The following is a 57671-nucleotide window of genomic DNA, read 5'->3' as shown; positions in this document are numbered from 1 at the left end:
TGTATGGGGGCTGATTGTCGGGATTCCGTCCTTTGTTTTCTTGCTAGACATCTTAGAAGTGAAGAAAATGGAACAACCCTCGTCCAAAAATAAATCCGTTCCAAAAGATGTACGAGATGTACAAGTCAACACGCAACGGATGAACACCATAGAGAAGGAGCCCTCATAAATAGGGCTCCTTTTTCCTTTACTTGCCTTCAAACCATTTGATCAAAGCTTGCGTGCCGCTATCTGCCTCGCCATTTGCTGCCAGTTCTTCATAGAGCGATTTGGAGAGCGCGAGTCCTGGCGTCATCAGCCCCATTTCCTCCGCTGCTTCCAATGCAATGCCCATGTCCTTGATAAAATGTTTGACGTAAAAGCCAGGTGCGAAGTTGCCCGCGATCATGCGCGGTGCCAGATTCGACAGCGACCAGCTACCTGCGGCACCCGCTCCAATGCTCGTCAGCACTTTCTCCGGGTCCAGTCCTGCTTTTTTCGCATACGCGATCGCTTCACACACACCGATCATGTTCGTGGCAATACAAATTTGGTTGCACATTTTCGTATGCTGACCTGCACCTGGTCCGCCCTGCAAGACGACGTTTGTCCCCATGATCGTAAACACAGGCTCCATCGCATCAAATACTTCCTGATCGCCGCCAACCATGATAGTCAGTCGCGCTTCGCGTGCCCCCACATCTCCACCGGAGACAGGCGCATCCAGGGAATACAGCTCGTGTTTTTTGGCTTCCTCATAAATATGTTTCGCCAGCGACGGCTTCGATGTCGTCATGTCGATCAAATAAGTGCCCGGCTTCGCATTTGCCACAATTCCGTCCACGCCGAGATACACTTCCTCGACATCAGATGGGTAGCCGACCATTGTGATGATGACGTTTGCCTCTTTTGCCAGCTCACTGACCTGTTCCTTCCAGATCGCACCGGCTGCCAGCAAATCTGCCGCTTTTTCCTTTGTACGTGTGTACACCAGCACTGTATATCCTGCTTGCAGAAAATGGGTTGCCATGCTTTTCCCCATGACACCCGTTCCTACAAATCCAATGATTCTTTCACTTACAGGCAAAGTCATGTGAACCACTCCTTCGTTTCTCTCTTTCCTAATTATCTCGACAATTGTACTTCTCGAATCTATCCGAATATTCCTGCTACGCGCCTTCTGTGTTTAAATAAGAAAAAGGACATATGTCCTTTTTTTTCGCGCGTAAATCCCTTTTACTAAAGGGGGTATAGCCTGCAAGCAAACAAGCAGGAGGCTTGATACATGAAAGAACTTCACGACCGCACCCTTTTGCATACGCTGGTGCAAAATAGTCCCTTGCCCGATATTTTTGATGCCATTACCCTCCATGAAATGCGCCTGTATCAGGCTGAGAAGGGTGACATCCTCTGTTCGAAGGGCGATCAGCTTCACCACATGTACTTCATTCTGAAGGGAAAAATCAAAATTTTCACGACGCTTCCTAACGGAAAATCTTTGTTACTGCGCTTTAACAATCCACTCGCGATTATTGGAGACGTCGAGTATGTCACACAATGCGAGGTCCGCAATACCGTTGAGTTTGTCCATCGCAGTCTCGTGGTCAGTCTCCCTTTTAAAGTTTTGCAGGAAAACTACCAGAACCACCCGCCTTTTTTGCAATTCATTCTGCATAAAATCAGTCACAAGTTGCATACATCATCGAACTCAACCAGCCTGAACCTGTTGTATCCCGTTGAAAATCGCTTTGCCAGCTATTTGCTCTCTACGCTGTCCAGCGACACAGGGTCGACTGCTTCCGAGGAGCTAAAGACGGCGAAGCTGACGGAGGTAGCCGAGCTGTTGGGTACCAGCTACCGACATCTAAACCGGGTCATCCGCAATCTTTGCGCAGCTTCCGTGATCGAACGAAAAAAAGGCGCACTGATTATCAAGGATCGAGAAAAAATCAGTGAGCTTGCGAGCGGAAACATCTATGAGTAATCAACCATATAGGAGGTCATATTGTGCAAGGCATTCTCTTTTCGTTACTCGCTGGCGTTTTTATATGTCTGCAAAGCGTGTTCAATGCGCAAGCCAGTACAAAGCTCGGACTGTGGCAAACCAATGCGATTGTTCACGCCGTAGGCTTTCTTGTATCATTCGCAATCTTTCTCTACGTTCGTGATGGCGATTGGAAAAGCATTGGGGAAGTCAACAAGGTGTATTTGCTTGGAGGCGTTTTCGGGGCGGTCATCGTTTTTAGTGTGATGAAAGGCATTACGACCATCGGCCCTGCCTACGCTGTATCAATTCTGCTCATCTCCCAATTGCTCGTCGCTCTCCTCATTGATTCTCTCGGCCTGTTCGGCGTACAAAAGGTTCCGATCACCTTGAACAAGATCATCGGAATCGGCATCATGATCGCAGGCGTAATGGTTTTCAAATTCAAATAAAAAGGAGGGCATTATCGCCCTCCCCTACAGAATCAATTGCTCCGGATTCAGCCCCAGCAGAGCCTCATGCACAAACCTTCCGTCTTTTCGAATCAGCACATCATCAAACCATATTTCGCCGCCACCGTATTCCGGACGCTGAATGCAGATCAGGTCCCAGTGAATCGCGCTGCGGTTGCCATTATCCGCCTGATCATAGGCACGGCCCGGTGTGAGATGGAAGCTGCCAGCGATTTTTTCATCAAACAAAGTATCGCCCATCGGGTGCAAAATGTGCGGGTTAAACGCAATGGCGAATTCACCGATGTAGCGTGCACCTTCATCCGTGTCCAATATTTCCGTTAGCTTGTCCGAATGGTTAGCGTACGCCTCGACAATCTTTCCTTCCCGAAAAGTAAACCGGATGTTTTCAAACGTCGTACCTTTGAAATTGCTGGGCGTATTGTAGCTGATCGTCCCGTGAATCGAGTCACGCACGGGAGATGTATACACTTCGCCATCGGGTATGTTGCGTTTACCTACCGCTGTCCGCGTCCCAATCCCTTTGATCGAAAACGTCAGGTCTGTCCCTGGTCCGACGATGCGCACCTTGTCCGTTTTGTCCATGAGGTCGTACAACGGCTGGCACGCTTCGGCCATTTTTCGATAATCGAGTGCACATACGTTGAAATAAAAATCTTCAAACGCTTCTGTCGTCATGTTGGCCTTTTGAGCAAGGGCCGAGGTCGGGTAATTAATGCGCAGTCCCGTAATTTGATTGTCGACATGATGGAAAATGGAATCATATGCTTCTGCGTACAGACGGTATTTCTCCTGCGGAACATCCTTCATCTCACTGTCATTCGTCTCGCCATGAATTCCGATATAGCCTTGTATGCCAAACCACATGTCCTTTTCCCACTGAACGGTCTCGGCAAGCTGCTCTTCGGTTATTCCTTTCAACCATTCCCGCTGGACCTTTGGCCGGACAAAGCGCAAGTGGGGATACGCTCCCTTCGCATACAACCGCTTCACCAATTCCATCGCCAGCGGCTCCCCTTCATCCACGACCATGATCATAATATGCTGTTTGGCTTGCACATCCAAGCTGTACGAAATTAAGTTGTCTGCTATTTTTCCTAGTCTTTCATCTCTCATCGCGCACGCGTCCTTTCCAGATTGTGATTGCTCTTCCAGCATAACGCGCGTTTGTCAGAGGAATATCATCGGAAAAATCGTGAGAGGAGCCAACCAAAGTTAGGGCTCACGTAAAAAAGCCGAACTGACTCGCGAGCATAATGGCATGCGTCCGGTTTTTGGCACCGAGCTTGCTGAATAATTGGTTATTGTATCCTTTGACGGTACCAATCGATATTTGATATTGCAGGGCGATCTCCTGATTCGTATACCCCGCTTTGATCATGTGAAGCATCTCCAGCTCTCGTTTGGTCAAGGTCTCTATCAGTCCTTTTGGAGACAACAAAGCTTTGCTGTTTTCTCCCTGTATGCTCCTCCTGCGCAAGTGCGCCTTCACCCGTGAAATCAACAGATTGGGATCAAAGGGCTTGGTCACATAATCATCACCACCAAGATCCAGGCCAGCGATCATATCCTCCGTGTCATTTTTGCAGCTCAAAAACAAGACAGGCACATGAATTCCACTCTGCCTCCATGTCTGACAAAGCTCTAGGCCCGATCCATCCGGCAACAAAATATCAAGGAGGACCATATCCAGCTGTTCACTCAGCACCATGGCCTGCGCTTGCCTCATATCTTCTGCCTCTCGCACCTGAAAACCACTAGCCTGCAAATAGAGCCTGACCAATTCGCGAATGTTCTCATCATCTTCTACCAACAGGATTACCTCGTTGCTCATCTCACCTTCTCTCCTCCCTCTTCACTCTCTTCCTTCCAGCGGACTGGCAGCGAAAACCAGAAGAGGCTTCCCTCTCCCGCTTTACTCTGTACGCCGATTTTCCCGTGATGATTTTCGATAATTTCTTTGGAGATGGCCAGACCTAGCCCTACTCCTGCCGTCCTCAGCTTTCTAGATTCACTCCCCCGATAAAATCGATCAAACACAAAAGGAAGCGCCTCCGCCTGTATCCCTGCTCCTGTATCTATTACCTTGATCGTTGCCTCGCCTGTCCCATCCAGAGCCAGCTCCCACTCCACCTGTAGCTTGATGACCCCGCCCGGTGGCGTATACGCTTGTGCATTTACAAGCAAATTACTCATGACCTGCTCCAGGCGAATCGGATCAGCCACCAGCAAAAGCTTGCACTCCGTATCTGGCTCCTCCTGTGCTTCCCACACAAATTGCAGCTGTTTCTCCTGCATATCGAGTAAATGCTTCTCGTACAAGCCACGGAAAAATCCAACCAGCGACAATGGCTGAAAATGAAAGCGAAGCTGCCGCGACTCCATCTTGGACAACTCAAACAAATCCGTGATGATTCGATGCAAATAGATTGTTTTTTCATAGATGATCCCCAAGTATTTCGGATCGTTCGGCTTGACCACACCGTCAAGCATCGCCTTGATGAACCCTTGAATCGAGGTTAGCGGCGTCCCCAGTTCATGCGAAATATTGGAGAGCAGCATGCGCCGTGACTCCTCCATCCTTTGCAGCTCCTCATTCTTGTCCGCGAGTGCCTGTGTCCGTTGCCGTACTTTTTGCTCCAACCATTCATTGGTCTGCGCAAGCTCTTCGGAAAGTTGCTCGACATGGGCAAAAGAACGGGCGAATACCATGGACAAATTCATCATTTGGGTGAGTAAAAAAACGAGCAAGCCGAACGGAATGGCATTTTCAAACGGAGACAGATGTGCGTAAAACAACACTTCATTGACAACTGCGGTAAAAAATACGAGGAGACCGATTCCATTTAAGACAGCGCCTGTCTGTTTTTGAACGATGGCCCGTCCATAAACGAATAGCATGTAGCCATAGTTAAGCAACAAATACGCTTCTCCTACATAAATCCATTCTGTATAGATTCGAGCAGGGGTAAAAAGCACGAAGAGAATAAAGAGAAGCCCTGTCCATACGCAGGCTCTCAGAATGAAACGATTGAATAATGCCCGATACTGCGAATGGACAAAACAAGCGAGCATGATCAGCGTGAGAAGAGAAGACATGTACTCCAGCTTGACCACCATCTCCCATGGGATCTGCGGAAACAAGCTAACAGCCATCGTCTCTCCCAAAAATAATATGCGGACAGCGATCGCAATGCTGACTCCACAAAAATAGAGAGTCGAACTCTCTCTTTTGCGTGTCATATACAAGCCGAAATGATAGATGCCCATGACTAACAAGGATGACGCAATCATGCCACTGTAGATAATGTTGGCTTCACGCTTCCGCATGATTTGCTCAGCATGCCCCAACTCAATGGCTTCCCACAGGCCGCCTTTTCGCTGGACAAAATTAGAGACGTGAATAACGAGCTCCACTTGCGGTTGATCTGGTTGAAACACGACGACCTTGGGATAATTTTTCGGGGTCATCCTCCCTAAATCCTCACCGACTACACCGTTTTCGGCCATAACCTTGCCGTTTATCCACAGTTTGTAGGCCGTTGCGACGCTGGGCATATAGAGCGCGAAGGGTCTTTCTGACTTTTGCTCATTCAGCTGAATGAGCAGTCGATACGTAGCGTATCCCTGATTGGATATATCCGTTCGATCACCGGCCCCCTGCTTCCAAGATGAAGGTACTTGCATGTACTCTCGTACGGAAGTATCGGGTTCAAAAGTACCTGGGGGGAGGAGCTGCCGCCAGTAAAAACTCCATTCCCCATCCAGCCTAATCGTGTCGCCGTCTTCCCAATCCACGCCCCGCAAATCCAACACGCCTTGTTTGGCTTGGGGTGGTTGTTCTACGGCATTAGCGAATGGCGTCACGGCAAGCATCCCGATCACCATGATAACGACAAGATTGCATAGACTTACAAACCACTTGCTCATGGAGGCACTCATCCTATTTGAAATATTCTAACGTTAGCATATTATGGAATCGAATGAATCAAAACCCCTAAGTTGTTGTTCTCCTAACTGTTGTGGTCGGGAGAAGCCCTGCCACATGTTTTCCAGTCGCCTGTATCCTCTCTTCGTTCGGGCGGTCTCCTTCCAAACATGTGACAGTGCTTTCGGACAGCTGTGGATGACTTCGTGCTGTTATGGCGTTTTGTAAGTTTGTACAAAGAAGTTTTTGAGAGCATTGTACTGCATTCACCTTCTAAGATTTGAGAAGCGAATTTCCAGTCCAAGCGCCTCTGGAGCCCACCCTAGCTTCGGAAAAAATGGCGGGGAATTTCAGCTTTTATTACATACAAAAACGCATTCGCGTTTTCTGGTTTGAAGCGCTCCCGCCATTTTTTCCGAAGCGAACAGTGATACCCCATGCGGGGCGTATGCCGAAGCGTAGACTGGAAATTCGCTTCTTCCCCCACTACAGCTCCTTCTAAAAACAAAAAGCGATGCTTATGCACCGCTTCTCCATGATTCACTTTCCTAACCGCTTATGCTGGACATCTTCCACACGCTGACTGATCCTCGCGAGTACAAAAGCGACGATAACCGAGAATATCACAATGCCGTAAAATCCGGCTCCGATCCCTATGCCAATCCCTCCAGCGAAAAAGATCATGGCTGCGGAGGTCAGTCCTTTTACTTTCAAGCCGTCCTTCAAGATGACGCCTGCTCCCAAAAAACCAAGACCTGTGACAATCTGTGCCGCCAAGCGCATCGGGTCCATCATCGTTCCGTTGCCAGGCGCGCTGTATAGCTTTGTGCTGTAAATAGAAACGAGTGTGATGAGCGTGCAGGCTACGGACACATACATGTACGTTTTCAGCCCGGCAGGCTTGTTTCTGTGCGAGCGATCCCACCCGATGAACAAACCGAGAATCGCGCTCACCACTACCCGCACATACATTTCCAAGTCATACTGCACATACACCCATTGTAGAGTCTCCATCCTCGTCACCTTCTTATAGCGATAGAGACATGATATGTGCAGATTCGAAAAATAGACCGGCTTCTTCTACATCTTACTTCCTTTCAATCTTCACTTCTGGCCCGACAAAGACTTCAAACAACCGCTCCCAAGGAAGCTTAATCACTATATCCGTTACTTCGACGATTTCGCCTTCAAACGTATTCTTGCCTCTCTTTCCGATAACCAGCGATTGATTGGCAAAATAGTTTTCGTACCATTCTTCCGCATGTGGCGTCAGTTCATCCCTCACAAAATCATTGACTTCGTCGTAGTCATCGCCGAGATTCCACTCATTTCCCTTTAACTCTTTTACGAGGTTACGTGCTTCTGCCATCACTTCATTTCGGTAATGATGGTCATTTACAAACGATGACAAGAGCAGATTGATATGGGTTTCTGCCGCATCCACCGTTAAGGGCACACCGAACTGATTTCCTTTTTCTAAAAAGGCTGATCGTTGCAACGCCTGTCCCAACGCGCTTCCCATGTTATTTCCCGCCGTTCCCCATGCCGTGTAGGCGAAAAGTTCCGGCAGCTTTACTTCTTCTTGTAGTCGCTCGATCAGCTCAGGGTCAGCTTTGTTTGTAATCGTAACGTCTGTAATTGCGACCTGCTTTCCTTCTTCCAGAAGATCATTGATTTCTTCGACGAACTCATCCAGATCATCGCGTCTCTCTGCGTTGCTCTGTCCTTTTTTCTTCGGTGAATGAATCATTAATACGATATCTGCATCGTCCTCGTCCCGAACGGGTTTGCCGCCTGCTGCGATGATATGCTTCTCAACATTTACATCAAAGGTCGTGTCTTCAAACGGCGCCGTCCACTCACTACCATCTATACCCGAATACTCGACTGCTACTTTTGGATGAATGCGCATTTCGTTCAAGGAGAATCGGCTCAACAAGACGGTTCCTACTTCGTCCGCTCCAGGGAAAATCGCTACACGTTCCTCTACATCCAGCTCCTTCGCTTTTTTGACCAAGGTCTCCCGCTCTGCCCGGTGAAGACCATGGGGAGCAGCGTCATCCTGAGCCAGCACTAAATAATCAATGGTTCCATCTTCCACCCAGTCGATCAACAAGGAGTTAATCTTGTGGTTCCGCTCGCGGGCGTTTAAGTAATCTTCCAGCACAGACTCGGGAATCTCCCTTTCCAACTGATCGAGTCGATCCTTTTTTTCTGTCATGCCGAGGTTGTGCACTTCATCGTATAAAATGGCCCATTCTCTGATTTGCTCATAGTACTTCAATGTTTCGGGATCAGTCGCCGTCACCGCCAAGCGTTGAATCGTATCGAAGACGTAGATCGGCTTGTTGGAATTTTTGTCTCTCAGTCTTTTAATGGCTTCGATATTCGATAGGGCATCTTCATAGGACTGTTGATCGGTACGGGACGCAACTAGCCCGCCATATGCCAGCATGCTGACAGAGATGACTGAGCCGTCTACTTTGCTTGCTTGTTTAATCAGCCAATCGCCAATTTCTTCCCCATCGCCCGGAGTCATAAAGTGACCGAGCATGTCTTCATCCGGCATAATCGTCTCCACCCCGCCTGCTCGTGCTGACATTTGCGGAAAATACGTATTGACCGGACGATCATCAAGGGGAACAAGAGCGACTTTGGCAATTGGCTTTGGTGACGCTTTTTTCGCTGCAACTGTACTCGTCTGCGTAAATGGAACCATGCCTGTTACTAGTGCTGCCATAGCCACTGTTGAAATGACAATGCGCAACTTTTTCATAGATCCAATCTCCTTTCAAAATGAAAAGGTTTAATCGAGGACGGCATTCGCTAGACGCAATTGTTCCTGTAATTTCGCCACGTGAATCAAACGCGGAATGGTCTGGTCGTGAAATGCAATGGCCGCTGCTGTACCTGCTGCTTGCCCTGTAGCCATACAGCTCGGGGTAAGCCTGGTCGTAGCCAGCGCCTCATGTGTCGTGGAGATACAACGCCCCGCCGCAAGCAGGTTGTCAATGGATTGAGGGATCAGGCATCGATACGGAATGTCATAAGCGCCCTCTCCTTCAATATCTGCTGCCACTACGCCTTTGCCAGAAGGATCGTGAATGTCAACCGGATAGCCGCTTCGTGCGATGACATCCGGAAAACGTCTACCCGTTACCACGTCTTCGATCGTCAAGCTGTACTCTCCGACGATTCTGCGTGTCTCGCGGATTCCAATTTGCGTTCCGACTGCGGAGATGGATGCTTTCGCGAAGCCCGAGACTCTGCTTTTTAAAAATTCAGACATCAATAACACTTGACGTCTTCCCTCTTCCTCCGCTTCCGTCAAGTCCTCGACATCTGTTCCATCCAGTCCCTGCACACGCGTGCAATTGATCAGAACTTCATCACTCTCGGGCCCTGTGAAAAACAGAACTTGATCCCGATTAATCGGAACACCTGACATCTTCCAATGCGTATAAAAGCCTTGGACACCCGTCAGTGGAATGGACGGTAGCTGTGCAAAGGGCGTCTTGTGATAAAACTCCTCCGGATGATCAAGCATGTACTGCTTCACCTGCTCCAAATCGACGCCGCGCATGCGAAACTTCATGGTCATCGGCTGAGTCAGTCCATCTGCATCTCGCCCTTTGCTCGTCGACGCCCCCGATAAATGAGCGATATCTGCATCGCCTGTCGCATCGACGAACACCTTGGCCTTGATCTCATACTGGCCCGATTTGCTAGTGAGTGTAACAGAAGTAATCTCTGTCCCCTCTACCTTCACCTGATCGACAAAGCTGTGGACAAACAGCTTGACGCCCGCTTCCTTGAGCATTTCCACAGCGACCAGCTTGTAAATTTCCGGATGATACGGCGTGACTGTGCTCACGAATCCCACCGTATCCTGCAAATGTCCAGGCGATCCCCCCTTTTCTTGCAAGCGGTCGACGATTTCCTGTGCAATTCCTTTGATGACTTGCTCGCCTTTCTCCGTATGAAACGTCATCCACGGATAAACGAGCGCAATCGTCGACATCCCTCCGAGAAAGCCGTAACGCTCGATCAGGATCGTCTTGGCTCCCAATCGTCCGCTGGCGAGAGCGGCACTGATTCCTGCTGGCCCCCCGCCTACCACGACTACATCTGCTTCCACTACTCGATCCATCTGCACTCACTCCTTGTTGAACTTCTTTTCATCCTTTAATCTTTTAATCTTTTAGGCCCGTCATCGATACACCCTCGATAAACTGCTTTTGGGCGAAAAAGAACACGATCAAAAGCGGCAAGGTCGCCATGACGGACGCACTCATCAGATGATGCCAAGCTGTCCCTACTTCGTCAGTAAACAAGGACAAAGCGAGCGGTAGCGTCATCAGCTCTCTGTCGTTGATGAAAATGAGCGGATCGTAAAACTCGTTCCAGCTCGTTAAAAACGTAAAAATCGTCAGCGTCGCGATAGCTGGCTTCGCTAGTGGCAACATGATGCTCCAGTAAATCCGCCAACGCGAGCAGCCATCAATCATCGCCGCCTCCTCCAGTTCTTTCGGAATCCCAAGGAAAAACTGGCGCATGACGAACACACCAAAAATTCCGCCTGCTCCAAAAATGGGAAGCACGATCAGCGGCACATGCGTGTTGATAAACCCAAGCATGCGCATGAACAAAAACATCGGAATCGACGTCACTTCATGTGGGATCATCATCGTCGACAACAGCACCAGAAAGACGATATTGCGTCCGCGAAACGGAATTCGGGCAAACGCATAGCCCGCAATCGAGGCAAATAATACCGTTCCAACCGTGACCAGAATCGCAATGTACAGGCTGTTCCAATAGAACAGATGAAACGGCGTATTCGCCAAAACCTCCGTGTAGTTCTCCAAGCGGATTGATGAAGGGATAAACTCTGGCGGAAAGACGAATATTTTGGCCGGCTCTTTTAACGATGTAGAAAGCATCCACAAAAAAGGCACCAGCATCAGTAGGGAGATCGCTCCTAACGCCACATAGTGACCGCCAATCCCCAATAACTTGCCCGCTTGTAATCCGTGGCGATTACTCTTCATGGAACACCCACCTTTTTCTAAACTGCCACTGCAAGAGCGTAAAGACTAAAATGATAAAGAACAGCACAAAGGCAAGTGCAGACGCATAGCCGAATTCAAAGTTTTTGAAGGCACGCTCCCATATGTAATAGACGAGCACCTTTGTGCTGTTATCCGGCCCACCCTGGGTCATGACGTAAATCTGCCCAAACACCTTGAGCGAGCCGATAATCGTCAACAACGTGGTTAAAAAAACCGTCGGACTAATCATCGGGATCGTAATCTGAAACAATTGACGCGTCCGACTAGCTCCATCAATGCGCGCCGCCTCGTATAAGTGAACAGGCACCTGCTGTAAGGCAGCGATAAACAGAACCATGTTCAGACCCACATTTTTCAGGACACTCGTCACGATCACCACCGGCATCGCCAGCTTTGGATTGTAAAGCCATGAGGGGCCTGTAATCCCGAACATCTGCAAGATTTGATTGATGAACCCCGTGTCTGTCGCAAACAAATACTTCCACACAATCGCCCAGACAATCAGCGATGTCATGACCGGCACAAAAATGGCCGTGCGGAAAATCCCGATCCCCGGCAGCTTGCGCACGAGCAGTAAGGCCAACCCCAACGCCAACACGATGTTCAGGGGGACGAGACCGGCCGAGAACGCAAATGTATTGCCCACGACTGTCCAAAATTCGGTATCCTGAAAGATCGCTTGGTAATTTTCCAAACCAATAAATTCGGCTTCCCCCAGTAACGGCCAATCCGTAAAGCTCATGTACAGCGCGAGCAAAAGCGGGCCTAGCAACAGCACCACAAACCCGATGACCATCGGGCTTATAAACAGCCATCCTGTCAGATTTGCTTCCCGGCTGAAGGATCTTTTCCTTGTGCCACTTGTTCTCTTGTCAGGAGAGAGCGGGACATTCAAATTGCTCTCCATACGATCCCTCCTCAGTTGTCAATCGCATTCCGCAATGCATGGATGGAACGGCGCATTTCATCCTCGGTCCTCCCGATCGCCATCGCTCCAGCTAACAAGACACGAACTCCCGTTTCTCGCAGAGCTTCCATATCTTCCGCCACAATTTTTCGCTGTGTCGGAACGATGATGGGGATGCCCGCCTTCTCTACGATGTACCGATAGGTGAGCAGGTCGGCAAATGTAAGCCTCGTGCCATACTCACTCCCCGGAATAATCGATGCCTCCAATGCGGTCATGGGAAAATGCTTCACGGCTTCCAATCGGGACAAATCAAACTGATCATCGATGGCAAACGTACTCGCCACCCCTTCGTTTTTCAAAAGGGACGCTGGCAAATGATGACCATAGATGGAAAGGAAATCGATTCCCAGCGAATCGAACTGTTTGATTTCCTCGGGATTGAGCTCCTCCATTGACCCGCCCGGAACAATGCCAATCGGCCCTGCGAACTGGCTGCGTATCGTTTGGAGAAAGTCCGTATATTCAGCCAGAGGACCAAACCGGTTGCCACTGGCACGATGGTACACATTGATGTGCATCTTCAAACCATCTGCGCCTTCTTCCATCGCAGCTCTGGCTAAGGTCTCGTCGTTTTGCGGGAGACTGACCATGAGCAGAAACGGCTTCTCTTCCAGTGCCTGTCGAAAACGATTCATCGTAACCTCCTTCTCAAGTCACAACGGCCTGTATCCCAGACCGTTGTGATGAGCTTACTTTTTCATGATGGGATTGACTTTCTCTTCCAGCGACTTCACGATATCCGCAGGCTGTGCCGTTTGACCGAATAATTGATCAAAACCAGCCAGTATCGTCGTGTCGATTTTTTGCCAGTCCACATGACCTGGTTGCAGGTGTGCCTTAGGCATTTCATCGATAACCGCCTGCTTGATGTGTGCAGGGTCTGGGTTGCCTGGAACATTCAAAAACGGATCGGAATTCAGCACAGACAAGCGCGGCGGTACAAAGTAAGTCGAGGTCTCTTGGACACCCTGCTCACTCGCGAGGAACTTGAGGAATAGCTTGGTCTCCTCCAAATGCTTTGTTCCTTTGAAAATCGAATACCCTGCCTGACCGAGCATCGGTGCCGAGCCTTTTGAACCCGCTGGCATAGGAGCAATGTCCCACTTGAAGTCCTTTATCATTCGCGCCTTCGAAACGTAGCTGTACACATCAAAGAACATGCCAATTTTCCCTGATTCAAAGCTGACCTGCTCACCCGCCTTCGGATGCGACCCATCTGTAAACATCATCCGTTGGAGCATGCTGAGTGTCTCCACCCCGTATTGGTCATTCCATGTAAACTGATTCATTTCTTTGTTGAACGGGCCGCTGCCATTTGACCATGAATAGGAAGACAGGATGATCCACGTTTTCCAATCGCGGAAGAAGTTGGCCCCGTAGATTTTGCTCGCCCCGGTTCCGCTCGAGATCGCCTGCGCCGACTTTTCAAATTCCTCCCACGTCCATTTTCCTTCTTTCGCTAGGTCGTTCGGTGATTTCAAGCCTGCCTTGTCAAACAAGTCCTTGTTGTAAAACATGACGGTAGGCGGAGTAGAAAACGGCAGTCCGTACAATTTGTCGTCTTTTTGGAACAGCTCAAGCGTCGACGGAATAAAGTCGTCCAGCTTAAAAGCAGCGTCGTTCTTTACATCCGAGATATCTTCCAATATCCCATTCTCCATAAACTGCGGCACCATTCGCTCAGACACCCAACCGATGTCAGGCAGCTCCTGACCAGCAGCCAGCACCGTCACCTTTTGCTGGTAATCGGGGAATGGCACAGATTCCAGCTTCACTTTGATGGTCGGGTTTTGTTGCGTAAATTTTTCAGAGAGCTTCGTATACAGGTCCAGGTGGGCTTGGTTGCCCCATGTCAAAAACGTAAGCTCGACTGCTTCTTTCTTGCCTGTTGCGGAGTCACCGGGAGTCGTCGCGGTGTTGCTGCACCCAAATGTAAACGCTGTCAAAGCAGTAGACAATGCCAACAGGATTGCCTTTTTCATGGCGTACCTCCTTATCTGTTTTCCCTGTCACCAGTATAAAATTGAGTGAATAGTAAGATAAATCACGCGGAATTCAGATTTGGTATCAGATTTAAAGATCTTTACTCCCTACGAGATCTCGATAGCTCCCGGGTGTCATCCCGACTTCCTTTTTAAATACCAGCATGAAATGCTTCGCGCTCTGATACCCTACTAAGCGGGCGATATCATACACCTTCAGGCTCGTCTCGTGTAACAGCTGCTTGGCGCGGTTCATCCTCACCTGCGTGATGTAGTCAGAGACATTTTCCCCCGTCTCGATCTTGAACAATTGACTCAAATAGATCGGATTCAAATGAACAGACTCCGCCAGCGTCTGGAGTCTCAGATCACCGTCCAAATGATCGTGAATAAATGCTTTTACCTTACGAATGATTTGTCTTTCTTCTCGATGGTTGCCGTCGACGCTGTTTTCTTCTTCCCTGACTTTCTTTTTGCGATCCAACACTTGCCTGATTTTTGCGAGCGTGCTCACCAACTCTAATCGATCAATGGGCTTCAAGAGATAGTCGGAGACTTTGTACTTCAACGCTTTCTGTGCGTAGTGAAAATCACCATAGCCACTAATAATCACAATGGGCAGCTCCTCGTACATCTCCCGAATTTTCCCGATCAGCGCCAAGCCGTCGACTTCCCGCATGCGGATATCCGTCACAATCAAATCAGGCATTTCCGTACGCAAATAATGCAGGGCATCCTTTCCACTTTCCGCTTCTGCCATGACGGCAAAACCGGACGTTCCTTTTTCAATTAACAATTTCAAGCCTTCCCGAATCATTCGTTCATCTTCCACCAGCAATACTTTGTACATGGCGTGATTCTCCCTTCTGAAAATCGAGCGGAATCTTCATCGTAATTTCCGTGCCTTGATCTGGTCTGCTCACAATCGTCAGCCCGTACTCATCCCCGAACAATAAGGTCAGCCGCTGGGAAATGTTTCGCAATGCTGTCCCATTGTGTCCGTTCCCTGTCAACTCATGCTGCTGCATAGGCGTACGCAGACTTGCGAGCAGACGACGTAATGATTGCTCAGACATTCCCTTGCCATTGTCCCTCACGCTGATTTGCATCACACCCTCCTGACAAAGCGCCGTGAGCCATATCGTCCCTCCCTGTTCTTGATGCTCAATCCCGTGTGCAATTGCATTTTCAAGCAATGGCTGTAGTAGCAGCTTCGGGATACGCTGATCCGACAGGCTCTCTTCCACGTCCATATACACCCGAAGGCGATCTCCCAGACGAATCTTTTGGATACGGACGTAGGATTGTAACGATACGAGTTCTTGCGTCAGTGTAACGTGACCATCCTCTCGAGCGACCGTATAGCGCATGAGTTTTCCGAGCGAAGAAACCATGTCGGACACATCGTAATTACCTGAGCGGATCGCCATCATATTGATCGATTCGAGTGTGTTGTAAATAAAATGCGGATTGATCTGGCTCTGCAAGGCCGCCAGCTCCGCCTCCCGCTCACGCAAGCTGCTGAGATAGACCTCATTGACAAGGCGGTTGATTTCCTCGACCATCTGATTAAATTGCTCGCTCAGCTTCCCAATCTCGTCTTGGGAATCGACAGGAACTCGTTCATGGAAGTTCCCTCGCTTTACTTGCAGCATTTTTTCTTTCAATTGAACGAGCGGCTTGCTGAGCGAATAGGAAAAATAAATCGCGAGTCCGCCAGCGACGAGTAAAAACATCGCCGCAATCAGCATCGTAAAACTGCGCAAGCTATTGGATTCTGCGAGCAGGACGTCGAGCGGAATCAGACTAATCACTACAAGCCCCGTCTCTCTCGATTGATGATCCACAAAGAGATATTGCTGTCCCTGAATCATTATCTGATTCGCATCCCCGCGATTGATCCCGTCAGTTTCTTGCAACAAAGTACGATAACCCGGCGAGCCTTCGCTATCTCTCTTTTCATAAAACAGCTCGTTTCCCTCATTGACGATGATCAAGCTCCCATCCTTGGTAAAAGGCATATCGGACAAGATTTGATCAAACATGGCCATTTTCATATCGATTTTAATGATTCCGAGCGGTACTTTCGTATACGGCTCCCGCAATAACCGAGCCACTGACACATAGCGCTCACCAGAAGCATCCAAATAATAGCCGGGCCGATGCTGTGGAATAATGACGGCTGCCCCCTGTTCCTTGATTACGCGCGAATACCATCCCTCTTCTGCCAAATCTCCCTTGCTCTTCATGATGGAAGGGTCCAGATTGGAAAAAATCATGCCATTCCCTGCGATGATTTGAATGCCCTTTACTTCTGGTCGGCTATAAGAAAGACTGGATATATACAGCGTCATCTTCTCCCTTTTTTCCATGGAGAGAAAAGAAGTAGCCGACGTATTCGTCTGAATTTCTTTTAAAATGGACAGGACTTCTGGATCATAGAGCGGCATGAGTGATAAACGCTTCATCTCCCGTATATTGCGCTCCAGGTTGCGATTGATCTGACCCACAATCTGCCCTGTGTATTCAGCCGTCCTCCATTCCGTTGAAGCCGAAAACTTGTTGTACGTAATGATTCCTTGCAAACTTAGCGGGATTGCGATCAAGCAGAGAAAAAGCGTGAGAATCTTTGCCCGCAGTGTTCCTTGCAAAAAAAGCGTCGAGACTTTCCTTTTCATGATGGCCCCTTTCCGTTTGTTCGAATAATCAGTATTTTATCCATCAAAAAATCCGCCAGGTAAAATCCTGACGGTCTATTCCTCAGTCTATTTCGATGCCCATGTAGAGACAATCGTAGAATGTATCCTCAATCATAAAATCTCTCGTCAATGTACCAAATTCCTTGAAGCCTATCCCAAATTCACCCACATGCTGCGTCCGCGATCGGATCCCCCCTCGAAAAGTCAGGTTCCCGACAATTCTCCCGTCCACCTCTGCCATTAAAAACAGTTGATTATGAGTTTCTAGACATCTTTTGATGTTTTCTTTTTGCTCATCAGGGGTGACTGTCCATTCTTGCTGTCCAAATGACAAATGATCCGACTCTCCTGATAGGCGATGTACGAATGCAATAAAGGCTTCTGCGTCAGTGATTTTTCCTAAACGGATGATAACCTCTTGGCCAGACCTAAGCTTGGATACCTTCATGAGAACCTCCCCAGCTTTTTTCATACTATTAAAACAAAAAAACGGACGCCTGTTAACCGTCCGCTTGTAGCTTGTACGACTATTCCAATGTTTTAAAGTAAAGGACGGTATCATGCAAGCTACCATCAGCCGCTCGGGCAAACCCCGGAATCCGTCCTGCTTCTTGATAGCCCATCGACTGATACAACTGGTTGGAAGGGTCGTCCGCTCGTGTATCCAAAACGAGGAGGCTGCGGTTTTCAGCAAGGGCCCTTGCCTCTGCCAGCAGCATCAGTCCACGCCCAATCCCTTGACGCTGCGCAGTAGGATGAACCATCAGCTTGGCGATGACGCAGTTCTTCCTCTGAAAACTCGATTCCTTCCCGATAACAAAGCGCTGACTTCATAAGAGCCCCTCCATATCTAACATCTCTTTATCAAGGTCGATATCCGTACATACTGAAAACAAACAGCAAGCATAGATAGATAATCGCTGCGGGTACAATGGTAAGGGCAATGAAAAACCGTTTCTTCACACTGTTGGCATTTCGAAACAACCAAAAGTATATGAACAGCAGGATGAGGAGAAATGGAACAAAATAAAAACCGAGTATGAATCCCACCCAATCCGAGTTGGTTTCCCAGAACTGCTCCGGCACGGGCACCCGATGATATTCACTATATATCTGTTCTTTACGTGAGACAAATAAGTAAGATAGCACGAGGTAGTAACCGAATATAACGAATTTTAGCCAGGGCCTGATCTGCTTCGCGGCGAGTGTTATGGAAAAAATGATTCCTAGGATAAACCATAATGCCATGTATTCCATGTGGATCCCTCCTACGAAGGATTATAGGGATCGGATCTACTGGAGATAAGTACCAACTTTTTTTGGTACCTCATCCTCACGTGATTACAAGAGTCGACAAAATTTGGAATCCTTCCTATAATAGACTTGTCAAACAACACAGTATGCGAGTATCTTTGCAATAGAAAGCTCACTACCTGTAGGAGATGGTTACGATAACGTACGCTCTTTCGTTTTTCCTGTCGTTTTGTATCGTTATGGTGCTGATTCCGCCTCTGGCAAAATTGGCATTTCGCCTTGATTTTGTGGACAAGCCACGTAAAGACGTGGAAAGAAAGATTCACCGGGAGCCTATCCCATTGACAGCAAGCTACGCTATTTTTGTCGGCTTTGCTGCATCGTTTTTGCTCTTCTCGAAAGAATCGACTGGGCAAACGATTGCTGTTCTAACAGGCTCACTACTGCTGCTTATTATCGGTACCATTGATGACTGGTACAAGACGCAAGGCAAGGATTTTTCCGCCTTACCAAAGCTGATCGTCCAAGTATCAGCCGCCGTGATTGTCTACTTGTCGGGTATTACTTTTTCCGGCTTTTACAATCCATTGAGTGGCGAATACATATTGCTCCCGGAATGGTTGCAGTTCATCCTGACCATTCTGTGGATTTTCGGAGTAACGACGGTTATCAATTTTTCGGATGGCATGGATGGCTTGGCTGGAGGGCTTTCTGCGATTTCCGCAGGCACGCTCTTCGTGGTTGCCTTGGTAAAAGGACAAAGCACATCTGCGATCATGGCGATCAGTCTGATCGGTGTTGCCTTGGCTTATCTGCGGTACAACAAGCCGCCGGCCAAAATTTTCATGGGAGATGCAGGCGCGACCTTCCTCGGCTTTATCTTGGCGGTTATCGCGTTGGATGGTGCCTTTAAGCAGGCAACGGTTCTCTCCTTGTTCATTCCGATTTTAGCACTCGGTGTGCCAATTTTTGATAATCTGTTTGTAGTGACCAAACGCTTCCTACAAGGAAAGCCGATCTACCAAGCAGATGCCAGTCAAGTTCATTATCGCCTGCTGCGTTCTGGACTCAATCCAAAACAGGTCGTCACCTTCCTGTGCTTGATCAGTGTTTGCTTTAGTCTGACGTCCATTATCCTGCTCCTGCTCGGAGTATAGGTTATCGGTCACAATGAAAAATGCCGCTTGGGTCTAATCCCTGCGGCATTTTTTATGGGCGGATTACGCGAAGTCTCTCTTCGCTGTCGTGGTCGTCTGAAACGTCTGAAAGCCTGTCCGTTCGTACAATGCAATCGCAGGTTCATTGTGGGTACCTGTGACGAGATGCGGCTTCAAACCCTTTTCCAGCGTCCGATTCACAAAAAAACGGACAAGCTCTTTGCCGTAGCCTTTGTCTTGATGCACGGGATCTACGAACACATCGTAGACCTCGCCATGCCCTGTGATGATCAAGGACCCGACGAATACTCCTTCATGCTCGAACAAATAAATGTCCTCTCTCATCTCACCTAGCAGCCAGTTTTTCCATGCGTTCATCGTCTTCTCAGGATAATCCGCCAGACGGTATGGCTGAAGATCAATGCCTTTGCGCACCTCGTAGTAAGCGTCACTCTGCGATTGGATGTACATCTCCATATCGGATTCGATGAACTTTCGTACGTCGAGTGTCGGTTCCGGCCCGATCTCTCCTGTGTATTTCATCAGATGGTGGCCCCAGATAGAAGCAAAACCTCTCTTGGCAAAAAAATCAGCACCCTGCCCGTGTTCTACGCGGTAGGTAGCCATGACGGCCATCGGCTTCTCCTCGTGCTGTTGCAGTTCCAGCCACAGCTTATCGAACAGCCGAGAGCCGATTCCTCGCTTTCGATGATCTGGTCGTGTATAGACGTATATTTCTGCTGTTCCGTCTTCGCCAGAGGAGTTCAAATCATATGTGCCGCAGCCCATGATTTGATCGTTTTCCTCCCAGATGTAAACCGTAGCCTTTTCCACGATATCGCCAATCTCTTCGGTCCTCCAAAGCATGCCTTCGCCAATCATCGTGACGATTGTCTCTTTGTCATTGGATTGTGCTTGTCGTATCATCTACGCACTCCTCCGTTCTCTCCCGTTAACTCTGCTGGACGGTTGCTGCTTCTGCGGCTTTTTCCAACTTCTTGCGATGTTGCAAGCAAGCCTCGCATCTTCTGCTTTTTCGCCCGAAAGCCGTGTAGTATTTGCTTTTTTTGCAAGATCGGCACGTAATGTACAACGAGCTCGACAAATTGTAGTTCTCTTCTGGCGTGTTTTCTTTCAGGTGCACCGTCTTGTTGTATTTGATGAGCAAATGAGCTGTGTGGATGGCATCGACCAAGGCCGAGTGCAGTCTGCCCTCCTGGATGATTCCTGCCGTGTCGATTGCTTCTTTCAGGCTCATCTGTTTGCGATCAGCCAAAAGCATGCTAATCGGCGGCTGGATGTCGTTGTAATTGCGCATCCAGTTGAAGTCCAAACCAAATCGCGCACAATGCTCGATCATCAAACGCTTGTCGTCTTGCCCCCAAGTGCACAGGTAGTATTCAGAATCGTTGCCAATCCACTCCATAAATTCTGCGAATGCCCGGCGAAACGGGATAAAGGTTGGCATATTCTCTTTATCGAGACCGATGAACTTACGCGTCCTCTCTGTGATTCGGCGCTCAATGGCTGGAAAGGTGTAGCGCTGAAATGTGTCGACCTCCACGCCATTTTTTCCGGGCACGACTTTTGCCGCTCCGATCTCAATAATTTCCGGGATCTTGTCTCTCTGATACGTTAGTGTCGTTTCAAGGTCAAAAACAATGATCTGCAAGCCTAATCACATCCTGTATGTATTGTCTCTATTATGGCTTGGATCGGGCATAGAAAGCAAAACAAAGACAAAAGCGGCTGCCTGAGTGGCAACCACTTTTTTAAAAATTCTTTTGTTTCCCCTTGTCACTTGGCTTATTTTGTGGATTCCTTCGTCAACTGACGCAATCCGTAGCTCATCCTAACTATTTGCCCGTCTTCATCCCGGAAAAACTCAATCCAAGGGATGGAATCTCTTTTTTGGAAAACGAAGCTGTCTTTTTGTACGGGTATCAGTGAATACGAGAGACCATCCACTTCCAAGAATAGCTTGCCTTCGCTTTTGGCTATCGATACGCTTACCCATTCCTGCGAAGAGTAGCGACCTTCGTACAGTGACAATTGCTCATCAGCGACCTCGTATGGATCATAGGCATAGACCGGAGCGCCAGCCGGCCTTGCAAAATAACTGTTCAAAAAGCCGAGAACCAACTCTCGGACGCTCACTCCATCGAGATTGACCAGAATCACGCCCGTAATCCCTTGATCCGGAACCGAGAAAATGTGCGAGCTGATTCCCTTCAGCGATCCGCCATGCTCTACCAGCAAGCCATCTGGAAAGGCAGGCGAGACCATCAGTCCATAGCCGTATGAGCGGTGCCCGTCCACACGAGCAAAGGGAGTGAGCATCTGCCGGACGCTATCGGCAGACAGAATCGGTGTCGGTTTTCCCGCTCCTCCCTGACGAAAGACTTCCAAATAGGCGAGCAGATCGTTCACCGTGGATTTGAGGAACCCTGCCGCTCGCATTGCTGGGGCATCGTGCCAGATGGGTGCTGCAATGATTTGGTTTTCGTCATCGATTTTTTTGTTGGTATACAAAATCGTGACGTCGTCCTTGTCAGCCAATTCATCCACGGAGAAAACGGTTCTGTTCATACCCAATGGCTGCAAAATATGCGTCGCAACGTAGTTTTCATACGTCTGGTTGCTAACCCGTTCAATGATCGCCCCCAAAAGCCCATACGCATCGTTGTTGTAGCTAAAGGCACCTCCTGGCTCTGAGAGCGGCTTCGCTTCGAACCCAGCAATGGCTTTCGTGACTTCTTCGTACGTATCCAAGTAAGGCACGGTCTTCAGTTCTTCCTCTGCTTTGGTTCCAATGACAGCAGGATCATTCTCCATGCTCCGCCTCATTGCGCCGTCTAAGTAAGGCATGGGCGCTATTCCAGGCGTATGTGTCATGAAGTGATGAATCGTCATTCGTGCTGTCAGCTCGTGGTCGCCCGCCCGAAACTCAGGCAAATATTTTACGACCGGATCGTGGACAGACAGCTTGCCTCCCTCCTGCAACTGCATGATCGCAACGCAGGTAAACGATTTAGTGATGGATGCGATGCCAAAAACGGTGTCGAGGGAAAGTGGCAGTTGCTGTTCTCTGTCACGAAAACCGAATGTCCCTTCGTACAAAAGCTCACCATCACGTGCAACAGCAATAGCTGCGCCCGGAGCCTTTGCCTCGTCCAGCAGCTGCTGTGCATACGTGTGGAACTGTTCTTTCCATGCCGTCATTTTCATCAACTCCCCATCGTTTGCTCATAAATCGCTTTTGCAACACGAGCGATAGTAAGCTCTGCCGCTTCTTTGTCAGTCACACCGCGTGATAGTGCCGTGATCGCAATCATCCCTTTTCCTTCGGGCAAATAGATGATGCCTGCATCATTGACGACTGCATTGACGGTTCCTGTCTTATGCGCGACCTTTGTTCCTTCTGGCAGCAAGTACGGCAGACGGCTGTTGTAATGCTGACGTCGCATGATGTCTAGCATCTGCTCGCAGGAGGACTCCGTGAGAATTTCTTTTCGCGCAATCATAATAAGCAGGCGGTTTAGCTCGGCTGGTGTCGCTACGTTATTATCAAGGGTAGGCATGGATACATCGTGGATCAATTCGTAATTGCCTGACTCTTCCCGGCGCATGAACTCATCGAACCCTGCCTGCGAAGGTGTAGGTTCGTTCATACCCACGCAGTGGTTGAGAAGCTCCCAGCAATTATGCGTCAAATGAATCTGCGAAAGACCCAGCTCATGCATGTGCTCATTCACCTTGTCGATGCCGCCGATCAACTCGATGATTTGGTCCGTCGCATAGTTATCACTGACAATCGTCATCAGTGTCGCTAAGTCTTTTACCGTTAAGGCCGATCCGGCATCCAGCTCTTGCAAAATGCCTGACCCCGGTACGCGATCCTCCCATTTCAGTGTCACACGCTGGTCGAGGCGGATTCGTCCTGCTTCCACCTCGCGCATCAAGGTGACCATAATCGGAATTTTGAATGCACTCGCCAGTTGAAACAACTCTTCATCCAGATGCCCTGCTGACTCTCCTGTTTCCAGATGAACAGCTGCGATTCCAAAAATACCGGGCGCTTCCTTCAGCACGTTTTCTACTGCTTGCTGCCATGTCATGAAAATTCCTCCCCCATCGCTCGCGAAACGGCCCACACATGGATTTTTATGTCGGCCACTTCTTTTCAGCGCTATTGTTCTTTGTAGCCCCACTTGAAGTCGATGTAGCCCAACGGATCTACAGTGATGCCTTTTACCTTTTCATTTTGTACCCATGAATTGACGCTGGAGTACACACCCGTGACCGGCATTTCTTCCATCAAGATGCTCTCCGCTTCGACCAGATACTGATTGCGCTTGGCCTCATCTGGTTCGGCGTACGCCTTTTTCACCAGCTCTACGTATTTCTCGCTAAACCAGAAGGTCGAGTTATTGGAGCTGTGCTTCTCCATCATCAGCTCCAGGAAGTTGACGGAGTCGTTGTAATCTCCCGTCCAGCCTGTTCGGGAAATCATGTACTTCCCTTGCTCCTGATCGTCAAACATGACCTTCAACTCTTTATTGATCAGCTTTACGTCCACACCAAGGGCTTGTTTCCATTGAGCCTGCAATGCTTCAGCAATCTTCTTGTTGAGGTCGGAGGTATTGTACAGATAGGTGATTTCGGGCAGCTTGGCGATGCCCATCTCCTTCATTCCTTCTGCCAATAACTGTTTCGCCGTCTCCACGTCGTTATCCTTGAAATACCCATCCGGCTTCAAGGAGGCGGAAAGTGGGACAAAGCCCATCAAGGGAGTCTGTCCGGCCTGGCCGATGTTTTCTGCGATGTCACTACGGTTGATCGCATAGGCAAACGCTTTGCGGATTTTGCTATTCGTAAATGGCGGCTTCTCTGTCTGGAACAGGAGATAGTAGTTGGTGGCACGTTGCATGGTTTGCAGCTTGCCTTCGTCGCGCAACGGTCCAATGGCATCCGCAGGCAGACCACTAATCGGGCCGCCAGCCCAATCCAGCTCGCCGCTATTGAACAACTCCAGCTCGGTATTCGTATCCTCTATCATGGAAAACTCGACTTCGTTGAACTTCACGACATCTTTGTCCCAATAGTGCTCGTTTTTGGCCAGCTCAATCTTGTTTTTATGCTCCCAATTCACCAGTTTGAACGGCCCATTGGTCACGATGGACTCGGGCTTTTTCGCCCAATTCGGATTGGCTTCTACCACCTTTTGATTGACCGGATAGTAGAAGGTCGCAAGTGTCAGGAAGTAAGGAGTAGGGTTTTCCAAGGTGACTTGCAGTTTCTTGTCATCGACGACCTTGATGCCGACATCCTCCGCTTTCGCCTTTCCTTCGTAAAAGGCGCGGGCATTTTTGATCGGATAATACTTGTAGGCGGAGCCGCTGGCTGTCTTCGGATTGAGCACGCGCATCCAGCCGAAGGCGAAGTCTTGAGCCGTAACCGAGTCGCCATTGCTCCACTTGCTGTCGCGCAAAGTAAAAGTGTACACCTTTTTGTCCTCAGATACTTGAATGTCGGATGCAACGGAATGGACTGGCTTGCCATCCTTGTCCAAACGAACGAGCCCGTCGTACAGCGAACGGATGAAGGCACCGGAAATGACATCGTTGGACATGCCTGAATCAAGTGTCTCTGGCTCTGCTGCATTCATGTGCAAGATCTGCTCTGCCGCAGGCTGCGCAGTTGCCTGCTGTGCTGACGCTGGTTGCTGCTGGTTGTCTGGTGCGGTTTGAGTCGGCGTATTGCCACTGCTACAGCCTGCAAATAACCCCGTAAGCAAAACGAAGAGACTTGTTAGGACAACTGGTCTGTTCATGCTGTACCCCCCTTGTTTGAGTCGGATAACCGATTATTGAATAAATATTCTGCAAATTTTATGCCATTCGTGTTTTCGGTTGTTCTTTTGTTGGTTTTATTCAGTGCTGAATACTTTTACCCGAGTCGGTCCGACAAGTTTCTACCAGTAGTCTCTGACACGCAAAAAAGAAGTATTCATCCTTGAATACTTCTATTCATTCGCGCATATGGGGCTGTCCTCTCTAGCTTATCGCTGGTTCATACATGGCTACCGCATCACATGACCTTCGACAAAAAACGATCGGGACGTGCTTTTGCTTCGCCAGCTTCTTTATATTTTTACTCAAACTGTGACTCACGAAGTTAATAAAGACAAGAACAAGCTCCGTATCAGAAGGAATCGTCGCCTTCACATCGGATTTTTTGCGACCTGATACGTGATAGACATTCTGGAACCCTTTGTTCTGTAACAAGCTCTCGATTTCTGCTACCCGATCTCCTCCTACCACAAGAACGCCTGCCATAGTCCTTCCTCCTCTCTTTTTTCCACGCTTATTCTTCTATTTTCCGGTGCGCGCTTGCGAAATCTTTGCCTCAGGCTTTTCCGCCGGGAGTCTGTATTTTTCCGTTCGCTCAATCTGAACGACCTGTGAATCGTGAACCACAATATGTATGGAACCGTATTCCAAACCATCCAGTGCGCGCGCGATTTTCTCTAATAAGGGAACGTCTAGGGAAATCTCATCTTTTGCCATGGGGACCACCCTCCTGTTTCGATAAATTAATGTATATTATTCCTACCTATTTACTTTGTTTTGTGATCTGATAATACCTCTTACTGCCCATAACTGTCAATGTCAAACAGTTTGGGCAGCAAGAGGCTTTTCTCACCTCATTTTCCTTCGATTGCCGAAAGCTCCCTGCGAAACTAGACAGCTTGGTTGTCTTTGTCCTCGCGGGAGCTTTCGGTCGACCGATCAGCTAATCATTTAAAAACCGATACATTTACTATGATATGAAAATATTACCATACGATTCTGCTATCGGTCAATGCTCCGTGCAGTTCTTTGTTCCCCCAATGATTCCCTTTACACCAAATGACAGGCGACAAATCTGTCGGTGCTAACCTCCCGAAAAGCAGGCACTTCCTGTCGGCAAATGTCTTTCACGTACGGGCAGCGCGTATGGAATCTGCACCCTGCTGGAGGATTTGCCGGACTTGGCATGTCTCCCTGCAGGACGATGCGTTCGCGCTTTTTCTTTGGGATCGGGAGCGGCACAGAGGAGAGCAATGCTTTGGTGTACGGATGGAGCGGTTCCAAAAATAACTCATCCCGAGGTGCCAGCTCCAGCAATGACCCCAAATACATGACGCCGATCCTCGTGCACAGATGCTCCACGACACTCAAATCATGTGAAATAAATAAGTACGTCAGCTTCCTCTGCTCCTGCAACTCTGCAAACAAATTGATGATTTGGGCTTGGATCGACACATCCAGAGCAGATACTGGCTCATCCGCGACGATAAAATCAGGGTTCATCATAATGGCCCGTGCGATACCGATTCGTTGACGCTGACCGCCCGAGAACTCATGCGGATACCGATCGACATGATACGGCGCCAATCCACATAAAGCCATGACCTCTAAAACTCTTTCTCTGACCTCCGCTTGTGGGAGCAGCCCGTGATCAAGCATCGCTTCCCCCAGTGCTTCTCCGATTCGAACGCGTGGATTCAGTGAGCTGTACGGGTCTTGAAAAATATATTGCATCCGTGGGCGCAATGCTCGGAGCTCTTGGCGATTCAACGCGTGCACATCGATACCCTGGAAGCGGACTTCTCCCTCTGTCTTTTCCAAAAGGCGCAGGATGGTGCGACCTGTCGTGCTTTTCCCGCTGCCGGATTCACCGACCAGCCCAAACGTCTCCCCTTTTTGGATGGAAAAGCTGACGTCATCCACTGCTTTTACATGGCCGATCGTCCTGCCGAAAAGCCCTCCGGTAATCGGGTAATATTTTTTCAATCGGCGCACTTCCAGTAAATTACTGTCCACGGACGATCTCCTCCTCATACAGCCAGCACGCGACCTTTCTGCCGTCTCCTCCATCACGCAAAGGCGGCTGCTTCACCCGGCAAATGTCCAAGCACTGATCGCATCGGTCATGAAAATAGCACGATTCACCGAGTGTCGTCGGATTCGGTACTTGACCAGGGATGGAATACAACTTGGCTCTGCGCTGATTCAGTACAGGCTTGGAACGAAGCAAGCCTTGTGTATATGGGTGCTTCGGCTCCTCGAACAGCTCGACAACAGGAGACACCTCTACCACTTTTCCTGCGTACATCACGACCACATGATCGGCCATCTCCGCAACGACCCCCAGATCATGCGTGATAAAAAGAATCGCAGTTTGGGCTTCGTCCTTGATTTTGCGCAGCAGATCGAGAATTTGCGCCTGAATAGTCACATCCAAAGCAGTCGTCGGCTCATCAGCGATCAGCAGGCGAGGATTGCAGGATATTGCGATGGCAATCATAATGCGTTGCAGCATACCCCCACTCAATTCATGGGGGTACGATTTGGCGATTTCTTTTGCCCGCGGGATTCCGACTAGCTCGATCAGCTCGATGGCTCGTGCTTGGGCTGCTTTTTTACTTAGTCCTTGATGTTCCATGATCGGCTCCATGATCTGCTCACCGATGGTCAGTACGGGATTGAGTGACGACATCGGCTCCTGAAAAATCATGGCCAGCTCGTTACCGCGGAGCTTTCGCATCTCTTCTTTGCTGACTTTTCGCAGATCACGGCCTGCAAACCATATCTCACCCGAAACGATACTGCCTACCGCCTCTGGGATTAGTCTCATCAATGACATGGCTGCCGCGCTTTTGCCGCAGCCCGACTCGCCTACGATGCATACGGTCTCTCCCTCATGGATGCGCAGCTCGAGGGCATCGACTGCTTTGACCACGCCTTGTTCGGACTTGAAGTAGGTGCTTAAATTTTGGATTTCGACTAAAGCATTCATGCTTGGCTCACCTGCCTTTTCTTATAAAAAGTATCTGTAGTGGAGGGGGAGAAGTTTTATCTTGAAAGAAGGTTCAAGAAGTTATAAATCATTCAAGAACCCCCCTCAACGCTTCTGCTTTGGGTCCAAAGCATCTCGTAATCCATCCCCTAACAAATTAATCGAGATAACGGTAGCGAAAATAGCAATACCCGGAGGAACCCACAGCCACGGTCTTTTCTGAAAATCGATCAAGGTATTCGCCGCATCCATCATGTTGCCCCATGTGGGTGTTGGTGGGACGACACCGAGGCCGAAGTACGATAATACGGATTCGCTCAGGATCGCACCGCCGACGTTCAAGGTGGCAACTACAATTAAGAGTGGTGTCAGATTGGGCAGCAAATGGAAGAATAGCTTGCGTCTGTCGCGCAGACCGAGTACTTCTGCTGCTTGCATGAATTCACTTTCACGCAAGGTGAGCATCTGGCTGCGGACCATTCGCGCCAAGCCAGGCCAGCCGATCAGGCTCAGCATGACCATGACGATGTAAATGCGGTAGTCGGTCGGGATTTTCCACTCGGAGAGGACTGCGCCCATAATAAACAAGAGCGGCAGACCAGGAATGGTCATGAGCACGTCTGCTACGCGCATGATCACTTGATCGACCCACCCGCGGTAAAAGCCAGCTAGTGCACCAAGAAGGGCGCCAATAGAAACGGAGAGCATCATAGAAGCGATGCCGACTGTCAATGAGATTCGGCCCGCCTGCATCAACCGCGTCAAAATGTCTCTGCCCAAGCTGTCCGTCCCGAGCCAATGGGAGAAGCTTGGCGGCTTGTTGATCATGGCCGTATTAATCTTGCCGGATGCGTACGGAGAAAAAAACGGACCGATGAAACATACCACCGCCATGACGAGTAAAAACACAAGTCCAACCATGGCCAGTCGCTTCTTTTTCAGTCGCAAAAACGCCTCGTGCCACAAGGAGGAACGCAACGCTACCTGCTCCGGTCTCGTCACCTCGGCTACTTCACTTACCGTTGATGCCATCGTTTTCCCTCCTATTTCAACCGAACCCGCGGGTCAGCCACTCTGTACAGCAAATCAGCAGATAAGTTTCCGATGACGGTGAGAATCGCCAGGAACATCGTAAAGCCCATCAAGAGCGGGTAGTCCCGTACAGAAAACGCCTGCATGTACAACTGCCCAACACCGGGCCAGTTAAAGATTTTTTCCGTGATAATCGCCCCACCGAACAATGCTGGAAGTTCAAAGCCTAGTAGTGTAATGGCGGGCAGGAGTGCATTGCGCAGCGCGTGCTTGTGCAGGACGACTTTTTCCTTCAGTCCTTTTGCCCGGGCCGTGCGCACGAAGTCTTGTTGAATGACCTCCAGCATGTTCGTGCGGAAATAACGAGTCAGCGTCCCCACGCTCAGCAAAGTCAGCACCGTCACAGGCAAAAACATATGCTGGACCACGTCCCACGCATAGGCGAACCCCGCTTCCTTGCTGCCAATCGTCATCATGCCTCCTGCGGGAAATAGCTTGGCATCGACAGCAAACAACTTGATAAACAGCAGCCCGACGAAAAAAACAGGCAATGACATCGCTGCAAAAACACCGATCGTCACGAGTGCATCGAACCAGGAATGCTGCCTGGCAGCAGACAGAACTCCGATAGAGATCGCGATCAGCCACGTAAAAAAGGTAGAGGTAATCGCGAGCAAAAACGAATTCCAGATGTAATCGTTCAACAGCGACATCACTGGCTGCTGGTATTGCAGAGAATAACCAAAATCGCCTTGGAAGGCGTTTTTCATCCAGATGAAATACCGTTCGACGACAGGCTTATCCAGCCCGTACATCGCTTTTAGCTCCAGCTTTCGTTCCGCTGTCAGCTTGGGACTCGTATCGACGAAATCACCGGGCGTCAGGGCATACAGGAAAAAAATCAAAATGGATGCGCCGAAGAGCGTCAACGCCATGTAAAAGACCCTTTTCAAGAAGTAGGACGTCATCGTTTGCCTCCTTTCATGCTTGAGGAAAAAAAGAAAGCCCAGCCCCAGGGCCGGGCACAACATTCATGAGTCAGTTACTCGAACTTGTTACTCAAATTTGATACCAGGCAGGCTGGTCGAAATACCAGTGAACGGATTCGGCTCCAAGCCCTTGATCTTGCCGTTATGCGCAGACAAAATTTTGCGGTAGCCGAGGAAGATGTACGGTGGGTCATCGCTCAGCTCTTTGTACAGGTCTTTGTAGATCGCTTTGCGCTTCTCGATGTCCAGCGTAGATAGACCTGCTTCCAGCAATTCGTCTACTTTGGCATTGGAGTAGCCATTCGTTCCGGTAAATCCGCTCTTGCCCTTTTTCGTAGAGAAGGCGTCTACACCGTCATCTGGATCAATCAGCATCGTGGTCGAGAACGAAGCGAGGTCGTGATCTCCTTTTTCCGTCCGTGCCAAAACGGCGTTGTAGTCCATCATTTCCGCTTCAAACTGGATGCCAAGCTCTTTGTAGTTTTCTTTGGCAATCGGGATCAGTACCTCTCCCAGCTTTCCTTTTGTCGTGTAGTAATGCACGACCAGCTTTTGTCCGTCTTTTTCACGGATACCGTCCGCGCCCGGCTTCCAGCCCGCTTCGTCCAGGAGCTGCTTCGCCTTTTCCGGATTGTAGGCGTATGGATTGACATCATCCGTATAGGCCCACGAAACAGGGCTGATTGGTACATTGGCGACTTGCGCGTATCCTTGGTAAGTCAGGTCTAAAATCTTTTGGCGATCCAGTCCGTAGATGAAGGCTTGGCGGACGCGCTTGTCTTTGAAAAATGGCTTGGAATGATTGAACTTGATGTACGAATAGGCACTGGATGTGTACAGATTGATATTCACGTATCCTAGCTCTTGCAACTGCTCAATGTTATCCGAGTTGACGGTAAAGGAGTTGTAGTCCATCTCCCCTGTCTGGATAAACTGTAGAGCGTCGCCCTCGGTCGTCTTGTAGATAAAGTGCTCGACTTGCGGCTTGCCCGCGAAATAGTGCTCGTTTGCGAGATAGCGGACTTCTTGACCAGGAATGTACGCCTCAAATTTGTAAGGTCCAGCTCCCAATGGCTTGCCGTGCAGGGTGCGGAGATACTCCAGATTGCCTGGTTTGTACTCCTTGCCGTAGTACGCTTTGGAGAGCACCTGCCCACCTAACAGAACGAGAGATTTGGCGTTCACTTTCTCCGTCGTGATCTGGATCGTCTGTGGATCAATCACCTTGATCCCTTCGATCGTGTTCGCTTTGCCTTCCTTGTATTCACGGCCACCCTTGATACTTGCTACGAAAATGTCCGTTTCGCCATCGTACGTTTTGTCGTGCAAAATCGTCAGTGTAAAGGCCACATCCTCTGCCGTCAGCGGTGAACCATCGCTGAATTTCAGATTCGGTCTCAGGTGGAACGTATACGTGAGCTGGTCAGGAGATACGTCCCATTTTTCCGCGAGCTTGGGGACTGGCTTTCCTGTCGCATCGACATCCACCAGGGATTCGAAGATCGCTGAGGAGACATTGCCATCGTAGCCGTTGTGGTAAAAGAACGGGTTAAATACACCACCCGGCTCTGTCAGTCCCGCAATGAATGTATCGGTCCTTTTGGCTGCTGCTTCCGGCAGCTTGGATAAATCCGTAGCCAAATTGATGCCGTCTTTTATGTCTTGCACCTTGCTGGCAGCAGGTGCTGATGCTTCTGTCGACGGAGTCGCCGTTTGTGTCGAGGTAGCCGGCGTACTGCCTTCGGAGCTGCACCCTGTGACCAACAGAGTCCCTAATAGCAAGCTTGAAATGATTTGCGAAAACCTTTTTTTCATGTTGATCCTCCTTCATATCCACTCACTCAGTGAAACCAGCTCCTCCGGTGGTCCGGTCGGATCAAAAAACAATAACTTATAATTCTTACCTGTTTACTATGAATTAGATTATAGGTATCGATACCGGATCGGTCAACAGTTTTTTCCAAACAAAAAAAGCCCCGATTATTCGAGGCTCTCATTAGTCGTATGCCTTTTATACGGAATGCCTAGTTTTTCACACGCCTGCATCACGAATAGAGAATGTCGCTCACGCATGGTGTCCTCTATCCTTTTTTCCAATCCCCAATCAGATAGGTTCGAAGCTGGCCGCAGTGCCGCACACAAATCCCAGTACGGAAGCTGGGTATAATCGAGTGTCTTGCTGGCAGAAGATTGATAATGAAGCGTAAACTCATGCATGGCCTCCACTCCAAATGCCCACAAAATCTCCAGTCTGGCATTGCCGAGATCAGATAAGGGGTCGCCGATCGCAGCGTCCTCCCAGTCGATAACAGCAGCGAGTTTTTCTTCCTTCCACATCGTATTTCCCGGCCAGAAATCGCCATGCAACAGAGATGCTGCATTCGACTGCGGCAGCGGCCAAACGGACTCCAGCACTTCGCGAATGAGTCCCTCATCCAGTGAGTTGTCCAGGCTCGTAGGTCTTTTGTGGAGCTTCTCTGTTATCGCTTCTTCTTGTTTCGGCAAAGAAGTGCCCACCAGTCTAGTAGCGTCTACCGAATGGATGCGAGTCAGCACCTCAGCTGCTTGTTGTAGAAAGCTGGACAAGTCGGCTGGTGCGGTGACTGTCTCTCCTTCTATGAATTCGATGACAAGACACGGTGTCGGAAACATATCGCTGGCTGCTTCGAGATGATAAGGCGTTGGAGTCGGCAAATCAGCTGACTTCAGTATTTGCAACAGTCTGAATTCATCTGATGCGATCTGTGGATTTCGCTTGAGGTCAGCCTGCCCATGCTCGCGGACGACTACTTTTTTCTTCGTACCGTCAGGGCTCTCCATTTCTAGCGCGGTAACCTGTGCAGAAATCCCGCCTTTTAGTTCCCATGCACGAAGGAGCTTGGCTGACGGGTTCATGTTATGTACCAGGCGTGTCCATTTCTCATCCATATATGTTTCCCCCTTTATGCTCCACTGTCTGATTGTCTATACAGTCCTACCTTCATCATTTCCATATACGATTCTAATTCCGCAAAAAAGGATTGGACATGTGCGAAGCCTTTATCGTTGGCATCGTAGTTTTCGCGGACGTACTTTTGCGTCAATGCCTCTACAGTCGACAGCAAAAAATGCAGCGCCTTCTGTGGATCGAACTGCGCTTTGATCAATGACGTATCGACTTGATCCAGAAACAAGGGAATATATCGCGCATTGAACTGTATTTCTCTGTCTTCGATCTCAGCCCGGCATTCCTCGGGATAATCGAAAAAGGTCGCCACTGCCATTTGATAAATAACTGGTGCCTCAGCAAAGAGCGCCATTTTTGCTTGATTGACATGAAGAAATCGTGCAAAAAAGTCTTGCGGCGCCGCTTCCATTCGCGCCTGTATACAGGCAAAAAAACGTTCGATACAAGCATCGACGATCGCGAGAAACAGTCCCTTTTTATTCCCGAAAAAGTGGAACAGCATCCCCTTTGATACGCCTGCGTTCTGAACGATTTGATTGGTCGAGCCTCGTTCATAGCCTTTCGCGGAAAATTCAACAAGAGCCGCTTCCAACAGTTTTCGCTTGTTCGGCTCCAGTGTTTCGTCCTGCCAAATTCCTTTTATGTCCGTCACCTGCTCTCCGTTCTTCTTTTTCCTAATCATAATGCATATTGACCAGGTGGTCAAAGCGGGGTTATACTTTCCTCGAAGACTTCATCAGCCCTATTTCACTACAAGGAAGTGATGCCTGATGGCACGGACATTGCCCGTATTCGCCCGTATCATCCTTGGATTGATTTTGCTTGGAGCAGGTGTGAATGGTTACATTGTCTTGTTTGGATTCGAACCTATCTTTCCAACCAGTCCTGCTGCCATGGAGCTTTTGCAAGGGTATTTGCTGGTTCTGGTCAAAACCGTCGAAATCATCTGTGGATTGCTATTCCTAACCAACCGCTTCGTCCCACTGGCTCTAACCGCCACTGCGCCTCTTGCTGTCAACATCTTGACGTTCCACCTGTTTGTCGATCCCGACATGCTCGCTATGGGACTGATTGTCGCGATTTTGGAAGCGTATTTGCTGTGGAGCTATCGTCGGAGTTTTCGTCAGTTGATGACGATGTAGACAAAAAGACTATATTCCATCGGTTGTGGTCGGGGGAAGCCCTGCCACATGTTTTCCAGTCGCCTGTATCCTCTCTTCGTTCGGGCGGTCTCCTTCCAAACATGTGACAGGACTTTCGTACAGCTGTGGATTTTTTCGTGCGTTTAAACGTTTTGCAAGTTAACACAGGGAAAGCTTCTGAACGACTAATTCATTTGGCCCGAAACACCTTAGAACCACATTCAAATTAATGAACAGCTACGTAGGAAGAAGCGAATTTCCAGTCCAAGCGCCTCTGGAGCCCGCCCCAGCGTAGGAAAAAATGGCGGGGAATTTCAGCTTCACTTATGAAATACTTCCTCGAAACTTCTACGTTTGAAGCGCTCCCGCCATTTTTTCCGAAGCGGACAGTCGTGACCCCTTGCGGGGCGTAGGCCGAAGCGTAGACTGGAAATTCGCTTCTTCCCCCCACTGCAACATCGATAAAAAGTCAAAAAGTTAGCCGGTACCAAGAGGTGTACCGGCTTTTTAACTATCATCTTTTCGGTAAATGAATCTGCCACGATATTCCGTAACGATCTTGGACCCATCCGAACTTTTCACTGAACGGATATTGTCCAAGCGGCATAAGGACTTGTCCATCCGAGGAAAGCTGTCCAAAAACACGGTCAACCTCTTCCTCTGTATCGCAGTCCACAAATAACGAAATCGCCGGGGTAAAAGCATGATAATCACCGTTCGTATTGTCAATACACATGAAAGTCTGGCCTTTTAGCGTGAAGGTAGCGTGCAGGACTTGTCCATTCTCGTGATGCATAACCTGCTTGATTTCTGAGCGATCAAAAATAGACGTGTAAAACTTCATCGCTTCTTCCGCTTGTCCATGGAACATGAGAAACGTAGTGATAGCTTGCACTGACAATCACTCCTTTTCGTGATAATATACGTCTCCATTCTGCCCATTCCTCAAATATGCATAACCACTAGATCCAATCGATGATCCGCCACTGACCTTCTTTTCTTTGCTTTTGCAAGAGTGTAGTAGCCGTCTCTGCTAACAGGGCGATCCCTCTCTCTATCTTATCAGCATCTGTTTGGATAATACTAATTCGTAACCCGTTTTCACGCGGGAAGGTAGGCAAATAGCTCTGGTTCGTGGACATGACCCGCACGTTTTGCTGGTGTAACGCGGCAATGATATCCTGAGCGTCTAGCTCATCGGGAAGCAGCACTCTCGAAAAAATCCCGCCTGTTCCGATTTGTGTGTGAAGCTGTGGGGGAAGATAGCGCCGGCAGCACTCGGCCAATGTTTCCATCCGCAGGCGATAACGTTCCCGGACAAGAGCAGCATGATGGTCGTACATCCCGCAATTCAAATACAGCTCCAAAGCCGCCTGAGACAAGACGGCCGTACTGGAATCACACGATGCTTTAAACAACCGGAACGTTTCCATTACGGAAGGGGGCAGGACGACTGTCGCCAATCGAAGTCCGGGCAGCATGATCTTAGAAAAGCTTTTGACGTACAGGACACGCCCTGATTGATCGTAGCTGTAGATCGGGTCTGTCTTTAGATTGGTTTCCATGTCCGCCAGATAGTCATCCTCGACGATGTATACATCGTAGCGCTGAGCCAGCTTGGCGATTTGTTTCTTTTGTTCCGTTGAATAGCTTGTCCCCAACGGATTGTGAAACCGGGGAACCGTGTAGAAAAACTTGATTTGATTGTTGCGGAAGTGCCGCTCCAACTCATCCATGTCGATGCCTGCCGCGGTCCGCTGGATGCCCAGAACGGTAACTCCCAGCAGCTCGAGTGAACGCAGCATGCCGTGAAAGGTAGGCTGTTCAACTAGCACTGCATTCTTTCCATTTGGAAACGGCATGGAGGCGAGCAGATGCAGCGCTTGCTGAGCTCCCGAAACGACGCAAATTTGCGAAGGGGATGCAAACACTTGTGATTGGGCGAGATGGCTCTCCAATGCCCGACGCAAGGAGAAAAAGCCCTGGGGCTCCGAATAGGAAAACAACTGATCTTCATATAATTCAATCGCACGGTTTAAACAATGCTGGAAATCTTTGAATGGCATAACTTCTGAGTCAGGGCTGGCTGCCGTAAAGTCAATTCGCTCCTCTGGAAAACGCGTACTTTGAAGAGGGCGAAGGACCGCGTAATAGCCGCTTTTGGGAATGGAATAAATCAAGTGCTCTTTCTCCAGCTCTTGATACGCCCGTATCGCCGTATTCAAACTGCACGACCAACGCTCGGATGCAGTACGAATCGACGGCAGCTTCTCCCCTGGCTTGATTGTATGGGTACGAAGCTGTTCTTTGATGCTGTCTTTCACGACTTCGTATTTATTCTTCATCCCGTTCACTCCCCCGTTATCTGTGTGGGTACAGATTCACTTTTCTCTCCTTTATGCGCCCTAGTCCCTTGAGTATAGTGAATCGTAAGCAAAGGAGTAAATACATATACGGAGGGATACAGATGGAAGCAAGACACGCGACACTGCCTTACAAAATCAGTGATGAGAAAGCTGTACTCGATATCGAGCGCATCAGCGATTGGCTGTCGACAACGTATTGGGCGTCAGAACGCTCCAAGGAAATGATCGTAAAAAGTATCGAAAATTCACTCTGTTTTGGATTGTACGGTGAGGATGGACAGGCTGGATTCGTCCGGGTCGTGAGTGATTACGCGACGATTTCCTGGGTGTGTGATGTCTTCGTCGACCCGGAGCATCGAGGTAAGGGATTGAGCAAATGGCTCATGGAAGTGATGGTGGAACATCCAGACATCCGTCATACGAGCATGATACTCGCTACTCGGGATGCTCATGGTTTATACGAGCAGTATGGCTTCACACGAAGAGAAATGATGCGCAGACCAGCTATTGAGGCTTAGACTCGCTAACCTCGCCTTTTGCGTCAACGCTCGCCCCATAGGAAATGCGGTTGAGCTTGTCGATGATCCGCTTTTTGTTTTTCTCGTCCATCGGAGCAGGCTGACCGTTCGTGAGCTTCACCGGTATCACGTGGCTCTTGCTCCCGTCTTTTGAAAATGTCAGTTGGACCATCATGGCTTCGCGACCTTTCGGATTGCGCGAGGTGGTAAACACAAAATTCCCTACACTGTAGTAGATCGGCGCCTTTTTATAAAACTCAACACCCATAATCGAATGGCTGTGCGACCCAACAACGGCATCCACACCGCTGTCGATCAGCTTTTTCGCCATCTCGCGCGCATATGGTTCTGGGTAATCCTTATATTCCAGATTCCAGTGCATGACTGCAATCGTAATGTCTGACTCCGCCACTGCCTTTTTTACATGGGATAGCATCGGCTCATAAGAGTAGGCATGGGCGAGACCTGGCTTGTTTTTTCGCGCATACCAGCGCTCATTTGGAAGGACACGGCTGATACCGATGACTGCCACCCGTTTCCCCTTGATCGTTTGGATGTAGGGTGCGAATGCTTCTTCCTCGTTTTTCCCCGCCCCGACGTAACCGATCTTTGCCTTTTTCAGATGCTCCATTGTGTCATAGAGCGCGTCCATTCCGTAATCGAGCGAATGATTATTCGCCAGATTGACCACGTCGAAACCCGCGTTCACGAGCCCCTGCAAAGACTCTGGCTTCGCACGATAGGTATATTCCTTTTTCTCCGGACGTCCCCGCGTACTGACTGGTGTCTCCAGATTGCCAATCGTCAAGTCTGCCTGCTTAAGAAAATCACCTGTTTTTTGAAACGGATAATCTACGCCGTACCGCCCGATCTGATTCCCGACGCTCTTATCCAAAATCATATCCCCGACAAACGCTACCTGAATAGAATCCTGCTCCTGCACATCCCCTTCGCTGCTCGCCTGGACCGCGACAGATTCCGTTCCCATTGCAGCACAGAGCATCACAGCAGCTACCACGATTACCGCTTGTTTCCATCGTCCAATCTTCATGCCCCTCAACCCATCTCTCTTTTTGCTTTCATTCTAGAAGGCGTGGGATGTGAAGCCTGTTGAAGCATGTCTAGCTTCCATGGAAATTTCTCGCCTTAAAGTGACTGGCATGCAAAAGATGGCGGTTTAGGACCTGCATCTCGGGACAAAAGACTCTTTCTTTTTTCAAATGTCGATTTTTGCCGATAACAAGTATAATGGACACATACGATTCTAATACATAGGACGGTACAAACATGCTCCATCATTCCATTATGCTGAAAACCAAAACAGCAATGCCCGCCGTTCGATCGAATAGCGTTCACAGGAGCCGACTGCTGCAAAAAATGAACGCTGGTCTGCAATGCCGACTGACCACGTTATACGCCCCAGCCGGGTATGGAAAAACGACCTTGCTCAGCCAATGGGCGCATCAGTACGGCGGTACCACTGTATGGCTCTCACTCGATGAGATGGATAATGACTTGATTCGCTTTTGGAGATACATCGTATTTACACTGTCTGAATCTGACTTCGCAGAACTCTCCGAACGAATGGAACCAGCCATGAAGGCAACCAGTCATACCTCGATCTTGACCTTCATCGATTCCCTGCTCAATGAACTCGCTTCTACGACGCAGCCCCTTGCTATCATTCTCGATGACTACCACGTGATCTCGGATGAGACGATTCACAACAGTCTCGCTTATTTTCTGGAATATGTCCCGAGCCACGTCCATCTGTACATCGCCAGTCGCAACACATTGCCTTTTTCTACAGTCAAATGGAACGTACGTCATGAAGTATGTCACATTGAGTCAGGACAATTTCTTTTCAGTCATCAAGAGACGGACAGCTTTTACCGGCAGGTTCACGATTTACCTCTGACCGAAATGCAAATCGAGCAGCTGGTGAAAAGTACGGAGGGTTGGGTCGCCGGCTTGCAGCTCGCTGCCATTTCACTCGTGAATATGGAAAACCACGATCAATTTTTTGCCGGATTTACTGGCTCTCATCGCAATATTTCGGAGTATTTGTTTCATGAAGTGATCATGCGACTCCCGGAAGAGGAGCGCAGCTTCTTGCTCAAAACCTCTGTGCTGGCGAGAATGGACGCTCACGTGTGTCGCGCTCTGACCGGCCTGCCCCAGTGCCACCAAATGCTGACCCACTTGCACCGCCAAAACATTTTCTTAATCCCGTTGGATGATTACGGGACGTGGTATCGGTACCATCACTTATTTGCCGATTTTTTGCGCAGTCAATTGGAGCAGACAGCTCCCGGAGAAGCACGTGTGCTGCACCGGCTAGCCAGTGAGAGTTATGCGGAGCGTGGAATGATGGACGAAGCGATCGATCATGCGATTGCCGCTGCCGATTACACGTTGGCTGTAAGCTTCCTTGCGCAACATATTCCGGTACTGCTTCAACGCGGCGAGTTTTCCAGCTTTCTCAGAACGCTGGACAGCATCCCTGATCACGCGAACTATTTCTCACCACTTTTTCGCCTGATCTATGTGTTCCTCTTGGTTACCTGCGTTCAAACGGATCGGGCGGAGCTGGCCCTCACCGAATTGGAGCAAAGCATTGCTGACATAGAAGATTCAACAGAGCACCGGCAGTTTTTGAGCGGTCTGTTTTTTGTTCGAGCCAATTTGGTGTTCGCCACTATGGATTTTGATCGCTGGATCGCCAGTTCTTCACAGTTAAGTGGTGGACTTCCTGAGAGTCCGTTGTTTTACCACTTTAATTACAACACGACAGAACCATTTATTCGGCGAACGAGATTCGGGTTAAAAGGAATCCTATCCGATCAGACAGAGCTTGTAGGCAATCAGTTTTCCGACATACTTGAAGCACATGGCTGGAAGGACTCCTTGATTAATTTGTACGTCGTTCAGGCATTAGCAGAGGGGTTTTATGAGGAAAACAGGCTGGAAGAGAGCCTTGCGTATCTGCAGCGCGTTCGTTTCGTTGCCCTGCACAAGCAAATTCCTGGCCTACTCATCCCCTATGTCCTGACATCCGCCAAACTCAAGCTGGTAGAGGGGAATTTTTCTGCGGCCCGCAAAATCGTTTCGGAGGCAGTTGAGACGGTCGCGAGCTGGGGTGCTACGTATTGGTTCAACCCGTTACAAGCATTTCTCGCACACATCGCGATTCAGGAAGGGGATATCGCTTTGGCGAAAGCGGAGTTGTCCAAGCTTCCCCCCTCCATTTTCAATCAGCCTAGCATTCAGAGAGAATTAGAGGTTTTGACCTATGTCCGTTTGTTGCTCGCCCAGCAGCAGGAACAGGAAGCCTTGCGTATTTTAGCGCTCCTAAAGCCATCCAGTATACGCGAGGAGCTATTGATCAGTCAGGTAGACATCGCCGTTCTACAAGCACTCGCTCACCAACAGTGCAGCAACAAAAAGGAAGCGCTGGCTTTCCTCCACGAAGCGCTCTTAATTGGCGGAAACAACTGCTACGTCCGTAGCTTTCTAGACGAAGGAACGGCGATGTCTCACCTCTTGCACGATTACCAATTACGCTTGAAAAAACGATCCCAACACTCAGGTCCGTCTGTATCTGCTGCGTATGTCAATCAACTACTATCTCTTTTCCCTAAGAAAATGGAGAAAAGAAAAGCTCCTTTGATCGAGCCACTAACCGGGAAGGAAATGATCATCCTTTCCATGCTGGCGCAAGGAGCATCCAACAAGCTAATCGCCGATGAGCTAGGGAACACGCTCGGGACGGTCAAGGTGTATTTGCATCGGATATATGGCAAGCTCGGTGTCACCAATCGCACACAAGCTCTTCTGAAAGCGCAAGAAATTTCGCTGCTAGAAAATAGCCCTGTTGATTAACGGAACTTTTCAATATGCTCTTGCAGAAAAGCGTCCAGCTGGCGAGGTTCTCTGCCAAGGACACGCCCTACATCGTCTGTCGGCTTTTCCGGAATCGCTACTGACATAGCTTGAATTTCAACGACATGACTGGCGAGCCACTCTGGCATGTTTCCGTACTCCATCAGATCACGTCGGAGTGCTTCGCTATCCTTGTTGATGTACGTAATCGGGCGGTCGAGCAGATCGGACAGCTTGCTCGCAATTTGCGGATAGCTGAAAACCTCAGAACCAGTCAGGGTGTATACACGACCTGCCTTTTCAGGGTAGGTCAATACCTTTGCGGCAACATCGGCGATATCCCGGCAATCGATAAAGTTGCATGCTGTTTCACCCATCGTACCGAAGAAACCATGTTGCGTCTTGATCGTCGGTGCGAAGCGGAGCAGATTTTGCATAAAGGCGTACGGTCGCAGTACGGTACTTTTCATACCCGATTCTGATAAAGCGCTCTCGATTTCCTGGTGCCATCCCGCTACGGCGACTGGCGCCTTTTCGTCGTAGGCTGGACTGGATATTTTCACGATATGCTGGATCCCAGCCTCAGCTGCTATGCGAATCATCGATGTTTCCAGCTCGACCTGATTGGGACTGTTTGAAAGGGAAAGGAAGAGCTGATTCGCACCCGCAAACGCTCGGCGCAATGATTCAGGGTCAGAAGCTTCCACTGCTGCGACTTCCACCGTAGATGCTGCCTGCTCTCCCATTAGCATCTGAATTTTTTCCGGCGTTCTGCTCAATGCCCGGGTTGGGACACCAAGCTCTATCAATCGTTTCAAAAGTGCACTACCTATGGTTCCTGTTGCTCCCATCACTACGATCATTTTCTATCGCCTCCGTATCTGATTCCTGTTTTGATGGTCATGGTTGATGGCACTACGCCACCGCCATGTGATTAACGTGCTGGCGATTATTGCTGACAGCGGGAAGTCGATCCAGACACGACTTAGCCAAGCCAACGATTCACCGGGCGCAAAGATGACAAGTAACTCCGTTGTTAGCCATGCTGCCAAGAGACCGATCACTGCCATTGTCATTCCCATAACCGCTACCAGCGCCAAATGAGGCATGCGGGTGACCCAGCGTTTATGTATACCACGGCTCTGTAACCATCGCCCAAACAGTGCGGCAATCAATGCGGATGTTCCGCCAATCGTGGTCAATGCCCCTATTTGCAGCCCTTTGTCAGCGGTGATCCATCCCCCTATGCTCGCCATGATCGCAGGAGACAAATAAGCCATGATTACTTCTCGCCATAAAACAAACGATTTTCGTTCTGAACGTGCGCCTTTGATCGGATAAACACCTCCCGCTTTTGCAGGGTCATGCATGTGTTTCACCTCCTTTCCCCTTTTCGAAAATATAATTAGGAACCTAACTATATAAAGATGAAAATGGGCTAGCTACCTAGCCCGCTTTACTACTTGCCTGCTCTTACTATTCGTCTGTCAGTGCCGAGATGCCTTGTGTCACGCGGCCCAGCAGGTCGAGAAACACACTGCGCTCCTCGGTATTGAGCAATCCGACCATCGCTTCCAATCTCGCAAAGTGCTCAGGCGCCATTTCACGCAGCTTGCTAGCACCGAGCTCTGTTAAAATGACCGATTTTTGCCTGCCATCTTTTGCACTCGCTCGTCGGGAAACAAGGCCATCGCGCTCCAGGATGTCGATCAGACCAGTAACAGTAGCCCGTGTTACCCCCAGATGCTCTGCCAATTGTGAAGGCAGCACTTCCCCACCGTTATCTTCGAGGTCTGCCAATAAGCGATATCGTCCTGTTGATAAGCCGAATCTGGCAAAATGTATTTCGGCCGCATGCCCAAGCTTGGCTCCTGCCTCCATCAGCCTAGCAGCGACGAGTACAGCTTGCGCATCAACATCGAGTCCATACTGATCAATCTGGCGCTGCGATTGAACAAGCGATGGGATCGCTTCTTCTTGTTTTCTTCCGTTTGAATGGTTTGTCATGGATATAGTATGGCACCTAACTATTTTCCTGTCAACACGTCTTCTCTATTTCGGTGCCATCCTGATTGCCCCATCCAGCCGGATCGTTTCACCATTCAACATCGAATTGGTGATGATGCTGTTCACGAGCATCGCGTATTCTTGCGGATCACCCATGCGTGCGGGAAAAGGAACAGTCGCACCCAACGCATCTTTTACAGAACGAGGCAGTTGGTCGTACATCGGCGTGTCAAATAGACCCGGAGCAATTGCCATCACGCGTACGCCATACGAAGCCAGGTCTCTTGCTAGCGGCAGGGTCATGCTTACGATTCCGCCTTTGGAGGCGCTATAGGCAACCTGCCCCACCTGCCCTTCAAAAGCTGCCACCGATGCGGTATTGATGATGACACCCCGCTCCCCCTGTTGGTTCGGCTCGTTTCCTGCCATTTGCTCCACTGCCAACCGAATGACATTAAAAGTACCGATCAGATTGACTGAAATAACTTTGCTGAAGGATTCCAGTGGATGTGGACCGCTTCGCGACAGCGTTTTTTGTGCCAAACCGATCCCTGCACAGTTGACTACGGCGTGAATCGTACCGAATGTGCCAGCAGCCTGATCGATTGCGTCGCGTACACTCGCCTCACTCACGACATCCGTATGCACGAACAAAGCATTTTCGCGCCCCAGCTCATTCGCCAGCGCTTGCCCCTTCTCCACCGTCAAATCAAGAATGGCTACTCTTCCCCCGTGTTGAACTACATTCCTCACAGCGGCTTCTCCCAAACCGGAAGCACCACCCGTTACAATGGCAACCACTTCCCGCATATCCAAGCCATTCTCTCCCTTCCTCTACAATTGCATCCGCATTCAGAAAAAAGCTATGCAAGTTGGATACCAAACGAATCCCCCCTTGCCACACGTGGTTTTTACAAGCGACAAGCTGTCTCGACCTTCTCAAATCCAGACAGGTATGAGACATCTGTGTCCGGGCAAAGGACAGTTGTGCTTATCCATCTCCACCATTTTAGGGCTTGCTATTTACAATCAATCCCATTATATTTTACTTACCGGTAAGTAAATAAAAGTGGAGAGGAAAGAACCCGGATGAAAGTGTCTTCTACCAGAGTCATTGGTCTCGATTTTGCGCGCGCGTGGGCCATGCTCGGCATGATGATCGTCAACTACGTTGTCATCTTGAACGCAGAGCATAACGGACCTGACTGGCTCATCGCTTTATCCAGTTTGTTTCAAGGTAGAGCATCTACCGTATTCGTTGTTTTAGCGGGAATCGGCATTGCGTATATGACAAAAAAGGCCAGGACCTCAGGTGACCCGGCCCTCTTGCAGGCTAGCCGCCACGTCCTTTGGAAGCGCTCCTTATTTTTATTCGTGACCGGGATGTTGCTCTATCTCGGTAGTTGGAGCGGCGACATCCTGCATTACTACGGTGTCTATATGCTCATTGCCTCCTTCCTCCTCGTCGTATCGGAGAAAACGCTTCTTCTCGCATTTAGCGGTATCCTGCTCACAGCTCAAACGCTACAATTGTCGCTCAACTACATGCAGGGGTGGAACCCGAAGCAACCATTTATCGAGTATCTTGATTTTTGGACAGTCGAAGGATTCCTGCGTAACTTGCTGTACAACGGCTATCACCCGGTATTTCCCTGGATGTGCTTTTTCCTTCTCGGCTTGTGGCTAGGTCGACTCAACCTGCTCGATCGATCTGTACGCAAAAATATGTTGGGCTGGGCAACTGCTCTGTTCGTCAGCTTGGAGGTTTTATCGTATGGGTTGATCAAGCTCTCTATTCCGGTCGTCGGAAGCGAGATGGCCCTATTTCTATGGGGAACGAAACCAGTCCCACCCAACCTGTTTTATGTGCTGTCCAGCTCAAGCACCGCTGTCATCATCATCCTTCTGTGCGTCAGCTTTGCGGAAAAATTCGCGAACAGCTGGTTTACGCAGACATGGGTAAAAACCGGACAGCTGACACTGACACACTACGTCAGCCATATCATTGTCGGGCTCGGCTTCCTTGCCTTGATTGGCAGACTCGAAAATCAAACGCTCGCTTTTGCGATGCTCTACGCCGTAGGATTCTTCCTTTTTTCCATTGTGCTCACACTTGTATGGAGACGTTGGTTCGAGAGGGGACCGTTGGAGAGCTTCATGAGAAAAATAAGTAGGTAACCATTCTGTGGGTTCATCCGTCTGCTATATAGGAGAATTTTGCTAATCATACATACACCAATTTCGAAGTAGTCAGACGAACTGGAGATGATCTCATGAGTCCTATGGTTTTTTTCAAAAAGGCTGTCCCCGCGAACGCGGAGCAACTCACCCAAATTGCTGTTCGCTGCTTTGCTGAAGACGTCCAAAAGTATGGAGAAGGCCCTGCCGGACATGACCAGCCTGACCAGCATGTTTTGTTCATGCAAAAGGCCCATTACTATACGATCTTGCTGGATGACCAGATCGTTGGCGGTTTTTGCCTCCTTCCAGTCGATCATGAGCATTTGGAGCTGGGGATCATCTATGTCGATCCTGATAAACAAAACTTGCGTATCGGAAGTCAAACCATGCAATTCATGGAGGCCGCGTATCCACACATCAAGAAGTGGACGCTCGATACCGGCTATGAAGCCGAACGCAACCAGTACTTTTATGAGAAATGCGGTTACAAAAAGGTCGGCGAGACAGCGCCGAACGCAGCAAATGGTTTTTATAAATTCAGGTACGAAAAACGGATACCTAAATAAATAGATGGAAAGGGAGAACAGCTATTTAGCCATTCTCCCTTTTTTCGTTCGTCACCCTTATTTTCGAATGCCCTTCTTGGTCGCCAATTCCAAGTAGTACGCTGTTTCTTCCTGTGTTTCCTTCGTAAATGCTTCACTGGCCGCGTATGCCGGCTCCACCTGAATTTCACTCAGCTTTTGCAAAAAGGCTGGGTCCTTTTCCATCTTGGCAATCGCTTCTTCCCATTTGCGAATAACCGACTCTGGCGTTCCTTTGGCAAAAGACACTCCGGTCCACCAGAAAACCGACAAGCCTTGAATACCTTGCTCCTCCGCAGTAGGGACGTCAGGCAGGAATGGACTTCGCGTGTCACCAGATACGGCGAGGATTTTGACCTTGCCCGCTTGCAGCATCGGCATGATTTCCCCTACTGTATGCACCGCCAAAATCGCGTGCCCTCCAGCAACTTTCGGGACGGAATCGGAAGCGCCTTTTGTCACGATCATTCTCGTCTTGGAGAAGTCTGCTCCAATCACATCCAGCCACTCTGCTACCCCAAATGCGGAAAAGCCTGCTGGCCCTACAGAAGTCCATGTTAACTGCTCCGGATTCGCGCGCACCCACGCGGAAAATTCAGCGAAATCTTTCCAAGGCGCGTCGGCTTTTACTGCAAAAGCAAGCGTTCCTTTGCCAATCCTGGCCGAATAGACTTGATCCTCGTTTGTAATCGGCGGTGTTTTCATCCCAGCAGCGAGCATCGTCGTATTAGATACATTAACAGCAAGCGCTGTATAACCATCATGTTTGGCTTGCTTTAAGGCATACTCCGCTCCTACTGCCCCACCACCTCCCGCCTTGTTGACGACGATGATAGGCTGCCCCCATTCCTTGCTCAAATAATCAGCTGCCGCTCTGGCCACGAGGTCGACTCCGCCCCCAGCAGAATACGGCACGATATACTCCACCTGCTTCGATGGATAGGCCGACTCGGCTGTACCTTGATTTCCACATGCGCTAACGACTGCCGCCAAAAGCAACGACATGATGACAGCCGCCCATTGTTTATACCCTCTCACTGACTCTTCCTCCCTACGCGACATCTACTCCCCGGTCTCTCTCTTCTTTCAACCGTTGCTGTGTCCGGCGGTTCAACATCATGGAGATGATCAAGAGTGTTCCTGCTGCCAGCAAGATGGTCAACGATAAAGGCCGGAACAAAACAATGCTGAGATCACCCGAGCCCATCGCCATCGTTTGAATGAATGATTCTTCCAGAAGAGGTCCCAGAATGAAGCACAAAACCAGCGGAACAACTGGCCATTTATATTTGGAAAAGACATACCCAAGTCCGCCAAACAGAAACGCGACCCACACATCAAACATGCTGTTCCGCACACTGTATGCCCCAATCGTGCAGAACATCAGGATGATCGGAGCCATGATGCCATATGGCACCCTTGTCAATTTCACCCACACCCATACCATCGGGAGGTTCAGCACGAGAAGCATCGCATTCCCCACGAACATCGAGGCGATGACCGTCCAGACAAAGCTCGCATTTTGTTCAAACAAAACTGGGCCTGGCGTCAATCCGTAGATCATCAAGCCTGCCAACAAAATCGCCAGTGGTGGTGAGGAAGGAATCCCGAGCGAAAACAGCGGGATGAAGCCCGCACTGCTCGTCGCATTATTCGCTGCTTCTGGTGCCGCCACCCCTTCGATCGTTCCCTGACCGAACTTCTCGGGATGCTTCGATAGCTTTTTCTCCATATCGTACGCCAAAAACGACGTGATCGCAGCCGAACAGCCCGGCAGCAATCCAAGAAAAAAGCCGACAATCCCGCCCCTCAGCATAGGCCCGGCACTTACTCTCAAGTCTTCCTTTTTCGGGTAGACACTGCCCGGTTTGCCAATGAGGGTAGCTGTGCGTTTTTCATCAATCCCTTTAAGGACTTCTGTAATCGCAAACAACCCGATGATGATGCTAATCATGTCAAAACCTCCGACCAATGCGGGGATGCCGTAATCAAAGCGCGGCATGCCAGAGGATGGTCCCAGCCCAACTAGAGCGAGCGAATAACCGAATGCCCCCATCAAAAACGATTTGACCAATGATCCTCCTGATAGACTGACCATCAGCGTGAGAGCCAAAAGCATCAGCGCAAAATATTCAGGCGGTCCGAATTTTAACGCTTGATCTGCCAAAATGGGCGCGAAAAAGACGAGTCCGATTACCCCGAGTACCCCTGCTCCAAACGAAGCGAGTGCGGATATCCCCAATGCCGGCCCACCTCTCCCTTTTTTCGCGAGCGGATAGCCATCCAAACACGTGGGGACTGATGATAGCTCCCCCGGGATATTCAGCAGAATCGCTGTCGTCGAGCCACCGTACATGGCACCGTAATAAATCCCTGCCAACATGATCATGCCTTGTGTCGGCTCCAGTACGGCTGTCACCGGAAGCAGAATCGCGATGGCAGAAGTGGGACCGAGACCGGGCAATACACCTACAAAGGTGCCGATAAGAGCGCCGAGTGCTGCCATGAGCAAATGCTCCGGGGTGAGGGCTGAAGCAAAACCAGCCAGTAATAGTTGGAACGTCTCGATGATCAGCACCTCCTTCTCATACTTGCTCTAAAACAAATCTCCTCCAGGCAGTGTGATATGCAGCGAATAGATGAACACCACATACAGCCCCCCTGTCAAAAGAACGGAGTACACGATGGACGTACGCCACCGATAACTGCCGATCAGGATAAAAAAGGCAAAAGAGACAAAGAGCGTAGCCATTGTGTAACCGATCGCGCCGAGCAGCCAGACATACAGCAACAGGAATAAAAAGCAAAGCAGTAGGCGCAGCCTTTTTCCAGGAAGAAGCGGTCCGGGATTTGGCGAAGAGGCTTCCTCCGTCATACGGAATGATTGGATAAGCAGCACACCTCCCAGCATGAAAAACAATAAACCGAGAATCGCTGGCAGCGTGTGATCCCCTACGTACAACGATGTCGAAAATGCCTCCAGACGATAGGCCTCGAACGAAATGAAGACTCCAAGGATCATACTTAGAAGGGCACCGATAAAATCCGGCTGATTATCCGGGCGTCTCATGTGTATCACCTCAGCAAAAAAGCTACTATAGCCTATGGCTCATGCGCCCATTGTGTGCGAAAGCAGAAAAAAACTACCATAGCCAGTCCGCACGGGACACAGCATATGGTAGTCAGTTAGATTTCGATTTCGATTTGGTCGATCAGACGAATAATGGCATGGGCGACTTTCGCTTCATACGTCTCATTGCTTTCGAACTCGCTCCAAAGCTCTTTGATATCGCTGTCCGAAACATCGTCTATTTGCAGCCCGCGAAAAGAGGAACCTGAGACGGAGGAGACATCGTGGATCATCAGCATTTTCAAAAGCTTCTCCATATTGGCTTGATTGCGGATCAAATGAGGCTCCATCCGCTTAACCAACATCCATAATTTTTGCGAATTGACCATCGTCGTCGTCACCATCTGCATCCGCTACCTCCACACCAATTATAACTATATATAACTAGTTATAATTAATCATAACGAATTACTCAAGTAAAAATGTTGTCTTCCGACTGTTGTGGTCCGTTTTGCAACTATAACAAATGCCCTCCAATTGGAGGGCATTGATCGTATTGTTCAGATGATTACCAAGGCTCCGGCCAGCCATATTGGATAATCGGATTGGATTGCTTGGCTGGTGGTTGTTCTACTAAAACTGGTAATGTAATGAAGGCAGTTAACATACACAAAGACAATATCCATTTCTTCATGACCTATACCTCCTGTTTGGATCTATGATTACTTCCATTATACACGTTTACCAATTTATGGAGTATATCAAACGGAAGATTTTTTTTCTGTGACACATAGAATTCAAAAAGAACGCTAAGACTCTTATCTGCTTGTTTGATCTCATTGATTGCCCGATAGTAATTCACGCTCTCCACAAGACTCTCGATTCCTAAGTTTACTTCGTTTTTTTGAATGTAAAAGGTGCCCTTCGTTCGGAAATACAGGCCCATTTGATTGTATTGATTCGGAGTAGTGAGACTCTTCGGCAAGATCGATGCTTCTGCCAAAAATAGATCACGGATTTTCTCTTCTTCTCCTACCTGAATATAAATCTCCAACAAATCATTCGCGATCACAATCTTGTCATCTTGTGCTTGCTGCGCAAGACATTCTTGTAATACCGGAATGGCCTTATCAAATTTCCCTGTCTTTCCGTATAGTTTCCCCCGAATATGTCTGGCATGTTTATGTACCTCGGGATAATCGAACATTTCGTATCTCTCCAGATAAAAATGTCCCAATGTGTAGTCTTCCAGCTCAAAATAGGAAATGATGATCGCAAGGATCGCTGCTGCTTTTTGCTCACTCTGACTATGGTCGATTTCAAGACCTTGTTTACACAGATGAATACAATCTGAATAGAATCCAAGACGCAATGCATGGAAGGAAAATTTATAGTAGGTCAAAATTCGCTCATTGATATGCAGATAGGATGTATAGTGTAATAGCTCCTTGCCCTCTACATAGGTTTGATCTAACTGGCTTAGATTTTCACGTCGAATCATATATCGTTGGAAAAGCGATCTTGCCAGATACAAAGGAATTCCATGCTCACGTGAGTAGTCACAAATCACGTCATAAAGAGCCAAGCGCAGTTCTTCATCCGCTTCCGTTCCTGCTGTTTGATACAAATAGTCTAAAGAAAGAAATGTATTGCTTTTGGGACAATTTAACAATTGCAAAGCTACTTTGTTGGTAAGAACCACATTCTTCTCTTGCATCACAGCCTCTAATAGAGACCGCAGTGTCGCTTCGCGCTTCATTTTATGTAAATAGGGTACGATCGCTGTATAAAGTGGAATATCCAGTACTTTTGCCAGTTTCATTACATGTTGCATATTTGGTAAAGTAAATGCATCGGATTCTATCTTACTAATGGTTCCAGAAGCTACACCTGTTCTTTCTGATAACTCAGTCAGTGTTAAGTTTGCTCTATTTCGATATACTCGTAATATGCCCCCAAAGGTTTTTCCCTCTGAAATCACAGCAAATACACCCTCCTGATGATTCCTTTTTATGGATATGATAGCACAATCATCCACGAATGATATAATCGATTTGAATCATTTTTAAATAGATTACACTTTTTTACTAGAGTGGGGAAGAGATGGAAAACAAACTCTTTAGAGTGGTAATACTATTACTAGGAATCCATAAGGCAATTATCACTTATTTATTTCCAATTGAATGGAAAAGATTTGAACCATGAAGTGATCTGGAAAGTTTCCATAGCTTCATCAAAATCGAGTGGATAAAGTTTTTATGAAAGCCGAGTAATTAGTTTATTAATGTGACTAAATTATTTTAAGTTGTGCTATCGAGTAGATCATGTCAAACATAATTTTGTTAAGAATGACTTGATATGAAACTACACTCATCAATAATTCACTGTCATAGTCTGAGATACCCTTTAAGGACTATTGATTTTTGAATATCATATGTGATTTGTTACTCTCAGAATCCTTAAGCCACAAGAAAGGCTACATTCACTATATTGCGAATGCAGCCTATCAGCGTATCATGAATTTTTCATATGTTTCGTTAGTTAAATATTGATGCCTATCCTTTTCAATTGTTCCTTAACATCCCAATTTGTGGGTTTTGGCCTAAACCTGCTAACCCACTTCGCCCCGTTCTGTAACCATAGCTCTCTAAACTCCTCAATAGTAAATGGTTCATCCATAGCATCATCGTGGAAACCTGACTGAAAACCACAACAATGACAAATTTCTTGACTAGCATACCCTTTCTCACTTATCTGAGGATAGTCCAATCCATCGTACCCGCAAACTCTGCATGTGTACATTAAATATTCTTCCTCCTTATCTTAGCTAGGGTTTTCTGTTGTTATTCTTTCAAAATAAACATACCCAGCATTAGGGTTTGAATTACCAAATTTAGGTTTGTAAAGAGTACCAATTGTCTCATCCGCATGAACAAACACAATATCATTAGTTGACCTTCTATAGATCACTCTAGTATCACCTTGATATCTTTGCAAAATGTCTACTCCATCAATTGGTGATGTAGCCAATTCTAAAGCTAAATTATAGTAATCATCTTTTGTAAAATTATCACCATATTCTCGTTGTGCTCCTCGTCTTTGACTAGTATCACCTTCAACATGAACAGCATAGTGGAATTCAAAGTTTCTAAAACCTTCATAACAATCTCCAATGTTATGAACCCAAATGCCTAAATCTGTTACAAAATAGGTATGAAAGTCCGCTACTTCAAAATTATAGACTGTGACCTTTTCATTTACACTAACAATTTCGATATCTTGTATGGTCAGCAGTTCTCCGCTGTTCGTTTGAAGATTGTCTCCTTCTTCTAAATCTTTTGCAAGAACCCATTCCTTACCTTCTACCCAAAATGGATGATTAAACGTTGTTTCGATAAGTTGACCATCTACAGTAAGTTTGTATATCGTATCAATTTGTTTACTGAAAAGATTTAAAACTTCTTTGTATGCAATCTCACCAGTTGCTTCATCTTTTGAGAGAACCTTATCTCCGACCTCTATGTCTTCGATATTTTTCTGGCCTTCATCTGTTAAAATCTGTGTGCCAGCAGGAAAGCAATTGCATTCAAATAGCTCATCCACAGTTTTTATAGCTTGTTTTATAATTTTGTTTCCTGCTTTATATACTCTAAATGCTGGAACAAGAGAACCAGCGGTTTTATAAATAAAAATATCTCCAGCAAACAATTGTCCTGCAAATTTTCCATACTTATCGTAACCTAATGATGCGCCTTTCCCACCATAAATTAATAAGCGATCCGTAACTTCCCCTTTTTCCTCCAGAGGTTCTCCGCCAAAACTCATAGCTATATCCCCATGAGCACTCCGGTTCATTATCATCTCAAAAGCAATCACAGACATAAGGAACTCTTCATTGTATTCCCCATCGTTAGGCCCATCGTAAAACAACATCTTGGTTAGGTGTTCTTGCATCTTCTTAATCTTAGCTGGTGAAACTGTAGCATTATAATAGTTTATTGTCTCTTGGGCAGTCATTTCTTCTTTTTCAATGGTATTCAATACACTAATTGTTCCGGTAATTTCATATTGGGGTGCATCTGTCGCCCACAGCTTTACAAAATACACGCCATTTTCTGCGCGTTTCCCAGGCTCAAGCTGATTATATCGGCCATGCCAGATAAATTGATTTGTTTTTGCTTGTACATTATTTCGTGTTTCTTCGTACACCACTTGGCCCTTATGTTGAACCTGAATGACAACAGTAGGATGGCTCTTATTAAATGTCCATTGTAACGTAACATACTTTTCATTTCCTGCTGTGGTGTCTAGTGTTTTGTTTTGCGAAGCTATTTTTAAGCCATGAAATCCAGCATTATACCTACCGTCACCCCATGGTTCAGGTTCTGAAAGCAATTGGTTATGTTGGTTTGTTTGTTTTTTATTCCAGATCACTTTCGCATAATAAGTACCCGTTTTTTGGGGAAGAAACAATTTCTCTTCAATATTAGGAGAGAAGGTTTTTAGTGGGCTGCCATTTTCGTCTTCTAGAATTAACACATTATTATCCACATATAGGTTTAAGTATGCTAATTCATCAACAGTTAGTTTAAAGTAATCAATATCATACGCCGAGGATAATCGATCTGTGTATATTTCATTCCAGTTAGCTGGAATGGCTCCTTCTCTTGTGCTATCAGCGTCCACAGATTCAACCGTAATGCGCGTATTCAAGCTGTCATTATGAGAGCTTAGTTTCAAATAGTAACTAGTGCCTGCGCTCACATTATATTCAAGCTTTGAGAAGAGCTTTCCATATGGACCATCCGGAACATTATCGTTTTCTGCCAATAATGTTGTGAATGTATCATCAGAATATAATTGAAGGTACGTATCGTTTTCGGGTCCTTCATTCTTATATGGGCTGGTAAAAAATCGATAGTTTCCAGAAACTGAAGGAGTAAATTTGTAATACAAGCTCTTACCAGAGTTTGCTGTTACATCTATAGGCTCATTTTCTTTCAAGATTTCAATATTTTCAGGGTCTGGGTTAGGATATGGCAATGTTGAGGGGGGCTGCCATGGTTCTACCCCTTCTATATTGATCGTAACCACATCACCAGAAGCTTTATTTTGATCGGTTATCCGAATAAAATATATCCCTGAACTCAAGGGAGTATAAGTAAGAGTATCACCCGAAGAAGATATAATTTTCGAACCATTTGGGTCATCTAAAAGAGTTATTGATCCTGTCCAACTGAGTCCTTTTTGCACTATTTTGATAGTTTGATTTGCTTGTGCCTTTACAATGTACCAAATGTCTTTAGATGAGCCAAAAGTATCTGTCTGAGGGCCTGGTAACGATACGGGTGTGGATACTAGCCATTCATACTTATTTTCTCCACCGCTTCCTCCAGTTAGCATCTTGATATAGTAGGTTCCACTTGTCTCGATCCTTACATCCATACGTGAAGTAGTATCGGATAGGATTTCTTTTTTTGCACTATCATACAAGACCCAGCCTTCAATCGGAGAGGAACCTTTCCCCCAAAGATGATAATTGGATCCTGCTTTTAATTCCGTCCGAAAGAAGATACTATCATTACTCGGAGTGGAAAAAGCAGCAATCGTACCTTTTATCCCATCCAAAGAAACTGAATATGCTTGGTTGAGATCTGATCCATCACCAGCTGTGATAGAAAATGTCTTTCCGCTACTCCCCGAAACTACTACAAAATAGGTACTTGTTTCCGCAGGGATAAAAGTAAGAGTGTCTAATGAAACCGTTTTTAGAGCAGCTTTGTTCGGATCATCGTATAAGTACTTACCGGTACCAAAACCACTCAAACCTGGTGTATAAACCCTTAAGGTATGATTCGCTTTTGCTTTCACTTGATACCATATTTTCTTTTCAGGCCCAATGGTATAGCTTTGAGGCGAAGATACGGATAGAGGGATAGATTTGAGAATATAGTATTGGTGCTCCCCAGCATTCTCACCGGTTAACAATTTAATGTAGTATGTTCCACTTGTATCAACCTTGATATCAGTACGTGAAGTAGTACCAGATAAAACCTCTCTTTGTGCGCTATCGTACAAGACCCAGCCTTTAGCTGATGGGTCTCCCCAAATGTGGTAGTTATATCCCTCTGTCAACTCCGCAGTAAAGTATAAACTGTCGTTTCCATGACCTGAGATTTTCCCAATACTCTTTTTGTCGTCTTTATCAAAAACGATTGCATATGCTTGCTCAAAGCTAGATCCGTCACCAGCAGAGATAGTAATTTTTTGTCCACTGTTTCCCTTTATTTTAATATAGTAAGTGCCGGGGGTTTTGGGTGTATATGTTAAGGTATTCTGTGTAGTGTAAGCTAATGATGGTTGAGTTAGATCACTGTAAATGTCTTTAGAGGTCCCACTCCCCTGAAGATCAGGTGTAAATACGCTTAACGTATGATTCTCTTGTAATGTAATAGAATACCAGTTATACCCTGAAGCTCCGATTGTATCTTCGATAGGACCAGGTGTAATTAATGGTTTGATCTCCTCTGGAAGAACGGAATTCAATGCATTCTTTTGTGAGGTAATTTCTACCTCATTCGAGATAAGCATTTCACCGGTTTCAGTCATAGCCGTTACTACATAGTATCTAGATTCATCAGAATTTTGATCAACGGAATGATCTACGTAGGAGGTTTCCGTTAGTTTTGAAATTAACTCTTCATAACTTTGAGAATTACTACTGCGCATTTTTACGCTATAACTCGTAATTTTGTCTTCCGTATTCCAACGAAGAACATTCCCGGTCATTGTTGGAGTTACATCAAGATCAATACGTTCTTGAGGATCAGTTACATCAATTTCAATATCTACCATCTTATCTTCATAATAAACACTGATCAGTGTTGTTCCTTCAGCATGTGCAGTTATCTTGCCATTACTAACACTAATTATCGCTTCGTCTTTTACCTTCCAAAGAGCCTCGTTTGTAACGTCTTTCATTGTGCCATCTGGATTTTGAAGCTCAACGGTTACTTGTTTTTCACCACCTACATCTAAAGCTACGCTATGAAGAGAAGGAATTAATGTAGGTTCATCCTGGTGTATCTGTACAGCAGTTACATTTGATAAAGTTGGTGATCCGTCGGTGCCAACCCCAATAATTCTATACTCGTAAGTGGTTCCCTTTTGTAATAAGGTATCCTTATAATTTGTTGCCCACAATTCATCCGTTATTTGTTCGAAGTCTTCATTACCAACTCGACGTTGCACGATATACTTTGAGTTTTCTGACCATTCACTCCAAGTCAACTGGATTTCTTCGTTTTCTTGTTGCGCACTAAGGTGAATAGATTCATCGGTACCAACCGATACTTCCAGTTGGATTTCTTTTTGATTGTAAAAGCCGATGATCCTCGTTTTCCCTGCATTCATTGCTTCTATCTTTTCGTTGGTTATCGAAACAATACTCTCATCTTCGACTTTCCATTTTATCTTGGTGCTTACATCTCTAGTAGTACCATCTGTAAACTTCGCAATTATTTCTACTGATTTGGATTCACCGACTTGAAGGTCAAGGCTAGTAGAATCAGTTTCTAATGTAAAGTCATTCTGTCCTTTTTTCATTTTGATTTTTACTGGCTTTGAAACAACGGCATTTCCATTAGATAAGTGTGCTTCAACCCTATAGTAATAGGTTGTACCAGGTTTAACTGTATCATCAGAAAAAGTGTTCTTCTTCAGATCAGCCGCAAGAACTTCGTACTTTCTGTTATTTTCTCCTCGCTTCACTGTATAACTAGAAGCATCCATATCTCCCCAACTTAAAATGGCGCTTCCTTCATTTTCACTTGCCTTAATCTCTATATTCTCTGCGTTAGGTGATACTTGAACTGGAATTTTTAATTCTTGTTCTCCATACTGAACAGTTACCAAAGTTGAACCAATAGCTGTTGCAGTAAACTTTCCGTTTTTAATAGATACAATATCTTTCTTTTTGGGGTTCCAAGAGACCTCTTGAGTAACATCACCACTGTTGCCATAGGAGTCACTAAAGATACGAACGTTTGTCGATTCCCCGACTCGTAATTCCACTTTTTCATGAGATGCGAATAATGATTTTACTTTTTGATCAACCTTCTCTTCTTCAGAACTTGGGAGATTCACCTCTTGTAAACTGGACGCAGACACTCTTTGCACCGCGTTTGGAAGATAGCTTGTTGGGACTGAAACTGTTAATAATAGAACGAAAGCTAAAAATATTCTTAGGTACTTCTTCAAAAAAACGCCTCCATTATCCCTGTTTTTTACATAACACATAAATTTTAGGTTATATATCTTTGTTTTTACATAGGTCTTTTTTCTGGTTTTTTACAAATTATTGCAGGGTACTAAGAAAAAATGAAAGGCTATCCCTTGGCCATAATAAGCCTTATGAGATAGCCGTACTACATTGCTTCACTTCACTTATTCATTTATTAATTAATTTTTTTGCTTCTTTAGTGAATACCCATTGTTGTCTATACTTCATACAAATAAAAAGCTGTCGTCCAGACCATGCTCAAGAACAGCATAGCCCGACAACAGCTTCACGTATCCTGCAACTACTCCATCGTCAAAACAACCCGACCAT

Annotated in this window: 53 protein-coding genes and 1 pseudogene (2 of these 54 cut by a window edge); 9 read left to right on the top strand and 45 right to left on the bottom strand. The window is 47.8% G+C overall.

Annotated features, from left to right (window positions below; translation table 11 throughout):
* Window positions 1–169 carry the 3' end of an AI-2E family transporter gene (locus tag HP398_RS15565; RefSeq protein ID WP_017251179.1) on the top strand. It extends 926 nt beyond the left edge of the window, so only the last 169 of its 1095 coding nucleotides appear in the window; its start codon lies beyond the left edge, outside the window; its stop codon occupies window positions 167–169.
* An 18-nt stretch (window positions 170–187) separates the two neighbouring features.
* On the opposite strand, the gene HP398_RS15560 is transcribed toward HP398_RS15565, so the two are convergent.
* The gene (locus HP398_RS15560; protein ID WP_069848374.1) at window positions 188–1072 is read right to left on the bottom strand and encodes an NAD(P)-dependent oxidoreductase; all 885 of its coding nucleotides are present in this window, start codon (window positions 1070–1072) and stop codon (window positions 188–190) included.
* Between the two features lie 192 nt (window positions 1073–1264).
* Here HP398_RS15560 and HP398_RS15555 point away from each other — a divergent pair, with 192 nt between their 5' ends.
* Both HP398_RS15555 and HP398_RS15550 read left to right on the top strand, forming a co-directional pair.
* Window positions 1265–1963 (top strand): cyclic nucleotide-binding domain-containing protein, encoded by a 699-nt coding sequence (locus HP398_RS15555; RefSeq protein WP_017251181.1) that lies wholly within the window; start codon window positions 1265–1267, stop codon window positions 1961–1963.
* Between the two features lie 23 nt (window positions 1964–1986).
* Window positions 1987–2415, top strand: coding sequence for a DMT family transporter (locus HP398_RS15550; protein ID WP_017251182.1), 429 nt, complete (start codon window positions 1987–1989; stop codon window positions 2413–2415).
* Window positions 2416–2439: 24 nt separating this feature from the next.
* Here the strand turns inward: HP398_RS15550 and HP398_RS15545 are convergent, their stop codons facing one another.
* The 15 genes and pseudogenes from HP398_RS15545 to HP398_RS15475 all read right to left on the bottom strand — a co-directional run bounded on the left by HP398_RS15545 (window position 2440) and on the right by HP398_RS15475 (window position 18344).
* Entirely contained in the window at window positions 2440–3552 is a 1113-nt protein-coding gene (locus tag HP398_RS15545) for an aminopeptidase (protein WP_173623047.1), read from the bottom strand.
* Between the two features lie 106 nt (window positions 3553–3658).
* Window positions 3659–4270, bottom strand: coding sequence for a response regulator (locus HP398_RS15540; RefSeq protein WP_173623046.1), 612 nt, complete (start codon window positions 4268–4270; stop codon window positions 3659–3661).
* Window positions 4267–6366, bottom strand: coding sequence for a sensor histidine kinase (locus HP398_RS15535; RefSeq protein ID WP_173623045.1), 2100 nt, complete (start codon window positions 6364–6366; stop codon window positions 4267–4269). Before HP398_RS15535 ends, HP398_RS15540 begins: the two co-directional genes overlap by 4 nt.
* Window positions 6367–6904: 538 nt before the next feature.
* Entirely contained in the window at window positions 6905–7378 is a 474-nt protein-coding gene (locus HP398_RS15530; protein ID WP_069848388.1) for an MgtC/SapB family protein, read from the bottom strand.
* A gap of 73 nt (window positions 7379–7451) precedes the next feature.
* Window positions 7452–9140, bottom strand: a complete 1689-nt coding sequence (locus HP398_RS15525; RefSeq protein WP_173623044.1) for a DUF4127 family protein — start codon at window positions 9138–9140, stop codon at window positions 7452–7454.
* Between the two features lie 30 nt (window positions 9141–9170).
* On the bottom strand, window positions 9171–10514 hold the full coding sequence (locus HP398_RS15520) for an FAD-dependent oxidoreductase (RefSeq protein WP_173623043.1): 1344 nt from the start codon (window positions 10512–10514) through the stop codon (window positions 9171–9173).
* A gap of 43 nt (window positions 10515–10557) precedes the next feature.
* Complete coding sequence (locus HP398_RS15515) at window positions 10558–11415, bottom strand: carbohydrate ABC transporter permease (RefSeq protein ID WP_017251189.1); 858 nt, start codon at window positions 11413–11415, stop codon at window positions 10558–10560.
* On the bottom strand, window positions 11405–12343 hold the full coding sequence (locus tag HP398_RS15510; RefSeq protein ID WP_017251190.1) for a carbohydrate ABC transporter permease: 939 nt from the start codon (window positions 12341–12343) through the stop codon (window positions 11405–11407). The genes HP398_RS15515 and HP398_RS15510 overlap by 11 nt, the downstream gene beginning before the upstream one ends.
* 11 nt (window positions 12344–12354) lie before the next feature.
* A complete protein-coding gene (locus HP398_RS15505; RefSeq protein WP_017251191.1) occupies window positions 12355–13041 on the bottom strand; it encodes a hypothetical protein in 687 nt (228 codons plus the stop codon).
* 54 nt (window positions 13042–13095) lie between these two features.
* Complete coding sequence (locus HP398_RS15500) at window positions 13096–14388, bottom strand: ABC transporter substrate-binding protein (protein WP_173623042.1); 1293 nt, start codon at window positions 14386–14388, stop codon at window positions 13096–13098.
* Window positions 14389–14479: 91 nt separating this feature from the next.
* Complete coding sequence (locus HP398_RS15495; protein WP_173623041.1) at window positions 14480–15238, bottom strand: response regulator transcription factor; 759 nt, start codon at window positions 15236–15238, stop codon at window positions 14480–14482.
* Entirely contained in the window at window positions 15210–17066 is a 1857-nt protein-coding gene (locus tag HP398_RS15490) for a cache domain-containing sensor histidine kinase (RefSeq protein ID WP_173623040.1), read from the bottom strand. The genes HP398_RS15495 and HP398_RS15490 overlap by 29 nt, the downstream gene beginning before the upstream one ends.
* A gap of 82 nt (window positions 17067–17148) precedes the next feature.
* Window positions 17149–17535 carry a hypothetical protein gene (locus tag HP398_RS15485; protein WP_173623039.1) on the bottom strand — a complete coding sequence of 129 codons (387 nt, stop codon included), beginning with the start codon at window positions 17533–17535 and terminating at the stop codon, window positions 17149–17151.
* A gap of 79 nt (window positions 17536–17614) precedes the next feature.
* Window positions 17615–17878 (bottom strand): annotated as a pseudogene (locus tag HP398_RS15480) (GNAT family N-acetyltransferase); the annotation flags it as partial.
* A gap of 73 nt (window positions 17879–17951) precedes the next feature.
* Complete coding sequence (locus HP398_RS15475) at window positions 17952–18344, bottom strand: hypothetical protein (protein WP_017251197.1); 393 nt, start codon at window positions 18342–18344, stop codon at window positions 17952–17954.
* 185 nt (window positions 18345–18529) lie between these two features.
* Between HP398_RS15475 and HP398_RS15470 the strand changes: the two genes are divergently transcribed.
* The gene (locus HP398_RS15470) at window positions 18530–19498 is read left to right on the top strand and encodes an MraY family glycosyltransferase (protein WP_017251198.1); all 969 of its coding nucleotides are present in this window, start codon (window positions 18530–18532) and stop codon (window positions 19496–19498) included.
* Between the two features lie 63 nt (window positions 19499–19561).
* On the opposite strand, the gene HP398_RS15465 is transcribed toward HP398_RS15470, so the two are convergent.
* The 14 genes from HP398_RS15465 to HP398_RS15400 all read right to left on the bottom strand — a co-directional run bounded on the left by HP398_RS15465 (window position 19562) and on the right by HP398_RS15400 (window position 33962).
* A complete protein-coding gene (locus HP398_RS15465) occupies window positions 19562–20425 on the bottom strand; it encodes a GNAT family N-acetyltransferase (protein WP_173623038.1) in 864 nt (287 codons plus the stop codon).
* A 25-nt stretch (window positions 20426–20450) separates the two neighbouring features.
* Window positions 20451–21170 (bottom strand): 3'-5' exonuclease, encoded by a 720-nt coding sequence (locus HP398_RS15460; protein ID WP_017251200.1) that lies wholly within the window; start codon window positions 21168–21170, stop codon window positions 20451–20453.
* 134 nt (window positions 21171–21304) lie between these two features.
* Window positions 21305–22720, bottom strand: a complete 1416-nt coding sequence (locus HP398_RS15455; protein WP_173623037.1) for a serine hydrolase — start codon at window positions 22718–22720, stop codon at window positions 21305–21307.
* 5 nt (window positions 22721–22725) lie between these two features.
* The gene (locus HP398_RS15450; protein ID WP_173623036.1) at window positions 22726–23616 is read right to left on the bottom strand and encodes a serine hydrolase; all 891 of its coding nucleotides are present in this window, start codon (window positions 23614–23616) and stop codon (window positions 22726–22728) included.
* Window positions 23617–23687: 71 nt separating this feature from the next.
* Window positions 23688–25331 (bottom strand): peptide ABC transporter substrate-binding protein, encoded by a 1644-nt coding sequence (locus tag HP398_RS15445; protein ID WP_173623035.1) that lies wholly within the window; start codon window positions 25329–25331, stop codon window positions 23688–23690.
* A gap of 223 nt (window positions 25332–25554) precedes the next feature.
* Entirely contained in the window at window positions 25555–25836 is a 282-nt protein-coding gene (locus tag HP398_RS15440; protein WP_007729617.1) for a DUF2325 domain-containing protein, read from the bottom strand.
* 36 nt (window positions 25837–25872) lie between these two features.
* Complete coding sequence (locus HP398_RS15435; RefSeq protein WP_173623034.1) at window positions 25873–26067, bottom strand: YezD family protein; 195 nt, start codon at window positions 26065–26067, stop codon at window positions 25873–25875.
* A 333-nt stretch (window positions 26068–26400) separates the two neighbouring features.
* On the bottom strand, window positions 26401–27366 hold the full coding sequence (locus HP398_RS15430; protein WP_371736750.1) for an ABC transporter ATP-binding protein: 966 nt from the start codon (window positions 27364–27366) through the stop codon (window positions 26401–26403).
* A complete protein-coding gene (locus HP398_RS15425; protein WP_100169704.1) occupies window positions 27356–28342 on the bottom strand; it encodes an ABC transporter ATP-binding protein in 987 nt (328 codons plus the stop codon). Before HP398_RS15425 ends, HP398_RS15430 begins: the two co-directional genes overlap by 11 nt.
* A 105-nt stretch (window positions 28343–28447) precedes the next feature.
* Window positions 28448–29374, bottom strand: a complete 927-nt coding sequence (gene opp4C / locus HP398_RS15420; protein WP_173623032.1) for an oligopeptide ABC transporter permease — start codon at window positions 29372–29374, stop codon at window positions 28448–28450.
* 11 nt (window positions 29375–29385) lie between these two features.
* Window positions 29386–30342: an ABC transporter permease gene (locus HP398_RS15415; protein ID WP_106835332.1), complete on the bottom strand. Its 957-nt coding sequence runs from the start codon at window positions 30340–30342 to the stop codon at window positions 29386–29388.
* A gap of 87 nt (window positions 30343–30429) precedes the next feature.
* A complete protein-coding gene (locus HP398_RS15410; protein WP_173623031.1) occupies window positions 30430–32178 on the bottom strand; it encodes an ABC transporter substrate-binding protein in 1749 nt (582 codons plus the stop codon).
* 165 nt (window positions 32179–32343) lie between these two features.
* Window positions 32344–33291: a phosphotransferase family protein gene (locus HP398_RS15405; RefSeq protein ID WP_173623030.1), complete on the bottom strand. Its 948-nt coding sequence runs from the start codon at window positions 33289–33291 to the stop codon at window positions 32344–32346.
* 14 nt (window positions 33292–33305) lie between these two features.
* Entirely contained in the window at window positions 33306–33962 is a 657-nt protein-coding gene (locus HP398_RS15400; RefSeq protein WP_173623029.1) for a TetR/AcrR family transcriptional regulator, read from the bottom strand.
* A gap of 118 nt (window positions 33963–34080) precedes the next feature.
* On the opposite strand from HP398_RS15400, the gene HP398_RS15395 reads away from it, so the two are divergent.
* Window positions 34081–34452 carry a hypothetical protein gene (locus HP398_RS15395; RefSeq protein WP_173623028.1) on the top strand — a complete coding sequence of 124 codons (372 nt, stop codon included), beginning with the start codon at window positions 34081–34083 and terminating at the stop codon, window positions 34450–34452.
* A gap of 514 nt (window positions 34453–34966) precedes the next feature.
* Here the strand turns inward: HP398_RS15395 and HP398_RS15390 are convergent.
* Both HP398_RS15390 and HP398_RS15385 read right to left on the bottom strand, forming a co-directional pair.
* Window positions 34967–35353 (bottom strand): VOC family protein, encoded by a 387-nt coding sequence (locus HP398_RS15390; RefSeq protein WP_173623027.1) that lies wholly within the window; start codon window positions 35351–35353, stop codon window positions 34967–34969.
* Between the two features lie 61 nt (window positions 35354–35414).
* Window positions 35415–36797 (bottom strand): aminotransferase-like domain-containing protein, encoded by a 1383-nt coding sequence (locus HP398_RS15385; RefSeq protein ID WP_173623026.1) that lies wholly within the window; start codon window positions 36795–36797, stop codon window positions 35415–35417.
* 122 nt (window positions 36798–36919) lie between these two features.
* On the opposite strand from HP398_RS15385, the gene HP398_RS15380 reads away from it, so the two are divergent.
* Entirely contained in the window at window positions 36920–37336 is a 417-nt protein-coding gene (locus tag HP398_RS15380) for a GNAT family N-acetyltransferase (protein WP_173623025.1), read from the top strand.
* On the opposite strand, the gene HP398_RS15375 is transcribed toward HP398_RS15380, so the two are convergent.
* Window positions 37323–38387 carry a CapA family protein gene (locus HP398_RS15375; RefSeq protein WP_173623024.1) on the bottom strand — a complete coding sequence of 355 codons (1065 nt, stop codon included), beginning with the start codon at window positions 38385–38387 and terminating at the stop codon, window positions 37323–37325. The genes HP398_RS15380 and HP398_RS15375 overlap by 14 nt on opposite strands.
* A gap of 254 nt (window positions 38388–38641) precedes the next feature.
* Here HP398_RS15375 and HP398_RS15370 point away from each other — a divergent pair, with 254 nt between their 5' ends.
* Window positions 38642–41218, top strand: coding sequence for a winged helix-turn-helix domain-containing protein (locus tag HP398_RS15370; protein WP_254476128.1), 2577 nt, complete (start codon window positions 38642–38644; stop codon window positions 41216–41218).
* Here the strand turns inward: HP398_RS15370 and HP398_RS15365 are convergent.
* The 4 genes from HP398_RS15365 to HP398_RS15350 all read right to left on the bottom strand — a co-directional run bounded on the left by HP398_RS15365 (window position 41215) and on the right by HP398_RS15350 (window position 44041).
* A complete protein-coding gene (locus HP398_RS15365) occupies window positions 41215–42081 on the bottom strand; it encodes an SDR family oxidoreductase (RefSeq protein WP_173623022.1) in 867 nt (288 codons plus the stop codon). The genes HP398_RS15370 and HP398_RS15365 overlap by 4 nt on opposite strands.
* 3 nt (window positions 42082–42084) lie before the next feature.
* A complete protein-coding gene (locus HP398_RS15360; RefSeq protein WP_017251218.1) occupies window positions 42085–42588 on the bottom strand; it encodes a hypothetical protein in 504 nt (167 codons plus the stop codon).
* A 106-nt stretch (window positions 42589–42694) separates the two neighbouring features.
* A complete protein-coding gene (locus HP398_RS15355; RefSeq protein ID WP_017251219.1) occupies window positions 42695–43225 on the bottom strand; it encodes a MarR family winged helix-turn-helix transcriptional regulator in 531 nt (176 codons plus the stop codon).
* 45 nt (window positions 43226–43270) lie between these two features.
* Window positions 43271–44041 (bottom strand): 3-hydroxyacyl-CoA dehydrogenase, encoded by a 771-nt coding sequence (locus tag HP398_RS15350; protein WP_017251220.1) that lies wholly within the window; start codon window positions 44039–44041, stop codon window positions 43271–43273.
* 273 nt (window positions 44042–44314) lie between these two features.
* On the opposite strand from HP398_RS15350, the gene HP398_RS15345 reads away from it, so the two are divergent.
* Together HP398_RS15345 and HP398_RS15340 are read left to right on the top strand one after the other, a co-directional pair.
* Window positions 44315–45403, top strand: a complete 1089-nt coding sequence (locus HP398_RS15345; RefSeq protein WP_173623021.1) for a DUF418 domain-containing protein — start codon at window positions 44315–44317, stop codon at window positions 45401–45403.
* A gap of 95 nt (window positions 45404–45498) precedes the next feature.
* Complete coding sequence (locus HP398_RS15340) at window positions 45499–45972, top strand: GNAT family N-acetyltransferase (protein WP_017251222.1); 474 nt, start codon at window positions 45499–45501, stop codon at window positions 45970–45972.
* 57 nt (window positions 45973–46029) lie between these two features.
* On the opposite strand, the gene HP398_RS15335 is transcribed toward HP398_RS15340, so the two are convergent.
* The 8 genes from HP398_RS15335 to adhP all read right to left on the bottom strand — a co-directional run.
* Window positions 46030–47052, bottom strand: a complete 1023-nt coding sequence (locus tag HP398_RS15335; protein WP_173623020.1) for a tripartite tricarboxylate transporter substrate binding protein — start codon at window positions 47050–47052, stop codon at window positions 46030–46032.
* The gene (locus HP398_RS15330) at window positions 47042–48568 is read right to left on the bottom strand and encodes a tripartite tricarboxylate transporter permease (protein ID WP_173623019.1); all 1527 of its coding nucleotides are present in this window, start codon (window positions 48566–48568) and stop codon (window positions 47042–47044) included. The genes HP398_RS15335 and HP398_RS15330 overlap by 11 nt, the downstream gene beginning before the upstream one ends.
* Window positions 48569–48586: 18 nt before the next feature.
* Window positions 48587–49060 (bottom strand): tripartite tricarboxylate transporter TctB family protein, encoded by a 474-nt coding sequence (locus tag HP398_RS15325; protein ID WP_173623018.1) that lies wholly within the window; start codon window positions 49058–49060, stop codon window positions 48587–48589.
* 116 nt (window positions 49061–49176) lie between these two features.
* Entirely contained in the window at window positions 49177–49470 is a 294-nt protein-coding gene (locus HP398_RS15320; protein ID WP_173623017.1) for an HD domain-containing protein, read from the bottom strand.
* A 158-nt stretch (window positions 49471–49628) separates the two neighbouring features.
* The gene (locus tag HP398_RS31190; RefSeq protein ID WP_017251227.1) at window positions 49629–49754 is read right to left on the bottom strand and encodes a hypothetical protein; all 126 of its coding nucleotides are present in this window, start codon (window positions 49752–49754) and stop codon (window positions 49629–49631) included.
* A 3-nt stretch (window positions 49755–49757) separates the two neighbouring features.
* Window positions 49758–51041, bottom strand: coding sequence for a helix-turn-helix domain-containing protein (locus HP398_RS15315; RefSeq protein ID WP_017251228.1), 1284 nt, complete (start codon window positions 51039–51041; stop codon window positions 49758–49760).
* A gap of 842 nt (window positions 51042–51883) precedes the next feature.
* Window positions 51884–57319 carry a polymorphic toxin-type HINT domain-containing protein gene (locus HP398_RS15310; RefSeq protein WP_254476126.1) on the bottom strand — a complete coding sequence of 1812 codons (5436 nt, stop codon included), beginning with the start codon at window positions 57317–57319 and terminating at the stop codon, window positions 51884–51886.
* Window positions 57320–57642: 323 nt separating this feature from the next.
* Window positions 57643–57671 carry the end of an alcohol dehydrogenase AdhP gene (adhP, locus tag HP398_RS15305; protein WP_173623016.1) on the bottom strand. Its footprint extends 985 nt past the window's final position, so only the last 29 of its 1014 coding nucleotides appear in the window; its start codon lies beyond the right edge, outside the window; its stop codon occupies window positions 57643–57645.

This window comes from Brevibacillus sp. HB1.4B (assembly GCF_013284285.1).
In the GTDB taxonomy this organism is placed as follows: domain Bacteria; phylum Bacillota; class Bacilli; order Brevibacillales; family Brevibacillaceae; genus Brevibacillus; species Brevibacillus porteri.
The sequence above is the reverse complement of the archived record's forward strand: the minus strand, read 5'-3'. Positions and strand labels throughout refer to the sequence as shown.

Bases quoted from the DNA above. Each gene is read 5' to 3' on its own strand.
- HP398_RS15455 (WP_173623037.1), bottom strand. From the start codon at position 22,720: ATGACGGCATGGAAAGAACAGTTCCACACGTATGCACAGCAGCTGCTG.
- HP398_RS15365 (WP_173623022.1), bottom strand. From the start codon at position 42,081: ATGATCGTAGTGATGGGAGCAACAGGAACCATAGGTAGTGCACTTTTG.
- HP398_RS15355 (WP_017251219.1), bottom strand. From the start codon at position 43,225: ATGACAAACCATTCAAACGGAAGAAAACAAGAAGAAGCGATCCCATCG.
- HP398_RS15545 (WP_173623047.1), bottom strand. From the start codon at position 3,552: ATGAGAGATGAAAGACTAGGAAAAATAGCAGACAACTTAATTTCGTAC.
- HP398_RS15360 (WP_017251218.1), bottom strand. From the start codon at position 42,588: ATGCATGACCCTGCAAAAGCGGGAGGTGTTTATCCGATCAAAGGCGCA.
- HP398_RS15555 (WP_017251181.1), top strand. From the start codon at position 1,265: ATGAAAGAACTTCACGACCGCACCCTTTTGCATACGCTGGTGCAAAAT.
- HP398_RS15465 (WP_173623038.1), bottom strand. From the start codon at position 20,425: ATGATACGACAAGCACAATCCAATGACAAAGAGACAATCGTCACGATG.
- HP398_RS15490 (WP_173623040.1), bottom strand. From the start codon at position 17,066: ATGAAAAGGAAAGTCTCGACGCTTTTTTTGCAAGGAACACTGCGGGCA.
- HP398_RS15540 (WP_173623046.1), bottom strand. From the start codon at position 4,270: ATGAGCAACGAGGTAATCCTGTTGGTAGAAGATGATGAGAACATTCGC.
- HP398_RS15515 (WP_017251189.1), bottom strand. From the start codon at position 11,415: ATGAAGAGTAATCGCCACGGATTACAAGCGGGCAAGTTATTGGGGATT.
- HP398_RS15425 (WP_100169704.1), bottom strand. From the start codon at position 28,342: ATGAATGCTTTAGTCGAAATCCAAAATTTAAGCACCTACTTCAAGTCC.
- HP398_RS15560 (WP_069848374.1), bottom strand. From the start codon at position 1,072: ATGACTTTGCCTGTAAGTGAAAGAATCATTGGATTTGTAGGAACGGGT.
- HP398_RS31190 (WP_017251227.1), bottom strand. From the start codon at position 49,754: ATGAAGAAATGGATATTGTCTTTGTGTATGTTAACTGCCTTCATTACA.
- HP398_RS15440 (WP_007729617.1), bottom strand. From the start codon at position 25,836: ATGGCAGGCGTTCTTGTGGTAGGAGGAGATCGGGTAGCAGAAATCGAG.
- HP398_RS15475 (WP_017251197.1), bottom strand. From the start codon at position 18,344: ATGGAATACATGGCATTATGGTTTATCCTAGGAATCATTTTTTCCATA.
- HP398_RS15380 (WP_173623025.1), top strand. From the start codon at position 36,920: ATGGAAGCAAGACACGCGACACTGCCTTACAAAATCAGTGATGAGAAA.
- HP398_RS15505 (WP_017251191.1), bottom strand. From the start codon at position 13,041: ATGAATCGTTTTCGACAGGCACTGGAAGAGAAGCCGTTTCTGCTCATG.
- HP398_RS15445 (WP_173623035.1), bottom strand. From the start codon at position 25,331: ATGAACAGACCAGTTGTCCTAACAAGTCTCTTCGTTTTGCTTACGGGG.
- HP398_RS15415 (WP_106835332.1), bottom strand. From the start codon at position 30,342: ATGACGTCCTACTTCTTGAAAAGGGTCTTTTACATGGCGTTGACGCTC.
- HP398_RS15495 (WP_173623041.1), bottom strand. From the start codon at position 15,238: ATGTACAAAGTATTGCTGGTGGAAGATGAACGAATGATTCGGGAAGGC.
- HP398_RS15530 (WP_069848388.1), bottom strand. From the start codon at position 7,378: ATGGAGACTCTACAATGGGTGTATGTGCAGTATGACTTGGAAATGTAT.
- HP398_RS15370 (WP_254476128.1), top strand. From the start codon at position 38,642: ATGCTGAAAACCAAAACAGCAATGCCCGCCGTTCGATCGAATAGCGTT.
- HP398_RS15405 (WP_173623030.1), bottom strand. From the start codon at position 33,291: ATGGATGAGAAATGGACACGCCTGGTACATAACATGAACCCGTCAGCC.
- HP398_RS15320 (WP_173623017.1), bottom strand. From the start codon at position 49,470: ATGCAGATGGTGACGACGACGATGGTCAATTCGCAAAAATTATGGATG.
- HP398_RS15510 (WP_017251190.1), bottom strand. From the start codon at position 12,343: ATGGAGAGCAATTTGAATGTCCCGCTCTCTCCTGACAAGAGAACAAGT.
- HP398_RS15410 (WP_173623031.1), bottom strand. From the start codon at position 32,178: ATGAAAAAAAGGTTTTCGCAAATCATTTCAAGCTTGCTATTAGGGACT.
- opp4C (WP_173623032.1), bottom strand. From the start codon at position 29,374: ATGGCATCAACGGTAAGTGAAGTAGCCGAGGTGACGAGACCGGAGCAG.
- HP398_RS15485 (WP_173623039.1), bottom strand. From the start codon at position 17,535: ATGAAGGTATCCAAGCTTAGGTCTGGCCAAGAGGTTATCATCCGTTTA.
- HP398_RS15535 (WP_173623045.1), bottom strand. From the start codon at position 6,366: ATGAGCAAGTGGTTTGTAAGTCTATGCAATCTTGTCGTTATCATGGTG.
- HP398_RS15525 (WP_173623044.1), bottom strand. From the start codon at position 9,140: ATGAAAAAGTTGCGCATTGTCATTTCAACAGTGGCTATGGCAGCACTA.
- HP398_RS15325 (WP_173623018.1), bottom strand. From the start codon at position 49,060: ATGAGACGCCCGGATAATCAGCCGGATTTTATCGGTGCCCTTCTAAGT.
- HP398_RS15345 (WP_173623021.1), top strand. From the start codon at position 44,315: ATGAAAGTGTCTTCTACCAGAGTCATTGGTCTCGATTTTGCGCGCGCG.
- HP398_RS15520 (WP_173623043.1), bottom strand. From the start codon at position 10,514: ATGGATCGAGTAGTGGAAGCAGATGTAGTCGTGGTAGGCGGGGGGCCA.
- HP398_RS15395 (WP_173623028.1), top strand. From the start codon at position 34,081: ATGGCACGGACATTGCCCGTATTCGCCCGTATCATCCTTGGATTGATT.
- HP398_RS15385 (WP_173623026.1), bottom strand. From the start codon at position 36,797: ATGAAGAATAAATACGAAGTCGTGAAAGACAGCATCAAAGAACAGCTT.
- HP398_RS15435 (WP_173623034.1), bottom strand. From the start codon at position 26,067: ATGGCAAAAGATGAGATTTCCCTAGACGTTCCCTTATTAGAGAAAATC.
- HP398_RS15470 (WP_017251198.1), top strand. From the start codon at position 18,530: ATGGTTACGATAACGTACGCTCTTTCGTTTTTCCTGTCGTTTTGTATC.
- HP398_RS15375 (WP_173623024.1), bottom strand. From the start codon at position 38,387: ATGAAGATTGGACGATGGAAACAAGCGGTAATCGTGGTAGCTGCTGTG.
- HP398_RS15340 (WP_017251222.1), top strand. From the start codon at position 45,499: ATGAGTCCTATGGTTTTTTTCAAAAAGGCTGTCCCCGCGAACGCGGAG.
- HP398_RS15450 (WP_173623036.1), bottom strand. From the start codon at position 23,616: ATGACATGGCAGCAAGCAGTAGAAAACGTGCTGAAGGAAGCGCCCGGT.
- HP398_RS15500 (WP_173623042.1), bottom strand. From the start codon at position 14,388: ATGAAAAAGGCAATCCTGTTGGCATTGTCTACTGCTTTGACAGCGTTT.
- HP398_RS15335 (WP_173623020.1), bottom strand. From the start codon at position 47,052: ATGTCGCGTAGGGAGGAAGAGTCAGTGAGAGGGTATAAACAATGGGCG.